Genomic DNA, 57,671 nt, shown 5'->3' with positions numbered 1-57,671 from the left:
CGTGGAAATTCGTCGGCGCGCCGGATGCGGCATTCTTCATGAAGATCCAACCAGACTCGTCAGTTCGTTGATTGCTGCATCACCAGTTCCTCAAGCACACGCATGTCCAGACTCTCCGGCATCCTGTTCCTTGTATTCGCCTCTGCCCTGTATGCGAACACTTACGAGATCGAAGAGATCACGCTGCCCAAGGCGATGTCTCCCGAACTCTCGGGTGTGGCATTCACACCCTCCGGCAAGCTGGTGGTGGTGAATCGACCTGGGGAGATATGGATTCGAGATGACGCGCGCGTTGAAAGCTGGCGGCGATTCGCCTTCGGCCTGCATGAGCCACTGGGAGTCCTGGCTCTCTCGGGCGATGAGATACTGGTCACGCAGCGTCCGGAGCTGACACGGCTGCGCGATACTGATGGGGATGGCGAGGCGGATTGCTATGAGACCGTGAACGATGACTGGAGTGTCACGGATAACTGGCATGAGTTCACCTTTGGACTCCATCTGAATCGCGATGGCGAGTTTGTCCTGTCCACTGGACTTCCAGATGTTGCGGGGCCAATCAACCAGAGCTTCCCACGCGTGCCTCTGCACTTGGAAAAGGTACACGAAGAAGCAAAGCCCTCTCCGGGCAGATATGAAGGTTGGGTGATGAAGGTCAGTCGTGAGGGCAAAATGACTCCACTGGCCAGCGGCTTCCGTGCTGCTGCGGGCGTGGGAGTGAGTCCGCAAGGTGATGTCTTCGCAACGGATCAGCAGGGTGACTACATTGCCACCAGCACTCTTGTTCATGTACAGCCGGGACGATTTTATGGCCATCCTGCGTCGCTGAAATGGCGTGACGACTATCAAGGGCCGCTCACCTTGGAGGCTCTCACACAAATGCGTACACCCGAAGCGGTGGCCCTGCCTCACGGGGCGATGGGTGGCAGCCCGGGTGAGCCAGTGTGGGACACTACGGGTGGAAAGTTTGGTCCATTCATGGGGCAGATCTTCATCGGCGATTTCACGAAGCTCATCAGTCGCGTCTTCCTTGAGAAAGTCTCCGGAGAATATCAAGGAGCCTGTTTTCCCTTCATCCGTGATGCGGTGGGACTCGCGGCCATCCAGGCAAACAGTGGTGCGGATAATCTGACGATTCCTGCCGGGAAGGATGGGCTGAAATACTTCCGCGATGTACCACCTCGCACGGGCACCTCGTTGCGTCCCGGAAACATGCGCATGGCATTTGCTCCCGACGGAACTCTTTACGTGGCGCAGACCACACGAGGGTGGGGGAAGGGGGATGGACTGCAGCGCATCATCTGGTCGAAGAAGACTCCGGTGGAGATCGAGAAGATGGAAGTCACCCGCGATGGCTTCCGGCTCACGTTTACGGAGGTGATGAATGCTGAGCAATTGGGTGAGGTCCGCCACTACCGCCTCGGTCGTTTCCGCTATCTGTACCTGCCATCCGGATCGCCGCGTGTGGATGAAGCTGCAGCCAGCATCTATGACATTCGTGTTGCCGGAGATCATCGTTCGGTGGAGATCGCCGTTCGAGATCTACAGCCGGGATACATTTATGAGCTGGAGTTGGATGATCTGCGCTCCAAGGCTGGAGTGCCAGTGGAGAATCCACAGGCATTTTACACACTGACCCGTCTGCTCGACGGACGCACCTTTGCTGGGCCCATGTCCAAGCCATTGCTCGCTCCCGTAGCCAGGACGAACGCCGCACCGGATTCGGAAGCTGGGCGCCGTATCTATGGGACCTTCTGCGTGACATGTCATCAGCCCGATGGCAAGGGCGGTGCGCTGCCTGGTACGGAAAGTCTCCCCACAACGTTGGTGGCGGCGGACTTCACCCGACGTGGTGAGGGGGCACCCCTGTCAAAAACGGATGCAGCGTTGATTCAGGTCATCACCAACGGGGCACCTGGCAAGCCCATGCCCCCTTTTGGAAGCGTGCTCAAATCAGACCAGATACGCGACGTACTCTCGTACCTGCGCTCTGCGTTTGGTGACAACTCTCCTCCCATCCAGCAACCCGACCGCAAGCTCTGATATCCATGCCATTCTTACGCTCCCACCACGTATTGCAAAGCAAGGTCCTGCCTTCAAAGCCAGGCATTGGCGTCAGAGGCATGGCCTTGGGCCTTGTGTTCTCTCTTGCTGCCATGTCGGCGCATGGCGCGGATGTGCCGATGCCAGTGGCGCGTGATCATCAGCTGCAGGTGGAACTGGTGGCATCAGAGCCGCAGATTGTCACACCGATTGGTGTTGCGGTCGATAAACGAAACCGGCTCTTTGTAGTCGAGTCGCACACCCATCATCGTCCAGCGGACTACAAGGGGCCCGCGACCGATCTCGTAAAGATGTTCGTCGATACCAACAACGACGGCATCCCGGATTCGCCCAAGGTGTTCGCGGAGGGATTCAAGAGTGCAATGAATCTCGCACTGTCGCCAACGGACGAGTTGTATCTGGTGCATCGGAGCGGTGTGGTGGTGTTGCACGATGCGAATGGTGATGGGGTGTCTGAGCGCACCTCCCCTGTGGTGGAACTCGAGACCGCTGAAGTATACCCTCACAACGGACTCAGTGGCATCACCTTCAGCCGGGATGGCTGGCTCTATCTTGGGATGGGTGAGAACTTTGGAGCAGAGCACAGGTTGCGTGGGACAGATGGGCGCAGCGTCCACACAGGTCCAGGACGCGGGGGCAAGGTCTTCCGCTGTCGTGCAGATGGAAGCGAATTGGAGGAGGTGGCGGCAGGTTTCTGGAATCCGTTCGGCCTTGAACTGGACCGCGCGAACCGGCTGTTCTGCGTGGATAACGATCCTGGCGGACGTCCTCCCTGCCGCCTGCTGCATATCGTTCCCGGTGGTGACTACGGCTACAAGCGACGCTACGATGACACGAATGCCTTCAACGGCTGGGACGGTGAATTGCCGGGTACGCTGCCGATGCTTTCAGGAGTGGGGGAATCCCCCTGTGGCATCCTTTCGTGTGACAGACTCTCACTGCCGGAAGGTTACGCTGGAGCCTTGCTGGTTGCTTCATGGGGAGATGCGGCGATCGAGATGTACCGGCTGCAGCCTCATGGTGTCTCGTTTCGTACCAGCAAAGAGATCCTGATGGCAGGCGAGAAGAAGTTCAAAGAGGCCTTCTGTCCTGTCGACATGGCGGCGGCGCCTGATGGTTCCCTCTATATCACGGATTGGGCGGATCGTACTTCCTACCCTGTCCATGGCAAAGGGCGCATCTGGCGGCTCTCAACGAAGCGGGGAGCCTCCGCTGTAAAACCGGCCTATGAGAATGCGCTTGCGGAGTCGAGCAAGGAGGCGCTGAGATTCCAGCGGCTGCTGAACGGCAAGCCTGCTGCGCAGGATCAGGAATGGAAACTCTCCCTCACGGATTCGGACCCGTTTATCCGCTCCGCCACCATCACCGCGCTAGCCAGGCCAGAGGCGCGTGAAACGCTGGCAAAGGCTGTGACGGATTCGGATCCTGCTGTGCGGCTGGGGGCCATGATCGCCCAGTGGCGGAGCAGAAGCGGGGATCCGATGGCAACCCTCCGTGCAGCGCTTCGTGATACGGATGAGAGAATTCGCTTTCTCGCCTTGTGGTGGGCTGGTGAAGATGGCGTGGTGGGCCTGTCGGAAGAACTTCACAAGGCCGTGGCACAGCAACCCACGCCGGAACTTTTCCAGGCTTACCTCACCGCCGCAGAACTGTTGGCTGCTTCGAGCAATGCGGACGCCCAGCAGCAGTCCGGAGGCACCCGGCCCAAGCCCACGGCTGCGGTGAGGCAGCAACTGCTGGCGCGCATCCTTCACGATGACGCACAGCCAGCCGCGCTGCATGCCATGGCTGCAGCAACGGTGACCTCCCTGAACGATGCCAAGATCGCGGCCCGGTTGTTGTATTTCGCGAGCAGTGGCGAGCTCAACCTGCGTCGTGAAGCGGTGCGCACCCTGGGTGGGTGTCCTGCACCGGAAGTGCCTGCGACGTTGAAGTCCATTGCTCTGGACATTGCATTGCCTGCTCCGCTGCGGGCTGACGCTATCATGTCTCTGGCTCGGCGTGAACCGTCCCAGCTTGCTGCGTTGTCAGGTCTTCTGAACGACCAAGATATGCGGGTACAACTGGAGATCGCCCGGTCCTTGCGTCTCGTTGCCAGTGAGACCTCTGTGAGAAATCAACTCCGGCTGAAGCTTGCAACTCTCTCCGATTCTTCATCTGCACTGGCACAGCAACTTCATCTGGCGCTGCAGACTGAATCTGCGACGAAGCGCCCCGCTTCTGAGGTTGAGTGGCGGGAGGCAGTGAAGGCACCGGGAGACGCGGTTTCTGGTGAGCGTGTATTTTTGCATCCGCTCTCTGGCTGCACGGCGTGCCATCAAGCTGAAGGGCGTGGCACGAGCATCGGTCCGAATCTCACGTATGTGGCCAGGTCGCTGGACCAAGAGCGCCTTGTCGAGGCCATCCTGGTTCCCTCACGTGAGGTGGCCCCGCAGTATGAGCACCATATCGTGACGACCAAGGCTGGCATGGTGTATTCGGGAGTGCTTGTTCACAGTGCCCTGGATGGTGCGCCATTGATCGATGCCCTCGGCGCGGGGCGGATACGCGTGCCGATGACGCAGGTGGCGAGGCACGACACTTCGACACTCTCCATGATGCCAGCGGGGCTGGAAAACACCATGACGGTGCAAGATTTGCGCGATCTCATTGCCTATCTGACCACTCTCAAATGAAGGTCTGCTCAAATGCGAGCAAGGCCGACTGACTACGGATTGTACTATCTAATCACCTTACCACTATGAAGTGCGTAAAAGACCTCTTCCTCACATCCATCCTCGCGATGTCTGCCGGGCTGGCATTCACCCAGGAGCCTGCCGCCTCGAATGCCCCGCGACTGAATCGCTACATCGAACTCATGGAGGCGAAGAAGCCAGCGTTCGGTGTCTTTTCATCCATTGTTTCCACTCGGAATGGCGCGGCGATGGCTGGGAGCGGATTGGACTTCGTGATTGTGGATCTGGAGCACTCTCCTTTCGATCCAACCCGGCTGGAAGGCTACCTGCTTGGTATGGTGAACAAGGGAGAAGTCCTCAAAAAGGGGAATCTTCAGCCAGGTGTGGTGCCATTTGTGCGCGTCCCCGCCGCAGGCCGTGAGCATCTCCAGTTCGTTATCAAGCAGGTGTTGGATCTCGGTCCCATGGGCATCGTGGTGCCCCATGTGGATACTCCTGAAGATGCGAGAGCCATGGTGCAGGCCTGCCGGTTTCCGCAGCTGAACGGTGTGCCTGACTATGAGCCGGTGGGCAAGCGCGGTGTGGGCTATGGCTGGGCCGCGCGATACTGGGGCCTCTCCGGGACGGAGTATGCAGAGAGGGCGGATCTGTGGCCGCTGGATCCCAAGGGTGAACTCGCACTCTGGCTGATGATTGAAACAAAGGAGTCAGTGGACAACTGTCTTGCGATTGCTCGCACGCCAGGAGTCAGCGGCCTGTTCCTCGGACCATCTGATTTGGCCTTCTCCCTTGGGGTGCCGCTGGGTGACCCGGCGGTAGAAGCTGCCATTGAGAAAGTGGTCGCCGCCAGCAAACAGTCCGGCGTACCACTCGGCACACTGTGTGGGGCAGGTGAAGTCGAGAAGAGGCTTGCCCAAGGATTCCGCTTTCTGGCTGTGGGTGGCGATGGAGGCCCGTCCGCAAGCGTGAAGGAGGCTGTTTCCATCGGACGGAGATTCAAGGCCAAGCCATAGCCCTGGGTGCGCATGCCGCATGCATGATCCTTCGCGCTAGGCTCTTTCATTTTCAGCATTCATCACCTCAACCTCATGAAGACATTGCTTCACTATCCATTCAAATTCGTTGGCATAGCCGTCTTGTTGCTGGGCGTTGCCTCGATTTCCTGCGGTTCCGAGCTGCACATCGGTGCTGCAACCATCGATATCACTCCAGAACGTCCGGTACCTCTCGACGGCCAGATGCATGTGCGCATCTCTGAGAAAGCCGAGACACCCATCTTTGTCACCGCCTTGGCTTTGGAATCGAGGGATGGCGAACAAGTGCTGGACCAGGCCATCATGGTCTCCTGCGACATCGTGGCCATCCGCAAGGGGGTCATTGAGATCGTACGTGAGAAGGCGAAGGACAAATTTCCAGGCTTTGACCTCAACAAGCTGTTCCTGAATGCCACCCATACGCATACGGCGCCGGTGACGATGAAAGGCGAGCGCTATCGCCTTGTCAGCAGTGATGTCATGAAGCCGGAGGAATACACGGACTTCATGTCGGACCGCATCGTGGAGGCCGCCGTGCAGAGCTGGGCGCAACGGAAGCCTGGCAAGGCGGGGTGGGGGCAGGGGCAGGCCGTGATTGCCCAGAATCGGCGCGCTACCTATGCCGATGGCAGCGCGAAGATGTACGGGGCTACCAATGTCCCAGACTTTCGTGGCATCGAAGGCTACGAAGACCACAACCTGGACGTGCTCTTCTTCTGGGATTTGAAAGACCAGCTCATTGCCACCGCAGTGAATGTGCCCTGCCCATCCCAGGAAGTTGAAGGCCTCAAGGTCATTCATGCGGACTTCTGGGATCCGGTGCGCCGCCAGCTGCGTGAGCGTTTTGGAAAGGATCTTCATATTCTCGCCTGGACTGGCGCAGGAGGTGACCAGGTCCCACGCCCCATGTATGGCAAACCCGCTGACGAACGTATGCGCAGGCTGCGCGGCCTCACCCGGTTGGAGGAAGTGGCCCGGCGTGTGGTACGTGGTTGGGAGGAGGCCTATGAAGGCGCCAGGCTTGAGCCCGTGGCGGGTGCTGTGCTGGAGCACCGCGTGGAGAAGATCGAACTGCCCTGGCGCAAGGTCACCGAGAAGGAGCTGGCAGACGCGCAAAAAGGAGTCGACCAGTATAAGGACGATGCGAAGGAGCAATGGAGGTATCTCTGGAACAAGGGCGTGGTGGACCGATATGAGACGGAGAAAGCTGGTACTGCTGGTACCTTCCAGATGGAGCTGCACACATTGCGTCTCGGCGACGTGGCCATTGCCACGAACGAATTTGAGCTCTTCACGGACTATGGAGTGCAGATGAAAGCGCGCAGTCCGGCGGTCCAGACTTTCTTGATTCAGCTCACCGGTTCTGGCGGGTATCTTCCAACACCGAGAGCAGTCGCCGGCGGAAGCTACAGTGCCATCATCCAAAGCAGTCGCGTCGGTCCTGAAGGAGGGCAGGAACTGGTGGAACGGACGGTGAACGGCCTGAATGAATTGTGGAAGAAGAAGTAGCCCGGTAACATCCCGGCACTTCTGGGTACGATGAGCACTCGAGAGATGCGTGAATTGCCAGGGCAACTCACGCATCTCCTGTGGAGTCTTACTTCTTGCTGTCGATGTATTCCTGCACCTGCACAGGAACGTCGCTGCAGATGGCATCCACGCCCAGGCCGAGTCCGAGGAAGTAGTCCTTGAGATTGTGACCGGGCCAACCGGTGACGATGAAACCCTGTTTCTGGGCATCCTTTACAGCGAGGCGGGTCGTGCCTTCCATTTTTGCTGCGATTCTCTTGGAGCCGATGGCTTTTGCCGCCTCCATCAGTTCAGGGGTCAGCGGGCCACCTTTGATCAGCATGATGTCAGCATTGGCATCGATCTGCTTGATCGCTTTCAAGGGACGCTGATCGAAGGAGGTGAATATGTACGTCGAGCCTTGCGGGACAAATGCAGTGACTTTCTGATGCAGCTTGGCGGCATACGCGGCAATGGCGGAGTCCGGATAAAGCTCCTTGTTGCTGGTCTTCATTTCAAATTCCACATACATGCCAGGCTTGTCCTTCAGGTAGTCCAGCAGCGTGTCCAGGAAGAGCAGGGGTTCGTTCTGCTTCTTGGAGCGTACCTTCCTGGCGTCGTCCGCATGCATGTGTTCCACCGGACCACTGCCATGATGAGTGCGATCCAGCGAGTCATCATGCAGTACGACCAACTCACCGTCCTTGGTCAGGCGCACATCCAGTTCATAGCCCCTGATCCCCTTTTCATAGCTGCTCTTGAACGCGTAGAGCGTGTTCTCCTCAAACTCATGAGCCCCGCCGCGGTGGGCGAAGTGAAATGGTGTCTTTTCCTCTGCCTGCAAGCTGGCCGGACAGATGCATGCGGCAATGGCTGCCGTGAATATGAATAGTGAAGTGGGGTGTGTCTTTTTCATGAGAACTGGGTCGAGAATATCCTAAACGAAGAATAGACATACGACGCCAGCGCGACCTGGACTTGCACCGAATTCAGTCTTGCAAAAGAACGCTGTGTTGGGCAGGTTGTCCAGACGATGGCATGTGCCCCGTTCCTAACCGGCGACTGGTCAAGTTGATCCAGTGAGCAAAGAGGACATGCAGAGTCGAGAAAATGCTTATTCAGTTATGACTGGCGTTCGGGTAGAAACCGCAGCAGCTGGAGATTGCGTCAAGTTAAGGAAAGTTCAGGTGTGAGCTGGGCCAAATATCTGAACACAATTTCATTGGTTTCCCATGGGGGTGCTATGACATAACGACGGAGCAACATCCAGAAACCGCATGCCGTACTTCAGATTTTTCCGCTGCAGTTCAGGAGAAACTCAGGTTAAACATGGAGTGGGCGTTGGCTTCTCCACGTTCTTGTCAACCTGGACGGTGCGGCTTCCCGCTCTTCTGTTTGGCTGTACAGCTTCCCTGGTGGTTGCAGGTCCCTTGGAAATACCCACCAATGCGAGATTGCTCATCACCGGCACCAACCAGGCGAGTGTGATGTGGGTGGACAATGCTACCGGGGAGACTGGCTATGAGATTCAGCGACGGACGGGCGATTCGGGCTCCTGGGGCCAGGTGAATCTCCCTGCTGCGGATGCGACTTCATGGACTGACAACGCGGTGCCTGCGAACAGCCAGGTGTACTATCGCGTTCGCACCAAGAACGGAGCGTTCACTTCTGTGTGGTCCAATGTGGCCTGCCTGACAAACCCCGGTGATAGCGATGCTGATGGCATTCCGGATGGCGTGGAAACGGCGGCTGGCCTTGACCCCTCTGACTGGAAGGATGCCACGGCGGATCTCGATGGCGATGGCGTGCCCAATGTCTGGGAATATGCCCTGTCGACGGACATGACGGATGACAATAGCAAGCCAGCACCCAATATCACGGTCGATCCCTCAGTGGTCACGGAAACCAGTTCGGTGAAGCGTACTATCCATGGTGCAATCACTGCCCTTCCCAGTCATTCGACAAATCCGCCGTACAGCATTGTTGTCGTCAAACCGGGTGTCTACGAAGAGAACATCAGTGTGGCCAGCACCCAGCGGGTTGCCATCCTCTCTGACGGCTCTGGATCGCCGCCCGAAATACGTGGCTACAGCCCCCATTACAACCGTATTCAGGTTGTAGAAGCCTTGGGAGACATGGTCATTGATGGATTCCGCATTACTCGAAAGGCTGGTGACAGAGGATTTGGGATGACGGTCTTCCCCAATAGTTCCCGGCGAATGGTCCGTGTGGTGAACTGCCTCATCAGCGAACAGCAGTATCCGACGGGCATGGGAAACGGGACTGGAATTGAGCAAAAACTCGGTCGCTTGGTGGTCGCTCACTCGGTGATCTATGGAAACACGCGCAATGGTGGCCAGGGCGCGGGTCTCTTCAGCAGCACCTCCAGCCAGGAGTCGCAGGCTGTCTCCATCAATAGCATCTATTGGAACTCTCCATCCGGCGCTACTTCGGAGGTGTTCCACAACGGAACGGCCACCTTTGTGAACTGCATCATCCGGAATGGCAGCACATGGGGAGGGATAACCTCCGATCCTTTGCTCAATCCTCGCGGCTTCCTCACAAGCGGCTCTCCGGCGATTGGAGTTGGTGCGTCTGGTCACGGTGCTCCCTTGGACATCAATATTGAATCAAGGGACGCCAGCCCTGATATCGGTGTCGACGAATTCATTGATGTGGATGCAGACGGTATTCCGGATCGCTTTGAAACTGCGGGAGATCTGCTACCCGGAGGGGATGATGATGGAGATGGACTGGGCAATCTCGCTGAATACGCAACGCATGGGGCGAACCCGACGATTGCGGACTCGGATGGTGACGGCCTCAACGATGGAGATGAAGTCACTGAAGGGACCCGGTTGGCGGTCTCCGATTCCGACGATGATGGATTGCCAGATGGATATGAGGTGCTCCACGGCCTGAATCCTCTTTCCATTTGGGACCGCCTTGGCGATGCTGATGGAGATCGCATTCCAAATTTCTGGGAATACAAGCGGGGCTCGTCGCCGAGCAATGCTGGGTCAAAGCCGACCACGGACTGGATTGTGTCACCATCGCAGGCGGGTACGGGAATCTACAAGGCCACCATTACACAAGCTGTCAATGCTGTCACCACCGCCGGTGCCTATGCGATCATCGAAGTCAGGCCAGGCACCTATTTTGAGAATGTAGTTACTACCTCGGGCCGCAACATTCTGCTTCTGGCAGACCAGCAAATGTCTCCAGTGGAGATTTGTGCGCCAGACACCACTTATGCTGTGCGCCTGAATGGTGAAGCGGTTGTTGATGGTTTTAAGCTCTCACGAAAACCAGATGCTGAGGAGGTCACCTGGCCGGGCATATTCGTGGACGCTGACTTCAAAACGATTGGTCTTGAGCGGGTGCAGACCAAAGTGGTGAACTGCTTCATTCACGGTCACAACCGATTGGATGGGGGTGGAATACAACTATACACCGGAAGACTGATGGTCAGCCACTGTACCATCACAGGCAACAGCGCCTCCGGCAATGGCAACGGCATTTCTGTGGGAGGCAATTCACTTCATCTGGTCAACAGCATTGTCTGGAACCCGGCGGGTGCTTCGGCCTCACAGGTGTACAAGGCAACAGCGGGTGAGGTGGTTGTCGCAAACTCTGTCATCTATGGCGGTGAGCATGGCGCGTTGAGCAGTGATCCTCTCCTCAACCCACGTGGGTTGCTGACGAAGCTCTCTCCTGCAATCGGAGCGGGTGCTGCGGGGTACGCAGGCACGGACTATCAGGGAGAGGCTCGCACAGGTGCTCCGGACCTTGGAGCTGATGAATTCGTTGACTCGGACAGCGATGGCCTTCCTGATACAGTGGAGGCGCTTGGGGCGACAGATCCGGGGACTGATAGCGATTCTGACGGCCTTTCGAATCTGGCAGAATACAGCACACACGGCACCCATGCCCATGTCGCCGATACCGATGGAGACGGTCTCAATGATGGTGGGGAGGTGACCGCTGGAACGAATGCTTTCAATTCCGACTCAGATCTCGACATCATGCCGGATGGATTTGAAGTGACGTATGGATTGAATCCGCTGAACTATCGCGATGCGCTGGATGATGAGGATGGCGATCGCATTCCCAATGTTTACGAGTGGGCCAATTCCACGGATCCGACAAATTCTTCAAGCGTTCCGGTGGCTCACTACACCGTCGATCCCGCAGCCACTCCATCGGCGACGGTGAAGAATACGATTTCTGCTGCTGTCACTGCCGCGAATGGCACCACTCCTGAATACAAGATCATCTTCGTAAAGGCTGGTACATACGAGGAGCCGATGCATGTCACGACAAGAGCTTTGCTGATTCTAGGTGAGCCCGGATTGCAGCTGCCGGTCATATCACCGGATTCTGCTTCCTTCTTTGTCGTACTCAATAAGCATCATGCGATGGTGGATGGTTTTGAGATCCGGGCCGATGATGGGGTGATTGGATCCAATGGCGTATTTGCTGGATCAGGGAAGTATCGACGTCTGGTCAATTGTCGAATTCACGGGCACAGGGGAGCCAATGGGCCCGCCATTTATCTACAGGCAGGGGAGTTGTCCGTGGTGAATTGCACCATCTTCGGCAATGCGCATCCCATGACCGGGCCGGTTTCGACAAGGAGTTCGGGCATCTACTTGTTCAATGCACACCTGCACATGGTGAATTCCATTTTGTGGAATACGGAGCAGGCCGGGCTTATCCCTCACATTGTCAAGGGCGCGGGTACGATTGAGGTGAACAACAGCATCATTCTCGGAGGTGAGTTTGGAGCGAGTGGTCTTGATCCGCTGTTGGATCCAGTGTTTGGAATTCTCCGCTCAGGAAGTCCCGCCATCAACGCAGGCAGTGCGTCAATCCTGGGAGTGACACATGGGGATTTTCAAGGCGAGTCCAGAGTAGGGAGTCCTGACATCGGCGCGGATGAATATGTCGATGCAGATAGCGATGGATTGCCTGATGTGTGGGAACAGCATTTCTACTCGAATCTCGCATATTCCAGCACTGATGACACTGATTGGGATGGGGTGAACAATTCCCAGGAACTGGCCAATGGAACAGATCCGAATGTTCAGGATGGTGAGGGACCTCCGGACCCTCTGAGGGCACCCATGGCACCCTGGCAGCCATCCGACAGCTATGTGATTGGAGCCCCAACAACCACCGGAAGTATCTCAGGTGCATCCACAGGCCCGTGGACGGTGCAGACAAATGCCACGGGTTTCAGTTCCACCAATGAAAGTGCCTTCTGGCTTCCCACCGGTGTCAAAAATGGGGCTGTTCTCGAATGGACGCCCGTGCCAACGAGTCTCCAAGGAGTGGGGGACCTCGCAGGGATCATGTTCCGGCTATCTGAGGATGATGAGACAGGGAAACCCTTTGTCTTTCTGGGATTGAGAAAGACGGCATCCAGCCCCAGCGTCCAATACCAGGTGGAGGTGGCGTGGCGTTCGAGCGAGTCGCAAGTCCAGCACCGTCGTATTCCAAACTTCACGCTGCCGGGCGGGGCGTTTGCTACGGGGATGCGGTTCCGGCTTGAATTGATATCTGGGCGCGTGGTTTTGTCCTTCGGCCGTCCGAAGTCAGGGGGGGCGGGATTCGAGCCATGGGAGCAGCGGATGGCGATCGAGCTTGGTGGAGAGGACCTCTGGACAGGGGCCGAGGCGCCCCTCGTGTTTGGTGGCATGGCGTTCTCGTCCGGAACTGGAGGTACCAGCTCATTCTCGATTGCCAGTGATGAACTGCAAATCGGACCCGGTGGGAGTGGCACCCGGTGGTGGCGCGTTGCTGAACCGCATGATCTCAATACCGAAAGCGTGGATCCCCTGCGGCTGGGCATGCAGAACCTGCTCACGGAATTCTCCAATGCAGATGTGGATGTGGATCTGATCAACCCAGGATCAGTTCCCACAAGTTCGGAAATCTGGAATGCAGACTACTGGCAGGGCTCGGTGACAGGCGCCAGCCCAGTTTTGAAATCCCTGAATCTCAGCGGCATTGTTCACCCCACTCCGCGTGAGTATGTGGATGTCTACATGAGGGTGTGTGGTATGGATAGTGATGGCGTGGGTACAGACACCGCCCGGCCTGCGTTATCCGTCGAATCCAACGGAAATGCAGTCAATCTAGCCTCTGCGCCTGCCGTAGGCGGTGGGTCGGCGGAGAATGATACCTGGGTGTATGTGGGAAGACTGGGTGCTGAGAGCACTACCTACACGGACCTGACCCGGGAAATAGACTGCATTCTCACCTGGAATCTTGCAGGACTGGGCAGTGCGGGATCGCTCTCCAAGTTTACTTTTGATGGTCTTCTCTTCGTGGGGGGAAGTACCCAGGCAGATGCCAACGAAGACCAAATTCCTGACGATAGGGATCCTGCAGGGTTGTACACGCGAGGTGGAGACTGGGATGGTGATGGCTGGGAGGATGCGGAGGAATTCATGCTGGGCAGCAATGGCTCCGCTGCGGACTCGCCCCTTCCTCTTCCCACGATCACAGCCTTGCCGGGACCCGATCCACTCTACATTGCGCGCGGGCATTGGAGTCCAACTCCCGTGTCAGTAAAAGTAACCTATGATAGCGCCGGCACCAAGCCAGTGAAGGGATATGGTGTGGAGCTTGTCTTTGAGGATCGGCTGGGGGATGTGGGATTTGCCACCACGCGACTGGCACAGCCGCAATTCAGCAACTTTCGAGGGACAACGGATGAGAATGGTGTCTTCACCTCGGAAGTGTGGGCTTCATCCCGGAGCGCCATTCCCAGTTCCGGCCAGAGCTATCATGTGCGGGCGGAGTCTCCTGGGGCGAGTGGCCCGACACCTGTGCAGTTTGCGTTGCGCACGTATGATAACCACGCTCCCCACAGTATCAACGCAGATGGTGTGACCAGGGGTTTGGGATTCACGGTGCCTTTCGTGCACTCGGTCGCTGGAAAGATCGCTGCAACGGGCAACTGGCTGGCTACTGGTGATCCTCTTGGGCATACCACCATGGATCTGGGCGGTGTCACGGCGTTTCTACCCTCCTTCAGCAATATCAACCTGCCAGACATGGGGCAGGCGGTAATCCTGTGGAGGTGGAATCCTTACGATGGTGGCTTCTGGCAGCCAACGCAATTCCTGGTGCCAGACTCAACTGCGGATACGGGATTTGGAAGTTCCATTGTGATCAATGAACATCCAGATCCGGCGATGGGCGCTTCGGCGCTCATGGCAGTGGCGGTAGGGGGAACCATTTCGAAACTCTACGTCTATGCCCTCTCTGAGGACGGTACGATATGGCGCAGATGGCCTCGCGATAACTTCGTGATGTCTATCCCGGCCGGGTCGTCCCCAGCGGCGTTCCACGGGAGATGGCTTGCACTTAGCAATCCAAATTCCTCAAGGGGGAAGGTGGACCTGTATCGGTTCGTGCCTCAAGGTGTGCCTGGCAACTATTCATGGTTCTTTCCCACGTCGGTGGCCCAGACGCTGACGCCTACGGTCACCGGGAACTCAGATTTGTTCGGAACATCCGTGTCGTTCTCAGAGAATGGCCAGCGCCTGGTGGTGGGTGCTCCCACCAACCGGTCGCCCGCCTTTCCCAATCAGACTGGAGTCGCAGAGCCATCGGTATACGTTTATGAACCCGCCACTTCGGGCACAAGCTGGAACCTTGTCTCACCTGTCTTGCAAAACACGGTGTCAACGCCAGCGGGCGGTACATGGTCTGACTGGACAAATTTTGGTCAGTCCGTTCTGGCAGCTGGAGATCAGGTAGTGGTGGGAGCACCTATCATGGGGGGTGGGGCTGATACCAGCTTGTACGCCACGCTTGGACAGCCGGGGGGCGCCATTGCGAGCTACCGGCTTCAGAGTGGAGCCTGGGTCCAGACCGGCCTGTACAATGGACCATACTATACCTTCGGTCACGAACTGGCCGGGGGAAGTCCTTGGGTTTATGCGACCGCTGCGACACTTGATACCTACTTGCTGAATGGAAACGTGGTGACGGCATCTTCCGATCCTGAGGACAACATCTGGCCATTGCCGGCCTTCGTCCGTTCCTACAGGTTTGATTCGGGCGGACTGCTGGTGGAGGAAAGTGGTGGCGAATTGACGATGGGCCACACCACCGCTGCGAAGCCGATCGCGGCCAGTGGAGCATCGTTGTTTGCCATGAGGACAGAGAACGAGGGGCACTTGCACACGTATGGCGAATTTCGCTGGATGCCTTCTGTGAACCGGAGTCTCGCGGAGAACAGCGTCGTGGCGACATTGGATGTGGAGGACTTGCAGTGGAACAATCCCACACTGTTCCCCTTTGAAACCATGGCGCTGACTTTGACAGAGCCCGTCACGTTGTGGTCGGTCACCGCAGCCAATGGCTTGTGGGATCTGAAGATGATTGATGAGGATCTGCTGCAGGCGAGCCAGAGTGATGTCTTCTGGCTGGGTTTGCAGGCGGCAGACCTGGCTGGAGATACGCATGTCGAGTTCCTGGGCATCAAGCTGAACCGGCTCTTGGAGGCTCCAGAGATCACATCAGGCAGATGGATCAATGCGAATGCCGTGGAAATTGGCTGGGATTATGAGGCAGTGAATCCGGACAACTACCTTGCGGAATACGCAAGTCTCAATGGCTCCCCAGGTCCTGCTTATAGCATCACGGGAGTCGTCACTGGAAACGAGCGCAAGGCGCAATTGGAAGTCACTCCCGGGTCGGCTGGTGTGGCGACCCGACTGAAGTCGCGCATAGGCAATGATTCTTCCTCCTACAGCAACGAATACACCATCCCTTATGATTCGGATGCTGATGGCTTGCCTGACTGGTGGGAGGCCCTGTTGGGGGGCTCAGCTAACCCGAGTGCAGATCCCGATGGCGACAACCTGACCAATTTGCAGGAGTTCAACGGTGGTACCAATCCCTATGCCGCGGATACAGACGGCGATGGCATCAATGACGATGTCGATTCTTCTTCGTTGAACCGCAACAGCAATGCAACCGGGGTGGTGGTGCACACGGTATTGCAGCCCTGAGGCCTGTTGATGTGGCGTTGAATCCTTTTTGTTCCTGATGAAAACTCTCCTGTCATATCTCTGCCCAGTGCTTGCAGTGCTCCTGTACTCGGCTCCGGACGACACGGGTGCTGCAGAACCGGTGGCGAATGGTGCAGCATCTCCATTCAGTGGCGAACTTGGTGTTCTCTTTGCCCCATTCTATTCTGCGGAGACTGTTCTCCTGCGTCAGGACGGGCGTGAGTGGCATACTTGGAAAGGCGGGCGAGAGCCGGCCTTGTCCGTGCGCCTTCAGCCGGATGGCAGCATGCTGAGACTTGGCGGGATGCCATCACCTCCCGCGTTCAAGAACGCACGTATGGCTGGAGGATATCTGCAGCGCTTTTCCTGGGACGGTGCGCTGCTGTGGGAGTTTCCTGCCATGACCAGCACTATGATCGCCTATGGCGATGCCCTGGTGCTGCCCAATGGCAATATCCTAACTGCGGCACTGGAGTTCAAAACTCGCGAAGAGTGTGAAAAGATGGGGCGTGATCCAAGTCTGCTCACCGACCAAGGCATGTATGTACCAGCCCTCGTGGAGTATCGCCCACACGAGAAAGACGCCGCGTTTCAAGTGTGGAAGTGGAGTCTTTGGGACCATTTGTATCAGGCTCGCCACCCTGCATTACCCCACCATCAGTTTCAGGGAAGAAAGGCAGGTCGAGTGGATTTGGGGTTGCTGCCTCATTTGAAGGGGCCCCGCTGGTTGTTGCCCAAGGAGATTGACTATCTTCCTGAGCAGGACCTCATCTTGATGATGGTGCACGGCAGCCGCGAAGTGTGGGTGATCGACCATAGCACCACCACACAGGAAGCGGCGAGTGAAACCGGTGGTAGAAGGAATCGCGGCGGGAGTGTGGTGGCATGGTCGGCGGCCGCCACAGAACCGGGAGCAGCGGCTCAAACCGTCCTCTCCGCGGAATGGAAGACCCAGCAGTCGGGTTCTTCTGCTACAACCGCCGATCTAATCGTTCTCAGCTACGCCAAGAATGGATGTTTCGTGGATGAACTGAAGTTGAACCTGGACTCCATGGAGTTCACGACGACCCGCCGGTTGAAGCGGCTGGAGGTCGCGAAGAACGCGTTGGACGACCTGCCACCAATCATCGTTTCGCAAGGCCGTTCCGGTGAGGCACTCGTCCTGGGGAACCCTGACTCCGGGAAACTTAGCTTCGCGGACACCACGCCTGCGAAAAGCTGGACCTATAAGAATGAGAAGGGCGTCGTCACCATGGTGCCATACAGGGGCAAACCTGGAGAAGCATGCTGTGGTGGTGGAAGTGATACAGGAGGCGCGGCTTCCTCCACGACAGCCCCGAAAACGGGCGCCGCACTGCCGCCACCAATTCAGAGAGCACCGACTACTAAACCCAGAATCTCTTCACTGATGAGCGCACCGCTCAGTGTGCCATGAGGTTTTCGTATTCCAGGTCTAGCACCACTTTCTATTTACACACATGTTCACCAATCGTTCATCCGAACTCCTGAAGTCAATCCGTGTATTGTTGCTGGGGATTCTGGCATTGACTCCCCCGATGGCACGCCAGCTGAAGGCGGAGTGTTTGAATTGTGGAGACATCGCCAAGATCAATATTTCAGGCTACGGCTACACCCTGAAAGTTGGCGGCCACACCATTCCGTTGGGCGAGACGCAGACTTCCATCAGCGTTGAAAGGCAAGTCGCACCTGACGCGGAGGGAGTCATCCCCATACAAATCGCTCCCGACGCCCCATCCTCCCCTCCAGATCTCCCTGTTTGCAACAATCCGGCAAGCTACAAATTCAGTGTTGAATGGAGATGCAACACCCAGATCTCCACTGGGACTTACGTGGCCATTCCTTGGGTGACCTCTTGCTACTGTGAATCTTCAGGTAGCTTCGGCTACAATCCCGCCTGTGACCCTGCTGCGTGCTCGCCGACGGAGACCATGTTTTATTCCCCCTGCCCCGAAGACACTCGAGGAAAGTTTACCTTCTTTGCTCAGGTCATCCCCAAAACGGACAAAAAGTTTGATCCAGGAAGGGTGCAGTCATCCCAGCCCGCTTTCCCAGCAGCACAAAGTGGCACCGAAAGCCTTCCCGTTCCGGATTCCGTGCGGATGGAAGTGAGTTTGGGGCGTTCTGCCGCGGGCAATCCCTTGGGACGCTTGGTTTACAATGCGCCGTTGGATTCGTCTCCTCTCTCGTTTGATCCCACCAGTCTCAAGGTTGATCGAGCGACGGCGGCACAGGGCTCGCCTGCGAATTTGAGTTTGATTGAAGAGTTGTACCCCGGCAGTCCGGCACGCCGCCAGGTTCTATCCAGGGTGACCTCCAATAGCTCCACAAATGGAGCAACCTTGGTGGACATGGTTCCGGTGAACCCTTCAATGCCCAGCAAGGGATTCATTCTCACCACCTACGACGCCACCAATACCAACCCCCAATCGGGCACACCGCTTTTGTTGGATTCAGCCCTGATCATCTCGCAAGTAACTGTGCAAAAGGTGACTACGACCGTTGGCTCTATAGACATCGATGGAGTCAAGGTAACCACCATCCAGCGCGACCAGGAGCCCGAAGAGTACGTCCTGTATGCCGCTCCAGACAATGGCGGGGCCGCTGGAGTCTGGAAATACATTCGCGGGTTGGACGGGGAGTCTGTCACGGACACCGGTTACGTGACACCCCCTGGCGGTGGGGAGGAGGTGCGCACCGTTACCACGGAGAAGCTCAAGATTGATGCCAACGGGAATGAACTCCTCATCGGAAAACGCAAAGAAATCTACAAGCGGATCGACAGTGCGGAGAAACTCATCCGGACAGAGGAAGGCGTCGCAGGGGATCGCGTCACCTACTACTCCTACTATGATGACGAAAATCTGCCAGATACAGTACAGGGACAGTTGCACATCCAGTTGAACCCGGATGGCTCTTGGGCGCGGTATTTCTACAATGCAGACGACGGTTCCATCAGCCAGACATGGACCCCTTGGATGGACGCAGGTGCCTCGACAATTGCCGGCATTGCAGAGATTCCCGCCAGCCAGTGTCAAGTAGAGGAAGTCCAGACCCTGGATTTCCCTGTGGAGACCACTACCAAAATTACTCGCATCAAAGGCATCACTGTGTCTCGAACGGTTATCACGAAGAGCCAGGCGCATGACGGTGCGACAGGGCAGGCAGTGGACGAGATTCGCACGCAGAAGTTTTCCGGCAGTGGTGAACTCGTCTCGGACACGAGCTCAGGAAATTTGCAAGTTGGAGGGGCGCAAGTGTATTTCGTCGAGGCGAGCGGCGCACGAACTACGTACCGATCGCAGATCCTTGGAGGCGTGCGCAACATCACCACCACTCAGGGAACGGTGACGTATCCTTTCGGCGTGCCGGGCAAGAGCCTCCAGACCCTGGTACAGCTCAACGCTCAGGGCTCGATGTCTTTGGAAAGGACGAATGTTTCCACCGGGGGTGACGGTCATGAGACCGCGTCCGTGCGCACCTACAGCTACGGTAACAGCGGGCCGGGGTCCACGACAATTACGGAGTATCTGGACGGCATCGCGGAACGCGTTTCCTCCCAGAACATATCCGGGGTTAGCACGGAAACGGATGCAGCAGGTGTTGTTAAAACGACGACCACGGACGCAGCCACCGGAACCAGCACGATGACCTTGGGCACCCTCTCAACCATCCATAGCATCCATGCACGTCCTGCGGGTAGCGGAGGAGCGACGCCTCCCGGCTATCTGGAGCGCGTGCAGCGCAGTGCGGCTGGACAGACACGTACGGATGCTGAAACGCAGGTGGACGAATATGGCGAAACCGTAGTGAGCACAGACCATCTGGGACGCACGAGTCAATATACCTATGGTCTTACTCCGGAAGGCGGCCGGCTGGTCACCGAAACCATGCCCGGAGGCTTGACACAGATCATCGCTTCCTACCGGGACGGACAACCCAAAAGCATTACGGGCACCGGTGTGATGGCGGAATACTACACCTATGAAGTCAACAATCGTGGTGAACTGTTAACGACGGTCCACATCGGCAGCGCCAATTCGCCGCGCTGGCGTCGCGTTGCCAGCGACGGGACCGGACGTGTGCTGCGTGAAGAGAGCCCAGCGGTGGGCGGCTCGGGCGTACTAGTGACCCAGCACGTGTACAACGGCAAAGGCCAGCGCATTAAGACAATCCGCCCTGGTCTTGCAGCAGCGATTTTTGAGTATGACGAAATGGACCAGTTGTATCGTGAAGGAGTGGACCTCAATGGAGACGGCGTGCTGAATCTCACAGGTGCCTCTGTGGAACCGGTCACCGAATATGAGACCGTCTATGAGAAGGTGAACGGGTACTGGTGGGAGGTAAGCCGCACACGCGTACACACGGGAGATGGGGCTGATGGAATGTCCTGGCGGCAGCGGGAAGAGCGGCGGGTGCTGGGCTTGGGGCCCAACGAGATCAGGATCTCCTATGATGAAAGCGGGGCCAGCACGGTAAGCACGGTGGCGTATGACCCGGCGCCTTCCTCCCAAAAACGCTTCACCTCAACGTTTGTGCAGCGCTACGGTAAAACAGCCACTTCCTTGCGCACAGAAACCAATGGTCTGCTGACTTCAGAGACCTCCCTGGAGTGGAACAACGTGACGAGCACTCGAACATATGATGCTTTCCGCCGCGTGGTCACCGAAAGCGGACCGGAGGGGACGCTCACTTATACGTATGATGGCACCTACGATCGCATCGCTTCGATCACTCGTCAGACAGGCTCCACCAATCGCGTGACGAGCTACACCTACTACGGAAGTAACTCCATAGGTGCGGGAAGGGTGCAGAGCGTCACGGCTCCCTGCTCAAGCTTGAGTCCCACGGCGACGGCGACTACTTATTCTGAGTACGACGGCCTCGGTAACCTGACAGGTCAGTGGGGCGCCGGAACCTATCCGGTGCGGTATTTGCACAACGAGTATGGCGACTTCATCAAGATGTGGACGTATCGCACGGATACAGCGCTCAGCGGTGCCAAGCCATGGGTGGACAACGACTACACACCCAGTCCTTCCGCATCGCTGACGACATGGAACTACGATGCGGCCACAGGGTTACTGCTCAACAAACGGGATTCCAACAATCAAGGGCCATCCTTTACGTACAAGCCCTCCGGCCTGCTGGAGACGCGCACTTGGGCGCGTACAGTGGGAATGGCTCCGCTGGTCACCAGTTATGCCTATGATGGTGCCGGGCGGCTCACTGCCAAGGACTACTCAGATAGTACGCCGGATGTGAGCTACGGCTACTATAGAGATGGCACACTGCGGCAGGTGACCGATGCGGCAGGCACGCACCTGTGGGATCTCCTTTCGACAGGGGCCAAGCGTGAGGAGTTTTCCCCGGCTACACGCACTTGGGATGGGTTGTCGCACATCGGGAAGCCCACCCGGGAAAGCATCGGAGGCACGGGCTGGCTGGCCGGCATGGTCGTGGAGCAGCCGGTGGATCGATTCGGGAACAAGCTGCGATTTCAGGGAAGTTTCGTGCCTGCAGGTGTAAGTGCTCCGGCTGTCATGTTGCCGGGCACCTTCTACCAGCATCAGGACTTCGAAACTGGCCAGATGGTGTCCATTCAATACCGGATGGCCGGTGTGCCCGAAATGGACTTCACGCGGACCACCAGCTATGATGGTGGTTCCAACCGCAAAAAGATCAGGTATACTCGTGCCTTTGAGTCGAACACGAGCTTCACGAGTACCACTGAGATAGATCCAGAACTCGGCATTGTGAGGGCCTCTCATGCATACGAGGGTACAGCGCCATTTCAGTCGCGTGAGTTGAGTGGCAGCGGCGTCAATGCGGTCGACCCGGACGTTACCACATGGCCTACGGTGGTTGCGGCGCACGGCAGATGGGCTTACGCTCATGATGCCAGAGGCCAGATCACCGAAGCCGTGAAGAGCGCAGCCACTACTTCCGGAGGCAGCACGCTGGCCACCCTGACCGGGTGGAGCAGCGCGTATGCGTATGATGATATCGGCAACCGGTTGCAGCACACCTATGGCACCGCTCCTTTTGGCGCAGGCCAGGTGGATACGGTGGGATACACCAGCAATGCGCGAAATCAGTACACCGAGCTGGCCAATGCCCGCAAAGTACACGTGAGCGGGGCAGCACCAACTGACACGGCCTTGGAGATCAATGGCGTTGCGGCGAACCGGCACGGCATCCACTACGTGGGATCGATCACTGCCTCTGGTACGGGGGCGAAGTGGGAGGCAGTGGAGATTGAAGCCAGCCGGACCGTGGGTGGAATTCCGTACACCAGCACGCACGAGGGGCATGTCTACGTCCCCCCAGTGACAGAAGCCCTGAGCTACGACGCGGATGGCAATCTGACCAGTGATGGAAGGTGGAACTACACCTGGGATGGAGAAAACAGGCTTGTGGGAATGACCACTCATGCGGCAGCGGTGCTGGCCGGCGTGCCTCACCAGGCGCTAGAGTTTGGATATGATTACATGAGCCGTCGTGTTCGCAAAAAAGTGAGCCGGTATGAAACGGCAGAGAGCACTTGGCGCACCGCATCAGATCTGCGCTTCATCTACGAAGGATGGAACCTCATGGCAGAGGTGGAAATGATGGAGGAGCGCCCGCCCGGTGCCACCGGCGAGCCTGGAGTGGAGCCGCATTTGGTGCGCAGTTATGTGTGGGGTCCGGACGTCAGCGGCACTTGGGAAGGGGCCGGCGGTGTGGGCGGTCTCTTGGGCGTGGTGCGGCACCAGCAACGTAGCGGAGTCGCTTCAGCCTATATGGCCACATGGGACCTGAACGGCAATGTGATTGGCCTGGTAGGCACCAACGGTCGTGTGGCATTGTACGACTATGACGCCTTCGGCCAGGTGGTCCGAGTGAACGAACCCGAACCAGAGCTTTGCCCAATTCGGTTTAGCACGAAGTATGCGGATGCCGAGACCGGGCTAAGTTACTACGGATATCGGTGTTATGATCCCGTAAGGGGCAGGTGGCTGAGTAGGGACCCCATTAATGAACATGGAGGGCTCAACCTCTATGGAATGGTGGAAAATGATCTGGTTCACTTCATTGATCCGTTCGGCTTGAAGTGCTTTATGACGCCTGACAAAGTGGTCCAACGCTCTTACAAACGCAAAGGAAGCTCTGCCGCCGACGTTCTTTCAGGCGCTTATAAAGACCCTAATGATGATTCAAACTGGGCGGGACAGACACAACTTGAACTTCTCGGAGTTATCACAACGCAGCTGTCGGGAGCGTTGCAATGGCGGGTGGGAGGTGCCGACCCGCATCTGATTGAGCCGAAGGATTATTTGGCAAGGCCCAACACGGAGTACGAAACTGTATACTTGGCATTGGCTGTGGCTTCGGATAGGAAAGAAGAAAATGCGACTGCCACGGTGCTATCTCAGTTTGTGCGGATTCAATGCGACAAAAATGGCAAAGTGAAGGTTACTCAAGAACCGCGCAACGTCTGGCAACGCCCCTCCGTTGCCTCTGCTGATGTAGGCAAGCGAGAACCTGGATTGGCAGCGATTCTCAACGTAAAGCAATTGGAAAAATCTGTTCAAGTAGACTATTATGGAGATGGTGGATATAACGACAACGATCCACTCACCGCCTTTGACGGTTTTGTTCCTAAAGGAATGGAAATTCAAGATCACGTAGGTAACCAAGAAAAGAAGACAAAGGGCCTCAAGGTCGGCACGTATGTCTCGGGTCCCGGCTTTCATGACAACCTGGCAAAAACTGGAGTCCCTCCTGAAATGTTGTGGCATACCCCTGCGAAGCGTAACAACCGTGGCGAACTCATCCAGCCGCAGCCGACATACCACACGGATCATTACAGAGGACCGCGTGTTAATGGACGCTGGCTGATGCCTCGCATCAGCTTTACCTTTACAATACGTTAGAGCGATGAATCCCAAGAGAATGCGACTTGGTCCTGTGGTCTTCGCTCTATCAGCGATATTCGCGAGCTCGGTCTTGTGGGTTCTGACCCTTGAGGACCACAGACGGGAAAGTCTTTTCGTTTTGGAGCAGAATTACGCGACTTGCGAGAAATGGAGAGTCCCTCCACTTTCGCGGCCTCTCATGGTGAGAAGTGCTGGAGGAGCCATGGACTCTTGGCTGTCTTATCCAGATGTCATCTCTACGGAGCCCTCTCATCTGGTGAGCTCGGCAGATCTCGGCCTGGCGATACGGCGCCTGAAACCCAAAGAGTTGATTATGACAGGCGCAGGTCCGTTGGATGCATCGCTATTGAACCACCTGTCCCGCACCGGTTCCATCCGTACCCTCGAGATGGCGGGAGCGGATCTTAACGATGATTCTATTGTCTATATAGCAAAAATGGAAGGTCTCGAACAATTGCAGGTCTCGGATACCGGCATCACTGGAAAGGCATTGGAGGCCCTAGGTAAATGTCCGTCATTAAAAGTCTTATGCATTGGCGGCACCGAGATCACAAAAACCGAGGCGCAAGAGTTCGCGAAACGACATCCGGGCATTCGGGTTGTCCGATAGATGAGATCGTGATCTCCACGAGTCCTTGAACGCCTAGAGCCTGGCGGCCAGTTCCTGACGGTGTGCTGCTTCTTGATTGCCTCCATGGTGTCACGGCAGAGCTGATCCAGTGACCGTTTTGGCCATTGCGGGGGCTGGTAGGAAGTGTCTGGGGCTATGCCGTGGGACGCCAAACCACGGAAATTGTGTATGATTGGTTCGTCAATCACGGGTATGTCTACTGACAACTATCTTCGAAGGGCTGATGTCATCGGAAAATCTATCCAGAAAATCTGGTATCTCGATCGTCCCAGAACGGGAAGGTTCCAAGATCGACGGATGTGGGTTGAGTTGAGCACTGGTATGGGATTTGACCTCATGCAGATTCTCGAGCGTACGCCTGACGGTTTTTCATTGCTGAGGCAGACCCGGCGGGCGGAGCACATGTACTGCAGCAAAAATCAGGAAAATGAACCACGTCTGCGCGCGGAGATTCTGGCGATTTGCGAGTCCGAGATGTGGTTGGGCTTTGGAGTGCTTCTGAGCAATGGTTTTGTTGTTACGGCGGGGATAAGTGAATGGGACACAACCGTCGGAATTTACGTAGCTGGCGGAGAGGACGCTTCAGAACTGGTATTGCCGCCGTAAGATTCTCCCAGTTTCCATCATTTGCAGCCCGTGGATTGGCCGTGGACATGGTCGTCTTGTGGTTGCTTTAACCGCTCGACTCTCAAGTCTCCATGTCCGGCTTTTTGGGGCAGACCAGGATGAGTTTGAGCGGGCGAAGTTTGCGGCAGCCTAGATCCAGGCTGCTCTTGAAAGAGCAGCCCAAAAATGCATCCCGGTGGGTCGGATGTGATTGTAGCCGCATGGAGAGAAGAGTCAATGTCCCCACCGCCTCACGGAAAAAAAAGGTCCCTCTAAAGCGCGAAGCGTAAAAGAGGTTCCCTTCTCTAGAATCAATTCAACCCCACATGGACATCCAGCAGTCCATGGAGAGCTTCCGTCCTTTTCGGTAGCTCTGCGAGACTGCCGTCTTTCAGAGATTCCGAAGGAGTTGAACAAGGACCACACATTCCGCTTTCAAATACCGCGTGACGAGGTTTTCGCAACTCGCCCAAAACAGTGGGTATCAGACGATTGCTGCACACGCCAACATCAGTAGCCCGAATGACAAGGTCGTGGGCTTGGATGTCGTCGAGCTCAGCTTTCTTGTAGGCGGCGATGCGTGTGTCTTGGTGATGCCACTTCTCCATCAAATGACCAATGGCTCTCCCGGTGATGAAGGGCAGGTCACGAACGATGTGGCGGGTGTGTTTCCGTGCGAGTTTTACATCGCTGTCAAAACCGAGATTGTCGCACACAAAGAATGAGGGAACAGCAGGAAAGGTCTTGTCGTGGCTATCCCTAAGGCAGAGTGCCCAAGTGTAGTCGCCTGAGAATTGTTTGCCTTGGCTCGAATCCTGACGGGTGCGGTCCCTTTTCGTCGCTTGGCTATCTCGGCCAACGAGTGTCATTCACTCCAAGTGGAAGGAAAACGAGCTGGTGGCTCGTCAGGCAGGCTTCATGGTTCGCACGGAGCCCGCTATTTCGTAGGGAATGCACTATTCCCTGGCCCTGATTTTGGGGTTTGGGTTGCGCATCAGGCGACTCAGGCCGCGTCAGCCATGGCGTGCTTGGACTTCAACTCGCCACGGTATTCAGTGGGTGATTTCGAGGTTACGCGGCGGAAGCTGCGGTTGAACTGTGAAAGCGACTGGAAACCGGCATCGAAGGCCACCTCAGTCACGCAGTAGCGGGGCTTCATGAGGAGCTTCTTCGCATGCTCCACGCGTGCGTGATTCACAAAGCTGGTGAAGGTGTGCCCGGTGTATTTCTTGAAGACCTTGCAGAAGTGGAAGGCGCTCACCCCGGCATAGCGGGCCACATCTTCAAGGAACATGGACTCAGTGAGGTGCTTCATGATGAACTCCCGGGCCTTGCGCACGGTGATGGGTTCGCTTTCGGTGGCCTCGAGGAAGAGGTGCTCGGCCACTTCGCTCAGTTGCACGGCCAGCACTTGCAGCAGGGTTTCCAGCGCCTTCAGGCGTTCCGGAGTGACTGCCGGAGTCTGCTCATAGATCTCACGGGCCATTCTGACTTCTGCGGCAGTGGCATCGTCCTGGAGCATCACACGGGCGACGTCGTCGAAGCTGCGGAAGACCTCACTCTGTATGGCGACTGGCTGCATGGTGACGAACGCCACCACCGCTTCGGCGGCACGGACGGGCAGATGGAGGCGCTTCAAGGAAGGAATCTTCGACTCGCGGCGGATGGCATCCACGCTGTCCAGACTCAGGCGCAGGCCGGTGGTTGTCTGGAAGGCTTCACGATAGTTCTGGAAGAGGTCACTATGAAGAAGACGTTCGTGAGTGGCAGGAGCTTGTTGGGTGGTAGAGTTCATAGCTTGCGGTGTTTGATGACACCCCAAGCTAGTCCCAATCACATCTTGCGAAATTCGTACCCCCACGTGTTCGTGATGTCATGAAACGCGCAAGTGAGGCATAGGGGATTCCTCTACGGCTTTCTGATGCTGCCATTCGGCGAATGGAGTCAGGTCGGGCGTAGTCCTGGCTACACTGTTCCCTGCTGATTCTCCACCCAGCGCACGGCGTAGCGTACGAGCGCATTTCCATCGGGGAGTTGGAGCTTGTCTTTGATGTGGGCGCGGTGCGCATCGATCGTTCGCACGCTCACGTGAAGCTGGTCAGCGATCTGGCGCGTGCCACGTCCGCTGCCGATGAGTTGCAGCACTTCGAGTTCCCGATCCGTGAGACGATCAATGCCAGCGGAGGCCGCGCTCTTGCGCTGGCCTGACAGAAGCTCCAGCATCACGCTGGCCATCTTGTCACTCAGATAGATGTCTCCGCCCAGCACGCGTCGTACAGCGTGGATGAGATTTTCAGCAGCTGTCTCCTTCATGAGGTAGCCCCGAGCACCGGCACGCAGGGCACGCTCGGCGTATAGGGATTCATCATGCATGGAGAGCACGAGAATTTGCAGATCTGGATGAAGGGCGCGTATGTCTTTGATGAATTCCAGACCATGCTTGTCTGGCAAGGTGAGATCTGCGATCACGAGATCAGGCTTCCTGCTGGTCACGGCCACCATGCCATCTGCGGCATTGCCCGCCTCGGCGCACACTTCGAGATCGGGTTCTGCGGAGATGAGTTGCACCAGCCCATGGCGCATGATGGGGTGGTCGTCCACGAGCAGCAGGCGTTTCATCTCGGGACGGGGTTTCTTTGCGGTGCGTGTGGCACTGGCTTGGCTCATGACATCATTTTGCCTGCGGATGGATGCAGCGCAAGAGGTGCGGTGCGGAGGGGACTCTCAGTGTGCCTGGAACTCATAACCCTCCGGTTTCACGGCGAGCACGGAGCAGGGTGAATTTGTGATGATGCGCTCCGCCGTGGTGCCCATGACCAGCGTGCGCAGGTTCGTTACACCTCGCGTGCCCAGCACCACCAGGTCTGCTCCAGTGGTGTTGATGTGCTCATAGATGGCATCGCGGACATTCACACGCTCGAGTACGACGCCCTTGGCTCGTGGCGCGACCGGGGCAGGAATGAGTGGCTCGCGGAACCTTTCGAGTTCACCTTTCCAGTGCTCTGTACTGGTGGTATCGGGTATTTCTACTGCGGGCAGATAGCCTGCATAGTCCAGGGACATGGCCAGTGCAGTCTGGTTGATGAAAAGGCAATCCAGATTCCCGCCTTCGATATCGGCCACTTCAGCCGCATGGCGCACGGCTTTCGCCGAGGTCTCGGAGAAGTCCACGCAGGCCACGATGTGGCGGAAGGGGTGCTTCGTGTCTTCGCGCACCAGCAGTACATCGGCAGGCGCTTGTCGTGCACATCGTGCGGCAATGGCGCCTATCTGGTGCGTGGTGTGAGTGCGGCCACGTGAGCCCAGCACGAGAAGCTCGGCCTTGAGCTTGTTGCACCAGTGGATCAGTGTCACGAAGTCAGGGCCGATATCGAATTCGAACGTCAAATGTTCCACGGCAGCATCCGGTGCGTCCAGGAAGGCACGGAGACGCTCGATCATGAAGGCATGCAGTGACGTTTCAGAGAAACCGTGGGCCGCCTTGATGGCGCCTGCGAGGTCAGGATCCATCACATGGAGTGCGGTTACCTTTGCCTTTCTTGCTTTAGCAAGTCGCAAGGTGGTGAGTAGGGCGTTGCGGCTGGAGGGAGAGAAGTCAATTCCGACCAGGATTTGAGATGCAGCATTCATGGGCGTGCAAGGTTTGGAATAACTTAGGATAGCGCTACTTCGCCATTTGCGCCACGCACTGTTTGCGGGTCGGTCTTCCTATCTTGACCCTTCATCTTGCGGCCCCATTGCCCGAGCATCAGTTGTGCAATGCCCAGAGTGACCACGGAGCTTGCAGGCATGAGCACTGCCGCGAGCAGGGGGCTCATCACGCCGGCAAGGGCAAGGGCGATCGCAGACGCATTGTACACCAGCGCGAAGGTGAAGACGCACCTCACGGCCAGCATGCGGCGATGCGCCACGGAGAGGAGATCTGGGAGGAAGCGGAGGCTGTTCCCCAGGAAGTAAAAGTCCGCCTTGCGCTCCAGGAAGTTTTTGCCCGTCACCGGTGAGCCTGCGCACAGGGCCTCGTCGAAGGCCAGGCTGTCATTCGCGCCATCGCCGATGAAGAGGGTCTGGCTCGCACCTGCTTGCCTCACCGACGCCGCTTTCTGGTCAGGCGTCATCTCCGCATGCCACGCGGATTCTTCGAGACCAAGCTGCGCGGCAATACGCGCCACCTTCTCATGGCGGTCACCGCTCAGTAGTTGCACGGTTAGACCGGATTGTCTGAGGCGATCCATCGCGGCACGCGTGGAGGGGCGCAGGCGATCTTCAAAAGCGAATGCGGCCAGTCTTTTGCCATCGCGGCTGAAGACTACATCTTCGGAGTTGCCAGAATAGTTACCATCGTCCTTCCAGCCTGGACGTCCTAGCGCATAGGTCGCGCCATGCTCGGCCTGCAACAGCAATCCCATGCCGACGACCTCTTCCACTGCCGGGCTGGCATCTTGTTGGGAGGCAATGTTGAAGGAACCGAGTGCATCAAAGATACTGCGAGATATGGGATGCAGGCTGGCGTGTACCAGTTGACTGAGTGCCTGGCGACTTGCTGGATCGAGGGTGTCCAGTGCCTCTGGATTCTCGAGCGTGGGATTCTCCGCAGTGAGCGTGCCGGTCTTGTCAAAAAGCACACTACGCACGCGTACAAGCCGCTGCCACAGGAACCCGGTGCGTACGAAGACGCCCAGACGTTGCAGCAATCCATTGGCCAGGTCGTCGGCGAAGGGCGCTGCCACACCCAGCGCACAGGGGCAGGAGACCACGAACACGGAAATCATCACCTGTAGCGCCGTCACCACGCTGGAACCCATGAGAAGCCACGCAGCGCCGCCTGCGATGCCGATGAGAACTACGACCGCGAGATACCACTTGAGCAGGGCGCCAACGAACGGTGAGAAAACATGCTCAGGGCGATCGCTTGCGACCAGCCGCTGGAGCAGGGAACCCTCCCAGCTCTCGAGCACCTCGACTTCCACGGGCCGGTTACTCACCACCAATGCACCGGAGGGCACGAGCTGGCCGGAAGTGCGCTCGGTGGCGGCACTTTCTCCATTAATCCACTCCAGGCTGATGCCTACATGCGGAGAGGACAGTTGGGCGCGGACGGGACACAGCTCACCGGGTTTCAGCCTGATGGAGTCGCCCACAGCGATGTCTCGGATGGCCTTTGCCTCTGTGCTGCCATCTGCATGGCATACCATGACGGTGTCCGCGACCACCGCTCCTTGCAGCATGCGGCGGCTGTTCCTTTCTACTGCGAACTGCTGGAGCCAGCGGCCCACGAGCATCAGAAAAATGAAGGTGGCCACAAAGTCGAAGTACTTCAGGCCATCGACTCCCGTGGCCCAACCAATCATGGCGCCAAGCCAGGCAGCGCCGATGCCAAGAGCGATAGGTGTATCAATATGCAGCACACCGTGTTGCAGTGCGCGCCAGCTCTTCCCTGCAAAGTAGGAGCCACCCAGCAGGAGGGCCAGCGTGGCCGAGCACGCCGCCACGAGGTCAAACCATTCGGCAAAGACAAAGCTCCGCGACATCCCGAGATACGTGGGCAGGGTGAAGGCCATGGCATTCATGGCGAAGGCTCCACACAATCCCATGCGTCTCACCAGATCATCGGCTGCGGGCTTGCCCTTGCCGATTCCTGTAGAGGGACCGAGCAGGTAGCCGAAGTGTTGCAGACGTTTCGCGAATTCAATGGGCGCGAATGCTCCGACGTTCCACTCCACCTCCAGGTCACCCCGAGAGGCGTGGATGGTGATTCTGCCTGCGCCGGGCTGCTGCTGATGCACGCGCTCCATGAGCCATACGCAGCCGAGACATGACATGCCTTGCACACCAAGATGAAGGCGCGCGACGGTGGCGTCTGCCAGCGCTTTCTCCTCGGCTTCCCTGGTGGCTTGTGCAAGCCATTCAAAGTCCTGATCGCGCAGCGCCTGCGTGGAGACCGGCACGAGTGTCTGCTCTCCGCGTAGTTCGTAAAATTTCTCCAATCCCTCTTCCTGAAGAAGCGCATGGACATAGGCACACCCTGTGCAGCAGAAGCGTGAGTCCGCTGCAGTAGAGGGTACTGGGGTGCCGCAGTGGATGCACATGGATTCTGGTGTGGTCATCTTCATGTCAGTCGCTGTGGCAGCACAGCGCCTCCGGTTCACCGGTGAAGGTGCCGCGGAGCCTCCACACCATGATGGTTGCCGCACTCAGGGCGAGTACACGCTGCACCCACTGAGAGGCGCGGCTGCCATATTTAGGCCCGAGCAAATGCACCTGGGTCTGGGCGAGCCAAAGCAAAGGCAGGGTGCCAAGGCCGAAGGCCGCCGCGAATTGAGCGCCCCGTGACATGGAACCGTTGGCCATCGCCAGCGTGAGCATGAGATATAGCGGTCCACAGGGGAGCAATGGTGTGGCTGCGCCCAGCAGTGCGGCCCTCGCCACGATGGGCACGCGGACCAGCGCGAGTCGCAGCTTCGCCGTGGGTCGGGTGAGGATGAGTGGCTTGGGCAGCCATTTGCCGAGTCCGAGCGCGACAGCCAGAAACACAACGACGAACAGCCAGGGAAGCACCCGAGCGCCATGCGCATCCAGCCAGCGCAGGGGAAGTGTGCCAAGCGCTCCCGCCACGGCGCCGAGGGTGGTGTAGGACAGGATACGTGCCCCATGATACAGCGCTGCATTGCGGTGGCGTGCCAGGGGGCTTCCCCCATTGCCGATCGACCAGGCACACACCATGGGGCCACACATGCCCAGACAGTGGACACTGGTCACCAGACCGGCCACGAAGGCGGCGGCAGTGCTGTCAATGGTTTGCACGCTCCACTCCTCCTGTCAGAGAGACCGTTTCGGGCATGTTCTTCACCGCGGTGGTGACAAAGGAAGCCAGCGCTCCGATGAGCACGACGAAGCTGACCACCACCCAGATCCACGGGCGTTCTGCGAGATACTTCTTCATGGCGATGATGACGGGGGAAGGGTGCTGAAGCGGAGGTCGGGCCCGAGGAATTCGACTTCCTGGCTGAGTTTCACACCATTGCCGGTTTCGTGGATGTTGATGCGCACCCGTTGCGATCCTTGATATTGTTTTTGCGGAATGGTCAGGATCACCGTCTTCTCCACCTCATCGAGTGAGGGTACTTCCACCGCGGACTCCGCGCCCAGCAGACTCATCCCCTCTGGCGCATCAGCATTGTCCAACTCCACGCGGAACAGGGCTGGGCCATGTTGCTTGTTGATGATGCGAATCGTGAACTGATTCCTCACCGTCCCTTCGGAGACAAAGAAAGGCTGGCCTGGGATGCGCTTGGCCAGCACTCGCACGGGTTTCAATGAATACAATGCTGCCCCTGCAGCAAGCAGACCCATGAGGGCGAAGACGGTGTACACCAGCGTGCGGGTCCGCAGGTAGCGCGTACGCTTTCCAGAAAGGCCCTGCATGGAGTCGTAGCGCACCAATCCCGGTGCGCGCCCCACCTTGGCCATGATGGCATCGCACGCATCCACACACGCAGCACAGCCGATGCACTCCAGTTGCAGACCATTGCGAATGTCGATGCCGGTCGGGCACACCTGCACACAGCGCATGCAGTTGATGCAATCTCCCACGCCAGGTGCACCCACCTTGCCACGTGGCTCACCGCGTTTCTCGTCATAGCCAATCACCACTGTGTGGTCATCTGTCAGTGCGGATTGCAGCCTCCCATATGGGCAAAGAATGATGCAGAACTGCTCGCGGAACCATGCGAAGGCAAAGTACAGCCCCGTCGTGAGAGAGAGCACCACACCAAAGGCCAGCAGGTGCTGGGAAGGCGGCCCCTGCATCCACGCATAGAGCTGGGGTATGGAAACGAAATAGCTGAGAAACACGTGCGCAATGGCCACGGACAGCGCGAGGTAGATGCTGTGCTTCGCGACTCGTCTCAGGACCTTTCTGAACGACCAGGGTGCAGCATCCAGCTTCTTGCGGGCCGCGGCATCACCATCGATGAAGCGCTCCACGCGGCGGTAGACGTGTTCAAGAAAGACCGTGTAGGGACAGGTCCATCCGCACCACAAGCGACCAAAGAGCGAGGTCACGTAGAAGAGGCCGAAGGCGAGCCCTGTGACCAGGAAGAATCCGAGCCACAGGTCCTGCGCCACGAGCGTGAAGCCAAAGAAGTGAAAACGGCGGTTCGCGACATCCAGGAATACCGCTGGAAATCCCTTCACGGGTATCCAGGGCAGTCCCACATACACGGCGATGAGCACCAGCGCCGTAAGGCGCCGCGCCAGTGTGAAGCGACCCTTTACATCCGAGGGATGGAGGAAGCGATGCGAGCCGTCCGCATTGATGGTGGTGACGCTCGTCAGGTTGGGGGCACGCTGACTCACGGTGGTTAGTTCACTTCCTCGGTATGAGCTTCTCCTTCTTTATGATGACTCATGATATAGGCCACCACCTCGACCACGCGCTGGGTGCCGAGTTGCGGCTCCCAAGGTGGCATGCCCTTGGTCACGTCCGGTGAGCCGCGACGCACAATCTTCAGCACATCCGTGGGAGTGTGACCGTGTTTCCAGGCATTGTCCGCGAGAGCGAGCCCGGGGAGGAGAGGATTGCTCTTTTTGCCCATGAGGTCGGGACCATGGCAGGCTACACAGGTGGCCTTGTAAGTGGCTTCACCAGCGGAGATGACCGCCGGGTCCTGCGACATGGTCCAGAGCCGTGTGTCATCAATGTTCCTGAGCTGCTCGGCGCGCTGGTTCTCAATCTTCTGGATCGCCCGGCCAATCTTCTCCTCGTCCGTGGGGATGAGGTGGAACTGGTAGTAGGCCAGCCAGTGAATGATCATCCAGAGGATGGCGATGTAGAAGGTGAAAAGCCACCAGTTGGGGAGCTTCTGGTCGTACTCCTGGATCCCATCGTACTCGTGAGGCCTGAGTTCCGGTTCTCCGGGGTTGGTGGGCTTTGATTCGTCACTCATGATGGGTCGGTGAGGGGAGGTTTGGGAGCTGAGAGCAGGTTGTCGCGAGCACAGCGGCATTCAGCGCACTGGCCGTTGCAAGGTGGCCGCATGGCGGGCGATGCCGGTGCTGCCCATTCTGGCTCCTCAAGCGGGAGCTGGGCGAGTGCCTGGCAGCGCTCACGGCGCATGAGCAGAGCCCGAAGCAGCATGACGAGGAACACCGCAAGGGTGAGCACGAAGCCAATCAGCGGCAGGTATTGGTGCCAGTCTTCAATGATGACGCGGCGGAACATGGTCGTCGTTGGTATTGGTTACTGCGCTCCGGTGGAGGTGGCCTGTCTGTTGCGGTCAGGCAGGTCAGGTGAAAGAGGGAAGGCACGCTCTGCGAGCGGCACCACCCCGGGCACATCCTCCACCGCTTCCGACTGGCCGAGCTTTTGCAGGTAGGCAATGAGCGCCACGAGCTGGCTTTCTTCGCTGAGTTTCGGCGTCGCGCCGGCCTTCACCAGGTCTTCACGAATCTGCACTGCCTGCGTGCGTGCTGATTCCAGAATCTCATTCGCCGTCATGGCGGGATAGGGCACACCCAGCCGTACCATCGCGGCCAGCTTCTTGGGCAGGGCCTTTGTGTCCGTCTTCGCGTCGAACATGAACGCATAGTTCGGCATGTTCGAGTTCGCATTGATGCTCCTTGGATTGAGCATGTGATTGTAGTGCCAGATGTTGGGATACTTCCCGCCCACGCGGGCGAGGTCTGGTCCCGTGCGCTTGCTGCCCCACTGGAAGGGGAAGTCATAGATGCTCTCACCAAGGCGCGAGGGGGAGCCGTACCGGAGCACGTCCGGCACCATGGTGCGGATCTGTTGGGAGTGGCAATTGTAGCACCCCTCGCTCACGTAGATGTCGCGTCCGGCCAGCTCGAGCGGCGTGTAGAGCTTTTGCAGCCGGTCCTCCACGTTCTTCGCGCGGTTGACCGTGACTGTGGGGAGAATCTGCACCATGCCACCGATGGCCACAGCAATGAGCGTGAGCACGGTGAAGGGCATGTAGTTCTCCAGCAGTCGCTCATACCACTGGGTCCAGGAGCCGCCGCTCGCGCGGAAGCGTTGCGCGCCGATGTAGAAGAGGATGCCGCCGCTGAGCAGTGCGCCCATGTTGGCGTAGTTCTCCAGGAAGAACCAGCCCATCATCAGCACCAGCCCACCGGCGGTGAGCAGCACAGGGTCGTTGTACCAGACTTCCTTCCACTTCATGCGGTCCTGCATGGCGGTGCGCGCCACGAAGACTTCACGTGTCTCATTCACTGCGTGGCCTGAGCGAATGGTGCGCCAGATGTTGTACACCATGAGCAGATGACCCACGAGGAAGAGACCGCCGCCCAGGGTGCGCATCATCATGAGAGGCATGATGGCGTCCAGCGTGTCGAGGAACTGGGAATACACCAGCTCCGTTCCGCCATTGCGCGTGGCATTCAGCATCAGGCCCTGCCTCACTCCCGAGATCCACATGGAGGCCACATAGAAAAGGATGCCGATGAGCCCAATCCAGAAGTGGTAGTTCGCGAGTTGCTTCGAAAAGAGCTTCGTGCCCCACAGACGCGGCGCCATCCAGTAGAACATGCCTGCAGCCATGAAACCATTCCACCCAAGCGCACCCGCATGGACGTGACCGATGGTCCAGTCTGAGTAGTGGGAGAGCGCATTTACCGCACGGATGGAAAGCAGCGGCCCCTCAAACGTGGCCATGCCGTAGAAGGTGACCCCGGCGACGAAGAACTTGATGACTGGATCCGTACGCAGCTTGTCCCAGGCGCCGCGCAGGGTGAGGAGGCCGTTGAGCATTCCGCCCCAGGATGGCGCCCACAGCATAAGGCTGAAGGTCATACCCAGAAGTTGCAGCCAGTGGGGCAGGGAAGTGTTCAGCAGATGGTGAGGGCCTGCCCAGATGTAGAGAAACACCAGCGACCAGAAGTGCACAATCGACAACCGGTAGGAATACACCGGGCGCTCCGCTGCCTTCGGCAGGAAGTAGTACATGATGCCAAGAATCGGAGTCGTCAGGAAGAACGCGACCGCATTGTGCCCATACCACCACTGCACCAGCGCATCCTGTACCCCGCCAAAGATGGGATAGCTGTGCGTCCACGATGTGGGAATCGACAGGTGGTTGACGATGTAGAGCATCGCCACTGTCACGATAGTCGCGATGTAGAACCAGATGGCGACGTAGAGCGAGGGTTCGTTACGCTTCGCCAGGGTCCAGAAAAAGTTGATGGCAAAGATGACCCACACGAGGGCGACCGCGATATTGATGGGCCAGATGAGTTCTGCGTACTCCTTGCTACGGCTCAAGCCCAGCGGAAGTGTGATGGCTGCCGCGAGGATGATGAGCTGCCATCCCCAGAAGTGGATCGCCCCCAGCAAGTCAGAGGCCACGCGCACCTTGCACAAGCGCTGCGTGGAGTAGTAGATGCCCGCGAACATCATATTCCCCACGAAGGCGAAGATGACGGCATTGGTGTGCAGCGGACGCAGGCGGCCAAAGGTGAGCCACGACGTGTCAAAGTTCATCCGCCAATGGGTGAGCTGTGAGGCGATGATGACACCCACCAGCATGCCCACCGCCCCCCAGATGATGGAAGCCAGGAGGAACTGCCTTGGCAGGCGATCGTTGAACTCTATGGTGGTCTTGCCACTACCTGGATGGACCGATGAAGGGGGCGCGGAGTCGGGGGAGTTTCCGTTCTTGAGATGCATGGATGCAGGGGATGGGATCAAGAGCCATGCCTGTCCGCCGCGTGCGTCTTGGCTGCTCGACCAGGGCGCACGGGCGGCAGGTCATCCTCGAGTGGCATGAGTGCCTCCTGTTCATTGCCAAGACCGCGACGATGGCGGCTGCCAAGGAACAGGACCATGAAGAACGCCGCCAGCAGCACGCTTAAGAAGATGGTGATGGCGAGCGCTTCCATGGGTGGAGGAGGGTCGTTTGGTACTGGCAATGCCATCTTCCTTCACGCACATGCATGCCGCTTGGCGGATGTTGTGCTTCACCGCACAGATCTTGTGTAGCTGACAGAAATGCCCGGTGATTTGCGACGTTTCCGCGTTCACCAGGGTGCTTCCTTTACGCTTTGAAATGCACAATATCTGTATGGCGTGGCATGTTGGCTCGCCGAGGATGATGTGCAGGCGTATTAGTTGCTGGAGAAAACATTGTTTCATCCCTACATCCCATGACCGCGACAGACTCGGACCCTTCGGAACAGTTCCGTGATGCCGTCACGTGGATGGAAGGGCTTGAAGCCTTTCTTCAGAATGATGATGAGATCCTGGCCGTGCGGCTGGATCCCAGCGCCCAGACGATCTCCGTCGCCACCAAGGGCACGGTGAATGCCGTGAAGCTCAAGGAGAAGCTCGATACCCTGATTCGAGAACTCGATGAGCAATTCCTCTCCACGCGTCCGGAAAGTGCAGGGACAAGTGGTTCTGCGTTGGTGGTGGAACGTCCACATGGAACTGCTGCCGCGGACCGGCGTGCCTGGACGTGGAGGCAGTTTGCGTGGCCCACGGTTCGCAATGCAGAGCTGGACCAAGCGTCCGAGTGGAAACGTTTGGCCTTGCAGGCTGGTATCTGCCTCTTGCTGCTCCTGGCAGGTGTGGTGCTGGAGCATCAGGAAAACCTGATGTGGCTGGCCATCGCCTGCTATACCGGCTCCATGATTGCCGGAGGGATTAATGCCGCGATGGAGACGTGGTCGAAACTGCGGCAATTCCGTCTCGATATCGACTTCCTCATGCTCGCGGTCGCCATCGCGGCTTCATCGATTGGCGCGTGGCGTGAGGGTGCGTTGCTGCTCTTCCTCTTCTCAGCCTCTGGCGCCATCGAGCACTACGTATTGCACCGTACACGTCGTGAGATCAGCGCATTGACACGCGCGGCTCCGAAGGTGGCCCGGGTGATGGGTGCAGATGGCAGCCTGCAAATGCGTCCTGTGGAGGCGTTGGTCATCGGTGACCAATTGCGGGTGCTGCCGGACGAATTGATTCCTGTCGATGGGACGCTGATGTCTGGTGAAACGGCCGTGGATGAGTCCAATGTCACCGGCGAGTCCGTGCCCATTGAAAAGACCAGCGGTGATACGCTGCTGGGGGGTACCCTGAATCTCTGGGGCTCCATCGCCCTGCGCGTGGACAAGGTCTCAGCGGAGAGCACGCTGCAGCGCATCATTGCTTTGATTGAGCAGGCAGAGCATTTGCGCGCACCGAGCCAGCGCTTCACGGATAAGTTTGGCACGGCGTACACACTCTCCGCCATGGGGTTGACGTTGGCCATGTTCTTCGTGTGGTCGCTTGCGCTGGGAGTGCGGCCTTTTGCGAATGAGCCCGGCGTGACCTCGGCCTTCTATCGTTCCATGACCCTGCTCGTGGTGATGTCTCCGTGTGCTCTCGCTCTCAGCATCCCCTCAGCAATCCTGGCGGCCATTGCTTGGGGAGCAAGGCATGGGCTTCTGTTTCGTGGCGGCGCTGCCGTGGAGAAGCTCGCCGAGGTGGACACCATCTGCATGGACAAGACTGGCACCCTCACGGAAGGAGCCATGCGGGTGCGTCAGGTGGAGAGCTTCCCGACTGGGCACGAGAATGACGTCGCTAGAATCGCTGTATCGCTCGACAGCCATTCGAATCATCCCATCTCACGTGCCATCAGCGAATATGGGAGGCGGCATGGGGTGAATCCGGAAACAGTCACGGACTTCCAGCGCATCTCCGGCATGGGCTTGCGTGGGAAGATTCAGGACGTCGTCTACTATGTCGGTCGTCGGGAGCTGTTGAGCCAGCCCCAGTTCCGCGAGTGGCTGCAACGAGTGCCAGATACGCCGCTCGCGGTGTCTGAAGTGTGGGTGCTGGGGCAGGGCGTAGTCGGGCGCATCTTGCTGGAGGATTCCATCCGCGAAGGCAGCCGATCCGTGCTGAGGCGGCTGAGGGAGCACGGCATCGAAAGCATGATGCTCACGGGAGATCGGCGTGCTGCAGCGGAGAGCGTCGCCAAGGAGTTGGGAGTCACCACGGTGCGTGCTGGACTTCATCCGGGTGATAAGGTTCGCATCATCCAGGAGCTGACCACACGAGGACGCAAGGTGGCGATGGTCGGCGACGGCGTGAATGACGCCCCCAGCCTGGCTGCCGCCCATGTGAGCGTTGCCATGGGAGCGCGCGGTAGCGATGCTGCCATGGAGCAGAGCGACATCGTATTGATGAATGACCGCATTGAGAAGCTGCTTACCGCGTTGGATCTGAGCCAGCGGGCGCGGCGCATCATCCGGCAGAATCTGGCCATCTCACTCGGCGCCATTGTGCTGGCCTCCCTTGCTTCTCTGGCGTCGCTGCTGCCGCTGACTTGGGGCGTGGTCGCACATGAGGGCAGCACCCTCATCGTGTGCCTGAACAGCCTGCGCCTCATCTTCTACAAGGAGGCGTCCCCTGAGAGTCGAGGTTGAGCCGATGGGGGCGTCATGATCAGGGACAAGATTTGCCGTGGTCTCCACAAGGGACGAACGGCAGATGCTGCACTCGCCGTCTATCTTTGAGGTGAATCCCCACCGATATGAGTGCGACAAACGACATTGAATTCGACCCCAATACCTATGACATTGAAGATAGCGACGATGTCATCAACCTGGCGAAGAGTCTGGTGAACGGTCACTACCCGGGCATCCTCGGCACCATTGATCTTGAGGGGAAACCGCAGATGCGTTGGATGTCCACACTCGCTCTGGATGAGTTTCCTGTATTTCAGACACTCACATCTCCGGAAAGCCGCAAGGTGCGGGAGATTCTCGCTCACCCCGAGGTGAATTGGATGTTCTTCAACAAGGACCTTTCCCTCGTGGTGAACCTCAAAGGCAGGGCGAGAGTCGTCGATGACGGTCCCTCACTGAAGCGCATCTGGCAGCGCATTGTGGACATGTCCCACGCGTACTTCCTGGAGCACTATCATAAGAAACCCGGCTTCTGCGCCATCGAAACGGTGGTGGAGTCCATCGAACTCCACTCTCCCAAGCACAACGTGCATTTCACGCTCAACCCGTTTGAGATGGCGTGAGCATCATTTCAGGTGAGACGTCCTAGGAGCGTCTCGCCCGGGATCTCCGTGGAATGCGCCTTGATGGCACGCGGCTCAGCGTGGCTCCGGGGATGCTGCTCATGGAGAACCACAAGGCAAGCGGACGAGCCAGTAACGGAGAAAACAACGCTGCCTTCATGAACGTGTCCCTGAGTAGCGCGTTCACGTTCCCCTGCAGTGTCCCGAGCCTCATGCCCCATGCAGCCCGGCGGGTGGCAATCCTGGCGGCTCGTGAGCGAATGCGATCATAGGCTGAAGACCACGCCGATGCCATGGCTGGGTCGTCTTGCATGGCCGGAAGTGCAACGCTGAGGAACTCCGCATCCGCGAATCCAGTATTCATCCCCTGACCACCAATCGGGCTCATCACATGAGCTGAGTCACCGCAGAGAAAGATGCGACCGTCGACATACGTCTCGCACCGCATCCAGCGAGGGCTGAAGGGTAACGTTGCAGGCATGACTCCATGAGGCATCTCAAGCGGAATGCCCGTGCGGTGAAGAACAGTTTGCACCAGGGTTTCCAAATCGGCAGCGGTAGAAGATTGTCGATCCGGCATCTGGATAACCCACCTTCTCATTCCTGCTGGAAGCGGGAAGGACTCCACGGCTCCATCTGCGGTGAAGAATAGTCGCGCTTCATCGCCCAGACCGCTTGAGTCCATGAAGTCCGCCATTACGAAGTGGCAGGGATATTTACCTTCATGGGTGCGGATGCGTAGCTGGTTGCGCGTGGAGCCACGGCTCCCATCACAGGCCACCACGTGTTTCGCTCTTACAGACTCGCGGCCATTCGTGTTGCGCACTTCCACTTCCACACCCGAGCCATCTTGCGCGAGGAGCTTCGCTTCAGCGCCATGCGTGATTCTGGCCTGAGGATAGCGTGCGAGATTCCCGCGCAGGAGGGCCATCGTCCGGGATTGAGGCACACTCAGTACAAACTTCGAAGGGCCGGACAGGTGGGTGAAATCGCAGACGCCGACTGGCCCATAGTGGCCATTCACTTCCACGCGCGAGATGGGAACCCCTGAAGCTATGAGCGCATCTGCGAGTCCCAGGCGGGAAAAGATTTCCAGGGAGGGTGGCGTGATGCCGATGGCTTGCGATGGGCACTGGGAGTCGGGATTCTGCTCAATGACCAGCACCTGTCGGCCTCGATCGGCAAGGAGATTTGCGAGCAGCAGCCCCACCGGACCGGCCCCGATGATGATCACATCATGAGGAGTGTCCATCTCGGTTGCCGTTGCCATCTCCTTGCGCCATCGTCGGAGAGGCAGCCAGTAGGGCACGCGCTGCTGATAGCGTACGAAGGCGTCTCCGTAGTACCTGGCATAGCGCTTCTCCTTTAGCACCGGCGCTGCAATGCAATATCCCGTCCAGAGCAGCGCCGCCAGTAGATGATCCAGAGTCCAGACCGGTGCAGTCCATAGGATCAGCGCGAAGGAGAGGTAGATGGGCTGCCGTACATACCGGAAGGTTCCTGCCCTGGCGAAGGGTTTGTACACAGCAGGTTCATTGCGCCACACACTGCGCCATCCCAGCAGGCCAATCTGGACATCCATGCCGGCATCATACATCGACTTCGCGAGCAGCAGCCATGATGCTGCATACAGGGTGTCCAGCACATGGAGCAGCCAGCCCGCGGGAGCGGACCAGACGACATGCGAAGGCGACCACCACAGGAACACCAGCAGCAGCTGCAGCGAGGAGATGGTGGCGAACAGAGTGGTGGACAGCGCCCTTCCCAGAGAGAATGGCGCCAGCCGGGCCATCCACTTGCGTCCACGATCTCCAAGCAGCAGGCTGTGCCCGGCGGCGAATTGGGTGAGCAGCAGGACATTTCCTGCCACTCCCGTCCAGCCAGACAAGGCGCTCCATCCCTCGGTCAAACCTCCATGGAGAGCCACGAACATCACCACGACAGCAGCGATGAAGAAACTATGGCATAGAGTGCCATAGGCCAGAGCAGTCCATCGCTGCAGGTTGGTGTAGGGAGGGGCGTCGGACCACCTCGGTGGAGGCCCGACGGGTGTCGTCCCCGAGTAAGGTGTATCAGCCATGCAGTGTGGAGTCGTGCAAGGTTTGCAGGGCAGTGTTCTCGGTGGCCCGATGCACAGGTTTGCAGCCCAGACGCTCGAGAAGTGCCACCTCCACCGTCAGACCCGGGCCAAAGGCCATCGCGCAGGTCGGTCCAGTTGCTTGCGTCGGCGTCCCCAGGAGATCCTTCAACACAAAGAGCACGGTCGCGCTGCTCATGTTGCCATGGTTCCTCAGCACGCGGCGCGAGCTCGCCAGGGCTGTGTATGGCAGTTGCAATCCCTGCTCCACCTTGTCCAGAATGGCGCGACCACCCGGATGCACGGCCCACTCTGCGATATCCGCGGGTGTGCAGTGATGTTTGCCAAGCACCCGTGTCATGAGTGTCTGCATCTCTGCTCCGAGTATCTCCGGCACGTAGCTACTCAGCTTGATCTCGAAGCCGTGATTGCCGATGTCCCATGCCATGTGCGCAGCGCCCGAAGGAACCAACTCCGAGGTGAATCCATCCAGACTGTAGGCGGGGATTTCTTTCGCTGGCGAGTGTGCGGTCACGAGCGCTGCTGCTGCGCCGTCAGCAAAGAGTGAATTGGCCAGCATCACGTCCGGCTTGTCTTCCAGCTGCAGGTGCAATGTGCAGAGCTCCAGACAGACCACGAGCACGACGGCGTCTTCGCAAGCTGCACAGAACTGCGATGCCATGCGTAGCGCGGGGAAGGCCGCATAGCAGCCCATGAACCCAAGGGTGTAACGCTCCACGCCAGGATTCATGCCGAGCGATTCGACGAGATGCAGCTCTGGTCCGGGATTCACGAATCCAGTGCAGGTGACATAGATCACGTGTGTGATGTCACTGGCCTGGTAGCCGCTGCCATGGAGCGCACGTCTGGCAACTTCCTCGGCCATGTCACGGGAGGCTTTGGCATAGCGTGCATTCCGCTCGGCTGTGCCCGGATTTCCCGGGCGCCCGCCACCGTCCGGTTGGAAGAGGCCGTGGCCACCGGTCTCAAAGAAACTCTCCAGCACGCTGTGCCGGGTCTCAATGCCGGAGCGCTTGTACAGGGCGCTCAGGAGGCGGCGATGCCGTTCATCGGACGTCCATCCCATCATCCGCTCGCGGATGGTGTCTTGTCGGTAGACGAATGGAGCCGCCAGAGTCGCTATGTGGTGTATGTAGGCGTTCATCGGAGGTTCAGGCGTTGACTTTCTCCAGAGTGACCTTGGCATGGACCTTCACCACATCGCCCACTCGAATGACCAGCATGACGGAGGGCACGCGTATGCTGTACGTCTTCATGGAAACGTCGAAGTCCATTTCAAAGGACGCGCTGTCTCCCTTCTGTTTCCAGTTTGAGATCGTAGCGACCGAGGACTGGCTCTTTCCCATGATGACGAGATTGAAGGGAAGGACCTGCGGTGTTGCGCCAATGCCCGGAGTGAGATGGGAGAACTGTGTATCGATGTCACCAACGACGAGGGGGTGGTCGCTAGCGCGCAAAGCCTTGCGCATGTTCTCATCGCGCTTGGATTCCTTGGTATCCATCTCTGCCGCTTTCACCTCCACCCTGGCTTTGATGGACGAAGGCTTCGCCGCGTCGCTCATGCCGACCGAGGTGATGAATGGCTGGGCCTTCACGCTTCCGGACCAGTCGTGAAGGGTAGAGGTTCCTGCAAAGGTGATGGAGGCAGAGCCATTCCACTGCGTGATGCTCTGTGCGTGGGTAGGTTGTTGCAGTCCTACGATGACTGCGACCGTGGTAAGAAAGGCAAAGGAGAGTTTCATGATGATGAAGAAATGAAGTGCTGTTGAATAGAAAAGTGCGCGGCAGTCCTCACGACGTGCCGACGTGATGGCAGTCCATGACCGTGAGTATTCATCACGGGAGGGAGTGGGCGTGGACCACGCTCATGGTGCTCGATGGCAGAGCAGCACGGGTGGTCGGAGTTCTGTTCAGAGCAGGTGCACGCAGCGAGCGATTCGCGCTTCTTCTGCGGTGGCCATCCCATCATGGGGAGGGTCTCTTCCTGTCAGCCGTGTAATCCGCTTTGCGGAGGGCTCGGGGCGGTGCTCCCAGGTCGGCAGCATTTCCCACGGGCAATCTTCCACGCCCGGCACCTCGGAGGTGGTGCTGGCGAGAGATTCGTCGGTGGTCCGGTCTGGTCGCTCGTCGCAGTGACAGGGAACCTCACTCTCGGTGCCCTGCAACGGCGGGGCCTTCAGCTGGCACGGACCAGGATTTTCCTGCCGTGCAACGAGTCCGTGATGGTGATGATGATGCGGAACATGAATGCCAAGCGGCTCCAGCAACTGGCATAGGCAACCTGGCAGCACGAGCTGCAGGCATGCCCAGACACAGAGGATGGATTTGAACCAGGTCACATCACGGCAACAAAGAGACGGATGCTATGACCTGAGAATTTGCCCGGCGTTGAATGATTTTTTGCAATGCTATTTGGTCTCAATAGCAGATGCTCCCAGAGTACCATCATCGCCCGTCTTCCTGGCGATGATGGTTGAGTGGAGCGTACAGCGAATCAAGGCACTGCAGTAGTCGCCGCTGCTGCGGGCTTCGCCGGGCGATTGAGCACCGCATCCCGGGTGCTGCCGACGATGGCCATGGCCTGGCCGATCAGTTGGGGATCGACCTTCAATTCCGTGAGCGTCGCCTGCAGGTGCTCTGCAATGGCATCGAAGTGGGTGTCATTCAATCCACCGAGGCTTTCATGAGCGCTCCGGAGATCCTTGCCCACGTAGGGGATGGGGCCACCAAGTGCTGCAGAGAGGAACTCCTTCTGCTTCCTCTTCTGCTTGTTCATGTTGATGTCCTCGAAGAAGTAATTCACGCGCTTGTCCGCAAGCACCTTCACATAGAAGAGCTCGACTGCGGCATCTATGGCAGCCTTGCCGCCGAGCTTTTGGTACAGGCTCCCGGCGCGATCGTTTGTGAACTTCTGGCGTGAGGCTTCATCGGCGAAGGAGTAAGTAATGCCTTCGTACGCGTAGGTGATGGCAGGGTCCGCGGGCTTGCCGGTGACCGGGCAGGTGCCATTCGATGTTTCCTTGCTTGAGCCCGGTTCCGCGGCAGAGGCGGCGAGGCTGCAGACGAGGCTGAGGAGCAGTATCGTTTTTTTCATGGGTGGTAGCGTGTGAGCAGTGTGTTTGTGTTCTGGTTTGTATCTGGGTGCATGCGTCCCTCCCACCGTGGGGTGGGGCGCAAAAGGATGGCCGCTTGAAGCTCAAGCTGGCTGTTCGGCCCGGTACTTCGCGTAGCGGGCGCGTTGCTCCGGAGTCAGGCGGGCAGGATCGAATCGTGGATCGGGGACGCCGTTGATGCGGCTGTACAAGACGTTCGCCATGTCGTGGGCACAGTTCTTGATGTGTTCCGCATTGGGGCCGGTGAAGAGGCTGTCCACCGTCTCGCGGAAGAGAAGCAGCCAGCGATCAAACTGGGTGCGGCCCATCTCCGTCTGCGGCACCAGCTTGGCATGGGCTGCCACGGGATTGCCCGTGTAGCCACCGGACCGGAAGAGCACCGTTTCCCAGAAGGCGTACATGCGTGGGAGGTGGGATTCCCAGTGCGTCTTGGCGACATCGTTGAAGATGAAACCCAGAAGTTCGTCAGCCTGTACGCGCTCGTAGAAGGCATTCACGAGCTTTTCGATATCGGGGCGGCCAAGCAGGTCAGGGAATGGGGGATTGGCAATGTTCATTGAAATAGGTATAATAAATACCTAATTGGAAAACAAATCTTTCAGGCCACAGTGCGAATCCATCATTTCTGACTGTACCCGATGAAGCTCACCTACCGCACCGACTATGCTCTTCGCGTGCTCATCTACCTGATGAAGCGCCCTGGAGAGAAGGCGACCACTCGTGAGATGGCCGAGTTCTACGGTGTCTCGCTCAATCACCTCACGAAGGTCGCCAAGACACTGACTCGTGCGGGCTGGCTCAAGACAGAACGTGGCGCGAGTGGCGGGCTCATGCTGGCGCCACACACGCCGGATACGAAGCTGGGTGAAATCGTCCGCCTGACAGAGACCGCCGATGTCGTGGAGTGCTTCACACCCGCTACGAACACCTGTCCCATCTCTGCGAAGTGTCACTTGAAGCCCATCTTGTACAGGGCCCAGAGCGCCTTCTACTCCGTGCTGGATGAGCACACCGTGCGCGATTTGGCAATGACGGTGAAGTAGGTTCATCAAAGTAGGGGAGCGGCAAGCTCACGCTCGCACCAAGGACGCGGAGTACTCGGCATCTTTTGGGATACTCCGGTGGGATCTTGGCGCTGCCTGATTGACGCCGGCTGTGCGTCAGCGGGATGCGCTTCAAGAAACGCGCAATACAAACCAACGGATGCAGAGAGGTTCCGCCAGCCGATGGCAGAATGGAAGTGTCCACCACGGCACACACAGCCATTCAATCATCCTCAGACTCCATCTCCAACCCACTCCTGCCATGAAAGTCCTCTGCGGTACCGATTTCTCTGAACCTGCCAAAGATGCCGCGGAAGTGGCGTCGTATGTAGCGGCGAAGCTCAAACACCCGCTGAAGCTGGTGCATTGCGTCGCGGACTGGCTTGCCCCGGCGGAGTATCCCGTGGTCGAGTCGCTCCATTCCCACGGTCAGAATTTGCTCGATGCCGAGGCGGACCGTATTTGTGCGCCGGGCCAGAGGGTGGAGACCACCGTGATGCACGGCAGTGCGGGGCACCATCTCATTGAGGAAGGTGATGATGACACCGCGCTGGTGGTGATGGGCGCCACCGGAAAGGGAATCACAGAGAGGCTGCTGGTAGGCAGTGTCGCGGAGCATGTGGCGGAGTCCGTAATCACCCCCACACTGGTGGTGAGGCACGCAGAGCCTTTGCTGCAGTGGCTGCAGAATGGAAAGGCTCTGAAGGTGCTTTGTGCTTCCGATGTCAGTGAATCAGAGGATGCACTTCCAAGGGCGATCGAGAAGCTGCTGCTCCTGGGGCCCATCGATCTCGAGTGTGCGCATTTCGTGCAGATGAATGCGAAAATGGTCCAGAGCGGTGAGTGGATGGTTGGAGATTCCGATTTCACCACGCCTGCGAACAAGGAGACTACGGCCGTTCAGGAAAAGGTGAAAAAGCGGTTCGACGAGGCCATTGGCGTCGTGCCTCGGGCGGTGCACGTCCTCCCGTCGTGGGGGAACCCTGCCTACGATCTTGTTGCCGTGGCCCAGAGGGCGAAGGCGGATCTGATTGTCGTGGGCTCGCATCACAGACATGGACTGCAGCGTCTCAAACATCCCTCATTCTCAAGGCGGGTGCTGGCGCATGGTCACACGAATGTGTTGTGCGTGTATCTGGGGGAAGCGGAGCTGGAGTCGAAGGTTTCTGCAACGTCGCGGAAAGCCGGGCAAAAGGCAGGCGTGCCTGCGGGCGTCTGATGTGGAGCACGCCCGGGCTTACGGGAACGCACACAGCATCGCAAAATCCGCAGAGCCCGGTAGTGCAGTGTGGGTCATGTTCCTGTCATGAAAACCGCGTACAGTACCGCAGCACCTGTGGCTGAGTCTGCCTCGCGAGTCAGGAGGATTCTCGCGCCCACGGACTTTTCACCGCTTTCCAGGGCCGCGGTGAGTGCCACGGTGGCCCTGGTGATGGCCAGCCCCGGTGCATCCGTCACCTTGCTGCATGTGGTGGATCCCTCGGAGGACAACGATGCTGAACACGATGCCGCCCACCATCATGCGCCACTCTCCACCCGCATCAATCAGGCGGACCGGTGGATGAAGGAGCTGCGCTCCCAATATAGCATCCAAAACAGTGAAATGCTCGAGACGAGAATCGCGACGGGCTCCGCGGTGCAGGTCATCTGTGACATGGCCCGGGACGAGGGCTTTGATTTGCTGGTGATGTCCAGCCACGGGCGGATGGGACTTGCTCGGATGAGCATCGGCAGTGTGGCTGAGCAGGTGGTGCAGCAGGCGCCCTGTCCTGTGCTTGTAGGGAAGGCCCTGAGGAACAAGGCCGGAACTCTTACACCCTGCCCGCCAGAGTTTCGATTCAGCCGGATCCTTGTGGGGTATGATCATCGGGCTGGCGCGCAGCACGCTCTGGATATGGCGTGCGCCCTGGATGCCCGGGAAGGTGCGCACATCACCCTGGTACATGCCCTGGAGCCTGCGCCTGCCTGGCCTCCTTGCAGTGCGGACAGCCAGACGCAAGCCTTGTGTGTCCATGAGGCTCTGGTTCGCATGGCCAAGGTCCAGGAAGAAAGAATGCCGGAGAGTCGCAATTGGGACCTGCGTGTGGAGAACGGGGAGCCGTGGGATGTGATCGTGAAGTTGGCGAAAGAAGCCGATAGCGATTTGATCATCGTGGGGCCGCACGAGCACACGCGCTGGGGGCACTCGTATGTGGGCAGCACTGCCCAGTGGGTCGTGCGCCAGGCACCGTGTCCGGTGCTGGTGGTGAAGTAACGCGCGGACGAAATGGAGTGGCGCGGACTTCCAAAACAATTGACACGACCGACATGGAACAATTACTGAGGAGCCAGGCACTGGATGGGGACTGGAGAATCCTTTCCACGAGTTACTTCCGGTTCAGTGCCGCATCGTGTTCCATGTCTTCCGAGGTTTCCAGTTCAGAAGGATCGTCAGCAGCCGATGCAGGGACCAGGCGCGTCCCAGGCAGCGAAGGTGCACAACCATCCTATGAAGAATTACTGGAGAGGCTCGGGGAGCTGCATGATCTCAAGGCAGCACTGGATGCACACTCCATCGTTGCCATCACAGATCCCGCAGGTGATATCACCTACGTGAACGACAAGTTCTGCCAGATCTCCAGGTACAGCCGGGAGGAACTGCTGGGGCGCAATCACAGGATCATCAACTCTGGTCATCACCCGCGTGAATTCTTCACCGGCATGTGGCGTACCATCTCGAAGGGCAGGGTGTGGAGAGGGGAGATCAAGAACCGCGCGAAGGACGGCACCTACTACTGGGTGGATACTACCATTTTCCCCTTTCTCGACAAGGCAGGCCAGCCCGTGCAATACATCGCCATCCGCACGGACATCAGCGTGCGGAAGCAGTATGAGGAACAACTCGCGCAGATGGCGCGCACGCTGGCGGAGAAGAACAAGGAACTCGAGGCCATCGTCTACGTCGCCTCGCATGACCTGCGCTCGCCCCTGGTGAATATCCAGGGCTTCAGCAAGGAACTCGCCCGCGCCTGCAGCCTGGTGGAGACGAAGCTCGCGGGCACCGGTGCAGAGAAGCTGCCCGGCGTGCAGGAGGCGCTCACGGAAGACATCCCGGAGGCGCTGAGCTTCATCCTCTCCAGCGTGGGAAAAATGGAAGCGCTCCTCGCTGGTTTCCTCCGGTTCTCTCGCATGGGCCGAGTGGCCCTGACGATCGTGGAGCTCGACATGAACCGGCTCATGTCTGACATCATGCACACGATGGAATACCAAATCCAGCAGGCTGGAGCCACGGTGCGCGTGACCGATCTACCCCCGTGCATGGGTGATGCCGTGCAAATCAACCAGGTCTTCTCGAACCTGCTCGACAACTCGCTGAAGTATCGCAGCACGGAAAGGACTTGCAGCATCACCATAAGCGGTCGCATCGAAGGCGGGCGGTCCATCTACTGCGTGGAGGACAACGGCATCGGCATTGAAACCGCGCACCAGTCCAAGGTGTTTGAAATCTTCCACCGGCTGGACCCATCCCATGGCAGTGGCGAGGGATTGGGCCTCACCATCGCACTGCGCATCCTCGAAAGGCACGAAGGAAGAATCTGGCTTGAGTCCGAGGCAGGGAAGGGCAGCCGCTTCTTTGTATCGCTGCCCGTTCCTTCACAGTCCGACTGATTTGCGAGTTCCCAGGCACCGACCGTCATGAACTTGAAGCAGGAAGTGACCATACTGATTGTGGATGATGATCCTGGCCATGCCCGTCTCATCGAAAAGAACTTGCGCCGTGCAGCTCTGGCGAATCCCATCGAACGTTTTTCGGACGGGCAGGAGGTGCTGGACTTTCTCTTCCGCCGGGTGGAAGGGCAGCGTCCGTCAGAGGCCGCTTATCTTTTGCTCCTGGATATCCGGATGCCCAAGGTGGATGGGGTGGAGGTGCTGCGGCAAATCAAGGGCGATGTGGAGTTGCGCAAGATACCCGTCATCATGCTGACCACCACGGATGACCCACGCGAGGTCGCTCGCTGCCATGCTCTCGGCTGTAGCCACTACCTTGTGAAGCCGGTGGACTATGAGAAGTTCTCCGAAACCATCACCAGCCTGGGACACTTCGTGACCCTGGTGGAGGTGCCGGAAGTCAGCGTCTAGTTCTGCTGGAGCATGAGCAAGGAAATGGCATCTGATACACTATCACCCACCACATCGCCGGCGCCGGGCCAGACCATCTTCGTGGTCGATGATGACGAGGGGCTTACCCGCCTGATTGCACGTTCGCTCAAACGGGAGGGCTATCAAGCGGCCACGGCCACCTCCGGCAGGGATGCCATGGCATGGCTCCAGGATCATGAGGCCGACCTGATGCTGCTGGATCTGAAACTCAATGATCTCAACGCGACAGAGCTGGTGGAGCGCCTGAAGGCCAAAGGCCGGTTGGTCCCCTTTGTGATCATCACGGGGCAGGGGGACGAGAGGGTGGCAGTCGATATGATGAAGCGCGGTGCGCTGGACTACATCGTGAAGGATGGACAATTCCTCGAGCTGGTCCCGGCTGTGGTGCAGCGGGCTCTGGCACAGATGGATCGTGAGCATCGCCTGGCGGAGGCCGAGGAGGAGCGGAAGCGGCTGGAGCGTGAGGTGCTGGAGATCAGCGAGCAGGAGCAGCGCCGTATCGGGCATGACCTCCACGACGGACTTGGGCAGACGCTCGCTGGTGTGGATGTACTGCTGGAAGTGCTGAAGAAAAGACTCGCCACAAGTTCTCCCCTGGACGTGGATGCAGTGGCGTCCATCTCCGGCTATGTGAAGGATGCCATCCAACAGACCCGGATGCTGGCACGTGGATTATCCCCAGTGGAGGTGGAAAGGAATGGACTCATGTCGGCGCTCAAAGCCCTCGCCGCGCACACCTCGCAATTGTTCAAGGTGACCTGCAGCTTCACCTGCGATCAAGCGGTGGAAGTGCGAGATCACGCAAAGGCCACCCATCTCTACCGCATCGCCCAGGAGGCGATTCACAATGCGGTGCGCCATGGCAAAGCGAAGCATATTGACATCATTCTTTCCGAACTCACTGCAAGCGCCTCCCTCACCATCACAGGCGATGGCAGCCAGGTGCCCGCGCCTCAGGACAAGGCAGGCAATGGCATGGGCCTGTACACGATGAAATACCGTGCGGGAATGATTGGCGGCTCTGTCGAGATTCGGTCCGCCCAGCCGCAGGGCACCGAGGTAGTCTGCACGTTTCCGAAGGGATAGCTCACTTGGGCTTCACCATGGACGTGGTGCTCTGTGACTGAAGTGTGGAGCCAAGCTGTCTGATGTCCGGGCGGGATAGACCGGGTATCCATTCGTTGACGGTCACAAATTCGAAACCTCGCTCCCGCAGACCATGAATCACCCGGGGAAGTGCCTCGACGGTTTCGGGATGGCCCACATGCATCAGCACAATGGCGCCCTTCAGCTCGGCATCTCGCTTTCCGAGAATCCTTTCTTCAATGAAGGCAGCTGTCTTCGGCGGCTCCATGGCATCGAGCGTGTCGATGCTCCAGCGGATGGCGTGGAAGCCAAGCTTTTGCGCGACGGTCAGTACTTCGGGATTGGTCTCGCCATAGGGTGCTCTGAAGAGCGGCATATAGCGAACACCGAACCATCCCACAAAGCGGTCATCGGTGCGCACGAGTTCCTCCCGGACTTCCCACTCCTCCAGCTTGGTGAGGTTCTTGTGGGCCCACGTGTGATTTCCGAGCACATGTCCCTGTGTGGCTATCCATCTTGCCAGATGGAGGTTTTCGCATGCCCACCTGCCTGTGAGAAAGAAGGTGGCGCGGACTCTTTCCTGCTCCAGCACGTCCAAGAGTTCAGGGAGGCCTTCAGCATCAGCTCCCGCATCGAATGTCAATGCCACCTGCCGTAGATGGCCTGGTCCTCGCTGCATCTCGGTTGGCAGGTGCGGTGCAGCCGGGTTGTGCTCGCGGGCATCAAGGTCTTTGTTCGGGAGCGGTGTTCCTCCAAAGGCTGTACTCAAGATTGCTGCCACCACTCCCCATTTGAGGATGTTTGGTATCATGGCGTGACCTCCTCTGCTTCACCTTCGTTCCAACGGCATGAAGTGGCTCACCATTCCTTGCTGAAAGCCATGCATTCCTCAACCGTGGCAGGAGGGGAGAGGCACAATGATGGAGTCTGGTCATGTCCTTCACCAATCAGGATGATGTCATCACATCAAGGAGCAGACCGTTGCATTGCACATCGGCCTCTGCTGTGTTGCTCGAAAGCGCTACTTCTGAGCGGCGCTGCGTAGTCAAACTCACGTGTTGGTACTACGCCCTGCTGTCGCCGTGAAAGCCTTCGCAAACCAATCGGACCTTTTCGGCTGTCGTGCAGGGTTGCATTGTAGGGTCAGATTGCTGGTGAAAACAAGGTGCCTGAATTGCAAGGTCGCAATTTAAAGTGCAACGCCGGACTTGCTTGGTATTGCGTTCATGGTGAATGAACTAGTTGGCAGGTTGACTTGGTTGCCCATATTTGCATATAAGGGGCAAAATGCTGGACATCGAAGAAGCGCAAGCGCGCACGCTCAGAGCAGTGGAGCTGCTGCTGGCGGATGTCGCAAACTCGCCCAGCATTGCCAGCATTGCAGACACGGTGGGGATGACGAAGTACGAGCTCAGCCGCTTGTTCCCCATGGTGACGGGGAAGTCCGGACCGGAGCTTCTGAGGCAGGCCCGTATCCAGAAGGCCGCTGAACTGCTGCGCGCCTAGCCGGACCGGCGCGTGGGTGAGGTCGCCCACGAAGTGGGCTACGCCAGCATCAGCGCGTTTAGCAGGGCTTTCCAACTGGAAATGGGAACGCTGCCCTCTGAATATCAGAGCGAGCACAGGCCCAAGGACTTCCCGGAGAATTTTTCCTTTCCTAGGCCGCCCCGGAAATACATCCGCAGGAATCCGCGATAATAGCGGGGTGGGGCAGATGCCCATTTTGCCCGGATGGGGCCCCGTCTGCCGGGGCTAGAGGTGCCAAACGGGGGAGCGCAGTAGTCTGGTGAATTCGGTTTCCTCCGATCGAGGAACAGATATCGCTGTATCGCGGCGCCAGTTCGGCTTGTCAGCTTCGTGTTTCCAGAAAAGTGAGGAAGTGACGGTCTGGAGGGAAACTTCCTCTCGATGGATCTCGTGGACGTAAGTTGGGTGGCGCAGCATCACTTCGTCATTTCCTCACTCCTTGGTCTGCCTCCATGGGGGCTGTGACTGCAATTGCAATTAAGTCGCCCTTGCCTGCGCAAAAGTGGGCTACTACCATGCACGCATCCACCGAGGAGAAGAGCCGCGCGGCCATGCGCGGCCAGCAAGCTCATCGCTGCCAATTTCGTGGAGCCACCCAGCCTGGATGTTCTCATTGAGGGCACGAGGTTGAGCAAATTTCAGATGAGCCGCGCCTTCTTCCAGACGCACGGGGTCTCCATCCCGCAGTACGTTCGGCGGGTGCGTGTGGAGAAGGCGCTCGAACTGCTGGCCGTGAGCCGTGACCCGGTGGGACTCATCGGTGTCCAAGTCGGCTACTACAGCATGGCCGCCTTTTGCCGTGCCTTCCTGGTGGAGAAGGGCGTTTCCCCAAAGACCCTCCGCAAGAGCCTGAGCCAGGGTACGGGAACGGCGTCGCGTGCCTGACTGCCTGTGCTTCGTCTTTGTTCAGCGCACCTCTGAAGCTAAACTCCTGTCGGGATTGAAGGAGTGAATCGGCTCATCTCCTCATGCACATCCTCCCTCCTCATGTATAGTCTTGGCGACTATGCGGCGTGGGATGTGGAGCGGGGCAGACGTGAAGATGGATTTGCCATGGATGGACAGGCCGTGTTCGCGCCTGAGTTGGCACTCTAAATCCTCGGCCCCGGTTTGGGCTCCTGTGAATATTTCTCCCGGAATCAAGCGGCTGGCCAGCGGTTCGAGGTGGGGTGGCGCCCTCTTCCAAGGGGCAGGCAGGAAGGCTTGAAAGCGAGATGTTTGTGACGGAGCTTGTGACGAAAGTGCTCCCGGTCCGGGAAGGGATAGGCCCCTCTCCCTATTAGACTCAGCTAAGAAAGCTTCTTAGCTTAAGAAGGCATCGAAAATTAATGTGGCTGCTGCCAAAGACATTGCTTAGTATTTACGCAAGGCGGGGAAGCTCCCCTCATGAAACCCTGCCGAGATGGCGTGCCCAGAGGTGCAAGACGGGTGCCCTATCGTAAAAATTTCCCCTTCAAATTGCCCCAATCGATTTTCTTAAAATACTCTACAGATGAAGCAACTACGCCGCTTTCGCACGCCGCTCGGATGGTTGATGATCCTTCTGGTGGCCTTCTGGCAAATCGCTTCGAGCATGCCGCTTCAGGCCGCGACCCTGTACTGGGATCCAGATGGCAATCCCACCGGAAACAATACGAGCGGTACGGGGCTGGGTGGGACTGGCACTTGGGATACTTCCACCGCCAATTGGTGGAATCTCACGTCGGATGTTGCATGGCCAAACACGAATGTGGACCGCGCCATCTTTGGCGCATCTGAAGCTTCTCTCTTCACTCCGAAGACCGTGACGCTCGTGAGCGGCATCATGGCGAACCAGCTGAAGTTTGAGCGGAATGGTTACACGCTTACGGCAGGCACACTGACGCTGGCTGGAACCACACCGGGCGTGTATGTGAACATGGGCGAGACCGCGACCATCAGCAGTGTGATTCAGGGCACGGATGGATTCACGAAGACGGGACGCGGAACGCTGCGTCTGACCAATGCCAACACCTACACGGGGGTGACGAACATCAGCAACGGCACGCTGGTCATCAACAACCTGGCAGCATTGGGTACGGATACTTCCACTGTAGTGGTGTCCGGGTCCGCGACGCGCGGCTTTGGTGGCGGTCAGTTGATGCTCGAGGGCAGCTATGGCACCGGGATAAACTTCACCCGGGGTCTGTCCCTACAGGGGCAGGGACCCATCAGTGATCGTGGCGCTGCGCTGGTGACCATGGGGAATCACCAGATCTCTGGTCCCCTGACCAACACGATTGGAAACGTGAGCACCCGCATCATTTCCGTGAATGGTTTGCTGACCTTCGTCAATGGGCTGGACGCGCCCGGCACGGCTGGCACGACCCTCACCACTCTTGGTGGCACGAATGGCGGCGGTTCGGGTTCGTACCTTCTCAACGGCCCGCTGACGGGCGCAGGCACCCTTGAGAAGGCGGGTGGGGGCACCTTGTTTCTCGAAGCTTCGAGCACCAGTGGGTTTTCCGGTACTCTCCGTATCTCTGCCAGCTCTGTGACGCAGAGCAGCGTGCGCATCGAGTCCGCGGGCTTGCTTGGCACCCGTACCAGCACGGGTACGAACGCGGTGCTGGATATGAATGGCGGTGTCCTGGAAGTTCGCATGGATGCACCATCCATGCTGGCGGGAGGCACGGCGGCCAGTGTGTATGGACGAGCCGCTTCGACCGTTTTTGTCGACCACAGCATCGGTGGTTATGCGGTGAATGGTCTGGCGACGTTCAACACGTTCGTCTATGAAGACAACATCACGACGACCCTCAATAGCCGCAACGGCTATGGGATGACCTTCGCAACGGGGACAGTGAACGGCGGGGACAACAACTCCGGCATCGCGAACGGCCTTGCAGGTCTGCTGACCATCAACGGTAACTTTTGGAACAATTCGGACAATGGTGCCAACCGTACCATGACCATCAGCGGCAACGGCAATACCCTCATCAACGGGAACCTCCTGGCGCAGGCAGCCTCATTCAATCACAACCTTACCAAGTCTGGAACGGGTCTGCTGACCATCACCAGCACAGGCTCGACATTGGATGGCACCGTGAACATTCAAGGCGGTACGCTCGCCATTACGGATTTCCGTTCCATCACCAACAACACTGCGACGGTCAACATTGGCACTACGACCACCGGGGCATCTTTGATCATTGGCACATCGGTGGCTGCCAATGCAGCGGACTTGACCACGAACAAGGTGATCAATCTTGCCGGAACCACCGGTAGTGCGACCATCTATGCCAATCAGGCCGGCTCGGATGCTGTGACCCTCAACGCCGTCGTGAATAGCGGTGCCGGGGCGAAGACGCTCTCCCTAGGCGGTACCAATACGGCCAACAACACCATCACCTCCGTCCTTGCCAACAACACTGCCAATCTCTCCATCTCGAAAAACGGCAGCGGCACGTGGGTGCTCACTGGTGTAAACACGTACACTGGCGCGACGACCATTACCAACGGCACGCTGAAAATCGTGGATAAGTTCACCGGTCCCAGCACCGATGAGGATGTGCTGGCGAGTGGCTCGGCCATTACCTTCAATGCCCTCGGGGCGACCGGAGAAGCGGGCGGGACTTTTGAATACGTGGGCGCCGCGGGCGTTGCGAGTACCGAAACCGTGGGTGCGCTTACGGTCACGGCGGGCGCGGGAACGGTCAAGGTGACGGCGGGAGCAGGGGGCTCTGCGGCACTCTCATTCTCCAACCTTGCTCGTACTGCAGGTGCGACGGTGAACTATGCTCCAGGTGCAGGTGGGACGATTTCGTTTGTCGCTGGAGGAACGGTGACCAACGGCATTCTCGCTGCTGCCAGCGGTGGAGCGGCGTACCAGACTTACAATGGATTGGATTGGGCCACCATTATCTCCGGCAATGTCGCCCAATACACAGCATATACAGTCGATGCCTTCCCTGTGTCCGGCGTGGGCGGCGCCGGTATCAACTACTCCCAGAGCATCAGCGCAGCGACGACGGGCACGGCTTCCATCAATACGCTCAAGCTCATCGGTGGCGCGGGTAATCCCACCATCACCCTCGGCGGCGTGCTGACACTCACGGCCAAGGGGGTGCTGTTCGACAACTCTGCGGGTGGTGCGACCATCACCGGGAGCCAGCTCGGTGCCGCCAGTGTGGAG

41 protein-coding genes (2 of these 41 cut by a window edge) are annotated in these 57,671 nt (G+C 58.3%); 22 read left to right on the top strand and 19 right to left on the bottom strand.

What is annotated here, in order from left to right:
* The 5 genes from DES53_RS09545 to DES53_RS09525 form a co-directional block, all read left to right on the top strand.
* Positions 1 to 71 carry the final stretch of a hypothetical protein gene (locus DES53_RS09545; RefSeq protein WP_113957992.1) on the top strand. It extends 541 nt beyond the left edge of the window, so only the last 71 of its 612 coding nucleotides appear in the window; its start codon lies beyond the left edge, outside the window; the stop codon is at positions 69 to 71.
* A gap of 31 nt (positions 72 to 102) precedes the next feature.
* On the top strand, positions 103 to 2,040 hold the full coding sequence (locus DES53_RS09540) for a c-type cytochrome (protein WP_113957991.1): 1,938 nt from the start codon (positions 103 to 105) through the stop codon (positions 2,038 to 2,040).
* 5 nt (positions 2,041 to 2,045) lie between these two features.
* Complete coding sequence (locus DES53_RS09535) at positions 2,046 to 4,736, top strand: PVC-type heme-binding CxxCH protein (RefSeq protein WP_113957990.1); 2,691 nt, start codon at positions 2,046 to 2,048, stop codon at positions 4,734 to 4,736.
* A gap of 65 nt (positions 4,737 to 4,801) precedes the next feature.
* On the top strand, positions 4,802 to 5,749 hold the full coding sequence (locus DES53_RS09530) for an HpcH/HpaI aldolase family protein (RefSeq protein ID WP_113957989.1): 948 nt from the start codon (positions 4,802 to 4,804) through the stop codon (positions 5,747 to 5,749).
* 75 nt (positions 5,750 to 5,824) lie between these two features.
* The gene (locus tag DES53_RS09525; protein ID WP_113957988.1) at positions 5,825 to 7,279 is read left to right on the top strand and encodes a hypothetical protein; all 1,455 of its coding nucleotides are present in this window, start codon (positions 5,825 to 5,827) and stop codon (positions 7,277 to 7,279) included.
* Between the two features lie 88 nt (positions 7,280 to 7,367).
* Here the strand turns inward: DES53_RS09525 and DES53_RS09520 are convergent, their stop codons facing one another.
* Positions 7,368 to 8,195, bottom strand: a complete 828-nt coding sequence (locus DES53_RS09520) for a glycerophosphodiester phosphodiesterase (protein WP_113957987.1) — start codon at positions 8,193 to 8,195, stop codon at positions 7,368 to 7,370.
* Positions 8,196 to 8,637: 442 nt separating this feature from the next.
* Here DES53_RS09520 and DES53_RS09515 point away from each other — a divergent pair, with 442 nt between their 5' ends.
* The 5 genes from DES53_RS09515 to DES53_RS09495 all read left to right on the top strand — a co-directional run bounded on the left by DES53_RS09515 (position 8,638) and on the right by DES53_RS09495 (position 25,485).
* The gene (locus DES53_RS09515) at positions 8,638 to 16,311 is read left to right on the top strand and encodes a hypothetical protein (protein WP_211325491.1); all 7,674 of its coding nucleotides are present in this window, start codon (positions 8,638 to 8,640) and stop codon (positions 16,309 to 16,311) included.
* Between the two features lie 37 nt (positions 16,312 to 16,348).
* On the top strand, positions 16,349 to 17,746 hold the full coding sequence (locus DES53_RS09510; RefSeq protein WP_113957985.1) for a hypothetical protein: 1,398 nt from the start codon (positions 16,349 to 16,351) through the stop codon (positions 17,744 to 17,746).
* A gap of 934 nt (positions 17,747 to 18,680) precedes the next feature.
* The gene (locus DES53_RS09505) at positions 18,681 to 24,245 is read left to right on the top strand and encodes an RHS repeat-associated core domain-containing protein (protein ID WP_211325490.1); all 5,565 of its coding nucleotides are present in this window, start codon (positions 18,681 to 18,683) and stop codon (positions 24,243 to 24,245) included.
* A gap of 205 nt (positions 24,246 to 24,450) precedes the next feature.
* The gene (locus DES53_RS09500) at positions 24,451 to 24,858 is read left to right on the top strand and encodes a hypothetical protein (protein WP_147263308.1); all 408 of its coding nucleotides are present in this window, start codon (positions 24,451 to 24,453) and stop codon (positions 24,856 to 24,858) included.
* Between the two features lie 213 nt (positions 24,859 to 25,071).
* Complete coding sequence (locus DES53_RS09495) at positions 25,072 to 25,485, top strand: hypothetical protein (protein WP_147263307.1); 414 nt, start codon at positions 25,072 to 25,074, stop codon at positions 25,483 to 25,485.
* Between the two features lie 311 nt (positions 25,486 to 25,796).
* Here DES53_RS09495 and DES53_RS32485 read toward each other — a convergent pair whose 3' ends face one another.
* The 12 genes from DES53_RS32485 to DES53_RS09445 form a co-directional block, all read right to left on the bottom strand.
* Positions 25,797 to 26,354: a hypothetical protein gene (locus DES53_RS32485; protein WP_147263306.1), complete on the bottom strand. Its 558-nt coding sequence runs from the start codon at positions 26,352 to 26,354 to the stop codon at positions 25,797 to 25,799.
* Between the two features lie 134 nt (positions 26,355 to 26,488).
* Positions 26,489 to 27,280, bottom strand: coding sequence for a helix-turn-helix transcriptional regulator (locus DES53_RS09485; protein WP_113957980.1), 792 nt, complete (start codon positions 27,278 to 27,280; stop codon positions 26,489 to 26,491).
* Positions 27,281 to 27,450: 170 nt separating this feature from the next.
* Positions 27,451 to 28,152: a response regulator transcription factor gene (locus DES53_RS09480; RefSeq protein WP_113957979.1), complete on the bottom strand. Its 702-nt coding sequence runs from the start codon at positions 28,150 to 28,152 to the stop codon at positions 27,451 to 27,453.
* Positions 28,153 to 28,209: 57 nt separating this feature from the next.
* The gene (locus DES53_RS09475) at positions 28,210 to 29,115 is read right to left on the bottom strand and encodes a universal stress protein (protein ID WP_113957978.1); all 906 of its coding nucleotides are present in this window, start codon (positions 29,113 to 29,115) and stop codon (positions 28,210 to 28,212) included.
* 23 nt (positions 29,116 to 29,138) lie between these two features.
* Complete coding sequence (locus DES53_RS09470) at positions 29,139 to 31,595, bottom strand: heavy metal translocating P-type ATPase metal-binding domain-containing protein (RefSeq protein ID WP_113957977.1); 2,457 nt, start codon at positions 31,593 to 31,595, stop codon at positions 29,139 to 29,141.
* Position 31,596: 1 nt separating this feature from the next.
* Complete coding sequence (locus tag DES53_RS09465) at positions 31,597 to 32,286, bottom strand: sulfite exporter TauE/SafE family protein (protein ID WP_211325489.1); 690 nt, start codon at positions 32,284 to 32,286, stop codon at positions 31,597 to 31,599.
* Positions 32,273 to 32,425 (bottom strand): hypothetical protein, encoded by a 153-nt coding sequence (locus DES53_RS32895; protein ID WP_170156980.1) that lies wholly within the window; start codon positions 32,423 to 32,425, stop codon positions 32,273 to 32,275. The genes DES53_RS09465 and DES53_RS32895 overlap by 14 nt, the downstream gene beginning before the upstream one ends.
* Positions 32,422 to 33,840: a cytochrome c oxidase accessory protein CcoG gene (gene ccoG / locus DES53_RS09460; protein WP_113957976.1), complete on the bottom strand. Its 1,419-nt coding sequence runs from the start codon at positions 33,838 to 33,840 to the stop codon at positions 32,422 to 32,424. The genes DES53_RS32895 and ccoG overlap by 4 nt, the downstream gene beginning before the upstream one ends.
* A 5-nt stretch (positions 33,841 to 33,845) precedes the next feature.
* Positions 33,846 to 34,430, bottom strand: a complete 585-nt coding sequence (locus DES53_RS09455; RefSeq protein ID WP_170156979.1) for a cbb3-type cytochrome c oxidase N-terminal domain-containing protein — start codon at positions 34,428 to 34,430, stop codon at positions 33,846 to 33,848.
* Entirely contained in the window at positions 34,427 to 34,705 is a 279-nt protein-coding gene (locus tag DES53_RS32480; RefSeq protein WP_147263305.1) for a hypothetical protein, read from the bottom strand. Before DES53_RS32480 ends, DES53_RS09455 begins: the two co-directional genes overlap by 4 nt.
* Before the next feature lie 18 nt (positions 34,706 to 34,723).
* Positions 34,724 to 37,168: a cytochrome-c oxidase, cbb3-type subunit I gene (gene ccoN / locus DES53_RS09450; protein WP_113957974.1), complete on the bottom strand. Its 2,445-nt coding sequence runs from the start codon at positions 37,166 to 37,168 to the stop codon at positions 34,724 to 34,726.
* A gap of 17 nt (positions 37,169 to 37,185) precedes the next feature.
* Entirely contained in the window at positions 37,186 to 37,380 is a 195-nt protein-coding gene (locus DES53_RS09445) for a hypothetical protein (protein ID WP_113957973.1), read from the bottom strand.
* Between the two features lie 264 nt (positions 37,381 to 37,644).
* Between DES53_RS09445 and DES53_RS09440 the strand changes: the two genes are divergently transcribed.
* Together DES53_RS09440 and DES53_RS09435 are read left to right on the top strand one after the other, a co-directional pair.
* A complete protein-coding gene (locus DES53_RS09440) occupies positions 37,645 to 39,906 on the top strand; it encodes a heavy metal translocating P-type ATPase (RefSeq protein WP_211325488.1) in 2,262 nt (753 codons plus the stop codon).
* Between the two features lie 107 nt (positions 39,907 to 40,013).
* The gene (locus tag DES53_RS09435; protein WP_113957972.1) at positions 40,014 to 40,511 is read left to right on the top strand and encodes a pyridoxamine 5'-phosphate oxidase family protein; all 498 of its coding nucleotides are present in this window, start codon (positions 40,014 to 40,016) and stop codon (positions 40,509 to 40,511) included.
* 22 nt (positions 40,512 to 40,533) lie between these two features.
* Here the strand turns inward: DES53_RS09435 and DES53_RS09430 are convergent, their stop codons facing one another.
* The 5 genes from DES53_RS09430 to DES53_RS09405 all read right to left on the bottom strand — a co-directional run bounded on the left by DES53_RS09430 (position 40,534) and on the right by DES53_RS09405 (position 46,279).
* Complete coding sequence (locus DES53_RS09430; protein WP_113957971.1) at positions 40,534 to 42,591, bottom strand: FAD-dependent monooxygenase; 2,058 nt, start codon at positions 42,589 to 42,591, stop codon at positions 40,534 to 40,536.
* Positions 42,584 to 43,753 carry a type III polyketide synthase gene (locus DES53_RS09425; protein ID WP_113957970.1) on the bottom strand — a complete coding sequence of 390 codons (1,170 nt, stop codon included), beginning with the start codon at positions 43,751 to 43,753 and terminating at the stop codon, positions 42,584 to 42,586. The genes DES53_RS09430 and DES53_RS09425 overlap by 8 nt, the downstream gene beginning before the upstream one ends.
* 7 nt (positions 43,754 to 43,760) lie before the next feature.
* Positions 43,761 to 44,351, bottom strand: a complete 591-nt coding sequence (locus DES53_RS09420; RefSeq protein ID WP_113957969.1) for a YceI family protein — start codon at positions 44,349 to 44,351, stop codon at positions 43,761 to 43,763.
* A gap of 752 nt (positions 44,352 to 45,103) precedes the next feature.
* Positions 45,104 to 45,703 carry a group I truncated hemoglobin gene (locus DES53_RS09410; protein ID WP_113957967.1) on the bottom strand — a complete coding sequence of 200 codons (600 nt, stop codon included), beginning with the start codon at positions 45,701 to 45,703 and terminating at the stop codon, positions 45,104 to 45,106.
* A 102-nt stretch (positions 45,704 to 45,805) separates the two neighbouring features.
* Positions 45,806 to 46,279 carry a group III truncated hemoglobin gene (locus DES53_RS09405; RefSeq protein WP_113957966.1) on the bottom strand — a complete coding sequence of 158 codons (474 nt, stop codon included), beginning with the start codon at positions 46,277 to 46,279 and terminating at the stop codon, positions 45,806 to 45,808.
* A gap of 81 nt (positions 46,280 to 46,360) precedes the next feature.
* Here DES53_RS09405 and DES53_RS09400 point away from each other — a divergent pair, with 81 nt between their 5' ends.
* The 6 genes from DES53_RS09400 (at position 46,361) to DES53_RS09375 (ending at position 51,991) form a co-directional block, all read left to right on the top strand.
* Complete coding sequence (locus DES53_RS09400) at positions 46,361 to 46,765, top strand: RrF2 family transcriptional regulator (protein ID WP_113957965.1); 405 nt, start codon at positions 46,361 to 46,363, stop codon at positions 46,763 to 46,765.
* Between the two features lie 262 nt (positions 46,766 to 47,027).
* On the top strand, positions 47,028 to 47,984 hold the full coding sequence (locus tag DES53_RS09395; protein WP_170156978.1) for a universal stress protein: 957 nt from the start codon (positions 47,028 to 47,030) through the stop codon (positions 47,982 to 47,984).
* 87 nt (positions 47,985 to 48,071) lie between these two features.
* Positions 48,072 to 49,019, top strand: coding sequence for a universal stress protein (locus tag DES53_RS09390; RefSeq protein WP_113957963.1), 948 nt, complete (start codon positions 48,072 to 48,074; stop codon positions 49,017 to 49,019).
* Positions 49,020 to 49,162: 143 nt separating this feature from the next.
* On the top strand, positions 49,163 to 50,413 hold the full coding sequence (locus DES53_RS09385) for an ATP-binding protein (RefSeq protein WP_113957962.1): 1,251 nt from the start codon (positions 49,163 to 49,165) through the stop codon (positions 50,411 to 50,413).
* A gap of 27 nt (positions 50,414 to 50,440) precedes the next feature.
* Positions 50,441 to 50,884 carry a response regulator gene (locus tag DES53_RS09380; RefSeq protein ID WP_113957961.1) on the top strand — a complete coding sequence of 148 codons (444 nt, stop codon included), beginning with the start codon at positions 50,441 to 50,443 and terminating at the stop codon, positions 50,882 to 50,884.
* A 24-nt stretch (positions 50,885 to 50,908) separates the two neighbouring features.
* On the top strand, positions 50,909 to 51,991 hold the full coding sequence (locus DES53_RS09375) for a hybrid sensor histidine kinase/response regulator (protein WP_170156976.1): 1,083 nt from the start codon (positions 50,909 to 50,911) through the stop codon (positions 51,989 to 51,991).
* 1 nt (position 51,992) lies between these two features.
* Here the strand turns inward: DES53_RS09375 and DES53_RS09370 are convergent, their stop codons facing one another.
* The gene (locus tag DES53_RS09370; protein ID WP_113957959.1) at positions 51,993 to 52,802 is read right to left on the bottom strand and encodes a polysaccharide deacetylase family protein; all 810 of its coding nucleotides are present in this window, start codon (positions 52,800 to 52,802) and stop codon (positions 51,993 to 51,995) included.
* Positions 52,803 to 53,278: 476 nt separating this feature from the next.
* Between DES53_RS09370 and DES53_RS09365 the strand changes: the two genes are divergently transcribed.
* The 4 genes from DES53_RS09365 to DES53_RS09350 all read left to right on the top strand — a co-directional run.
* Complete coding sequence (locus DES53_RS09365) at positions 53,279 to 53,497, top strand: helix-turn-helix transcriptional regulator (protein ID WP_113957958.1); 219 nt, start codon at positions 53,279 to 53,281, stop codon at positions 53,495 to 53,497.
* A 12-nt stretch (positions 53,498 to 53,509) separates the two neighbouring features.
* Positions 53,510 to 53,689, top strand: a complete 180-nt coding sequence (locus DES53_RS34030) for an AraC family transcriptional regulator (protein WP_113957957.1) — start codon at positions 53,510 to 53,512, stop codon at positions 53,687 to 53,689.
* Positions 53,690 to 54,103: 414 nt separating this feature from the next.
* Positions 54,104 to 54,403: a helix-turn-helix domain-containing protein gene (locus DES53_RS09355; RefSeq protein ID WP_281270139.1), complete on the top strand. Its 300-nt coding sequence runs from the start codon at positions 54,104 to 54,106 to the stop codon at positions 54,401 to 54,403.
* Positions 54,404 to 55,010: 607 nt separating this feature from the next.
* Positions 55,011 to 57,671, top strand: partial view of an autotransporter-associated beta strand repeat-containing protein gene (locus DES53_RS09350; protein WP_113957955.1) — the start only. 15,372 nt of this gene lie beyond the right edge of the window; the window shows 2,661 of its 18,033 coding nt (coding positions 1-2,661); its start codon is at positions 55,011 to 55,013; the stop codon falls past the right edge of the window.

This window comes from Roseimicrobium gellanilyticum, from assembly GCF_003315205.1.
Taxonomy (GTDB): domain Bacteria; phylum Verrucomicrobiota; class Verrucomicrobiia; order Verrucomicrobiales; family Verrucomicrobiaceae; genus Roseimicrobium; species Roseimicrobium gellanilyticum.
Note: the sequence above shows the minus strand (reverse complement) of the source record. Positions and strands in the feature narration are given on the sequence as shown.

Excerpts from the sequence above, each read along its gene's own strand:
- DES53_RS09540 (WP_113957991.1), top strand. The coding sequence starts at position 103 with ATGTCCAGACTCTCCGGCATCCTGTTCCTTGTATTCGCCTCTGCCCTG.
- DES53_RS09535 (WP_113957990.1), top strand. The coding sequence starts at position 2,046 with ATGCCATTCTTACGCTCCCACCACGTATTGCAAAGCAAGGTCCTGCCT.
- DES53_RS09530 (WP_113957989.1), top strand. The coding sequence starts at position 4,802 with ATGAAGTGCGTAAAAGACCTCTTCCTCACATCCATCCTCGCGATGTCT.
- DES53_RS09525 (WP_113957988.1), top strand. The coding sequence starts at position 5,825 with ATGAAGACATTGCTTCACTATCCATTCAAATTCGTTGGCATAGCCGTC.
- DES53_RS09520 (WP_113957987.1), bottom strand. The coding sequence starts at position 8,195 with ATGAAAAAGACACACCCCACTTCACTATTCATATTCACGGCAGCCATT.
- DES53_RS09510 (WP_113957985.1), top strand. The coding sequence starts at position 16,349 with ATGAAAACTCTCCTGTCATATCTCTGCCCAGTGCTTGCAGTGCTCCTG.
- DES53_RS09505 (WP_211325490.1), top strand. The coding sequence starts at position 18,681 with ATGGTTCCGGTGAACCCTTCAATGCCCAGCAAGGGATTCATTCTCACC.
- DES53_RS09500 (WP_147263308.1), top strand. The coding sequence starts at position 24,451 with ATGGACTCTTGGCTGTCTTATCCAGATGTCATCTCTACGGAGCCCTCT.
- DES53_RS09495 (WP_147263307.1), top strand. The coding sequence starts at position 25,072 with ATGTCTACTGACAACTATCTTCGAAGGGCTGATGTCATCGGAAAATCT.
- DES53_RS32485 (WP_147263306.1), bottom strand. The coding sequence starts at position 26,354 with ATGACACTCGTTGGCCGAGATAGCCAAGCGACGAAAAGGGACCGCACC.
- DES53_RS09485 (WP_113957980.1), bottom strand. The coding sequence starts at position 27,280 with ATGAACTCTACCACCCAACAAGCTCCTGCCACTCACGAACGTCTTCTT.
- DES53_RS09480 (WP_113957979.1), bottom strand. The coding sequence starts at position 28,152 with ATGAGCCAAGCCAGTGCCACACGCACCGCAAAGAAACCCCGTCCCGAG.
- DES53_RS09475 (WP_113957978.1), bottom strand. The coding sequence starts at position 29,115 with ATGAATGCTGCATCTCAAATCCTGGTCGGAATTGACTTCTCTCCCTCC.
- DES53_RS09470 (WP_113957977.1), bottom strand. The coding sequence starts at position 31,595 with ATGAAGATGACCACACCAGAATCCATGTGCATCCACTGCGGCACCCCA.
- DES53_RS32895 (WP_170156980.1), bottom strand. The coding sequence starts at position 32,425 with ATGAAGAAGTATCTCGCAGAACGCCCGTGGATCTGGGTGGTGGTCAGC.
- DES53_RS09455 (WP_170156979.1), bottom strand. The coding sequence starts at position 34,430 with ATGAGTGACGAATCAAAGCCCACCAACCCCGGAGAACCGGAACTCAGG.
- DES53_RS32480 (WP_147263305.1), bottom strand. The coding sequence starts at position 34,705 with ATGTTCCGCCGCGTCATCATTGAAGACTGGCACCAATACCTGCCGCTG.
- ccoN (WP_113957974.1), bottom strand. The coding sequence starts at position 37,168 with ATGCATCTCAAGAACGGAAACTCCCCCGACTCCGCGCCCCCTTCATCG.
- DES53_RS09445 (WP_113957973.1), bottom strand. The coding sequence starts at position 37,380 with ATGGAAGCGCTCGCCATCACCATCTTCTTAAGCGTGCTGCTGGCGGCG.
- DES53_RS09440 (WP_211325488.1), top strand. The coding sequence starts at position 37,645 with ATGACCGCGACAGACTCGGACCCTTCGGAACAGTTCCGTGATGCCGTC.
- DES53_RS09435 (WP_113957972.1), top strand. The coding sequence starts at position 40,014 with ATGAGTGCGACAAACGACATTGAATTCGACCCCAATACCTATGACATT.
- DES53_RS09430 (WP_113957971.1), bottom strand. The coding sequence starts at position 42,591 with ATGGCTGATACACCTTACTCGGGGACGACACCCGTCGGGCCTCCACCG.
- DES53_RS09425 (WP_113957970.1), bottom strand. The coding sequence starts at position 43,753 with ATGAACGCCTACATACACCACATAGCGACTCTGGCGGCTCCATTCGTC.
- DES53_RS09420 (WP_113957969.1), bottom strand. The coding sequence starts at position 44,351 with ATGAAACTCTCCTTTGCCTTTCTTACCACGGTCGCAGTCATCGTAGGA.
- DES53_RS09410 (WP_113957967.1), bottom strand. The coding sequence starts at position 45,703 with ATGAAAAAAACGATACTGCTCCTCAGCCTCGTCTGCAGCCTCGCCGCC.
- DES53_RS09405 (WP_113957966.1), bottom strand. The coding sequence starts at position 46,279 with ATGAACATTGCCAATCCCCCATTCCCTGACCTGCTTGGCCGCCCCGAT.
- DES53_RS09400 (WP_113957965.1), top strand. The coding sequence starts at position 46,361 with ATGAAGCTCACCTACCGCACCGACTATGCTCTTCGCGTGCTCATCTAC.
- DES53_RS09395 (WP_170156978.1), top strand. The coding sequence starts at position 47,028 with ATGAAAGTCCTCTGCGGTACCGATTTCTCTGAACCTGCCAAAGATGCC.
- DES53_RS09390 (WP_113957963.1), top strand. The coding sequence starts at position 48,072 with ATGAAAACCGCGTACAGTACCGCAGCACCTGTGGCTGAGTCTGCCTCG.
- DES53_RS09385 (WP_113957962.1), top strand. The coding sequence starts at position 49,163 with ATGTCTTCCGAGGTTTCCAGTTCAGAAGGATCGTCAGCAGCCGATGCA.
- DES53_RS09380 (WP_113957961.1), top strand. The coding sequence starts at position 50,441 with ATGAACTTGAAGCAGGAAGTGACCATACTGATTGTGGATGATGATCCT.
- DES53_RS09375 (WP_170156976.1), top strand. The coding sequence starts at position 50,909 with ATGGCATCTGATACACTATCACCCACCACATCGCCGGCGCCGGGCCAG.
- DES53_RS09370 (WP_113957959.1), bottom strand. The coding sequence starts at position 52,802 with ATGATACCAAACATCCTCAAATGGGGAGTGGTGGCAGCAATCTTGAGT.
- DES53_RS09365 (WP_113957958.1), top strand. The coding sequence starts at position 53,279 with ATGCTGGACATCGAAGAAGCGCAAGCGCGCACGCTCAGAGCAGTGGAG.